Genomic DNA, 57,108 nt, shown 5'->3' with positions numbered 1-57,108 from the left:
CGGCGTGTAGCTATTGCCGCGGGCGGTGATTTCGAGCACGCGGCGGGCGGCCGCGGCCGTCAGCGCCTCGCGCAGCGGGGTATGGGGGTGGACGAAGGCAGCGCCCGGCAGATGCAGGCCCATCACCTCCATCAGCATCTGGTTGGAATTGGCGGTGCCGTAGAAGGTGCAGGTGCCGGGGCCGTGATAGGCCTTCATCTCGGATTCGAGCAGCGCCTCGCGCCCCACTTCGCCGAGCGCATATTGCTGGCGCACCTTAGCCTTCTCGGCATTCGAGATGCCGGAACTCATCGGCCCGGCGGGCACGAAGATCGTCGGCAGATGGCCGTATTGCAGCGCGCCGATGACGAGGCCGGGGACGATCTTATCGCAGACGCCCAGCATCAGCGCGGCGTCATAGACATTGTGGGAAAGGCCGATCGCCGTCGCCATCGCGATCACATCCCGCGAGAAGAGCGACATCTCCATGCCGGGATTACCCTGGGTCACGCCATCGCACATCGCCGGCACGCCACCGGCGACCTGGGCGAGGCCGCCCGCCAGGCGCGCGGCGCGGCGGATGATCTCGGGGTAGTTCTCGTAGGGCTGATGGGCGGAGAGCATGTCGTTATAGGCGGTGATGATGCCGATATTGGGCGCGGCCCCGCTCGCCAGGCGATGCTTGTCGCCATGCGGCATGGGCGCATAGGCATGGGCGAGATTGGCGCAGGAAAGGCCCGAGCGGGCCGGGTGGGCGGCAGCGGCGGCCCGGGTCGCGGCGAGATAGGCGGCACGGCTGGCGGCACTGCGTGCGCGCACGCGCTCGGTCACCTCGGCGATGCGGGGGGCGATACGGGGTTGGTTTGCGGCCATCACGCGTCTCCTGCCAAAAGCCTTGCCGACCTTCTTCTAGCCGCATCGGGCAAGCCCGTCAGCACCGCCGCGCGCATGCGCTATCGCGCCCGGACGGAGGTGGGGCGAAGGTCGAGCGGAGCGTGGTGGCCGCGGCGCGTGGCATGGTAGCGCGAGGGGATATGGTCGGGACGAGAGGATTCGAACCTCCGGCCTCCTGCTCCCGAAGCAGGCGCACTACCAGGCTGTGCTACGTCCCGATCCTGGTCGGCAATAACCGAGGCCCGGCGTATAGCGGGCCTGATCGCGGCGGGCAAGCCATACCGCCGCACAAGGCTGATGTGTGAAACAAGGGGAGAAGATGATGGCGCGGCTCTGGCTTGGTCTCGGCGGGCTCTTCGGGCTTACCGGGGTGATGATGGCCGCGCTCGCGGCGCACGCGCTGCCGGGGCGGATTTCGGCGGTGCAGCTCGGCTTCGTGCACGCGGCGATCTCGATGCAGATGTGGCACGCCCTGGCGCTGATTGGCTGCGGCATCCTCGGCCGCGTCTTACCCTGCCGCCGGGTCTCGCTCGCGGGGGCGGCCTTCGCCCTCGGCATCCTCCTGTTCTGCGGCGCCGTCTATCTCATCGCGCTCCTCGGCATCGAGTTGCCGCTGGTAGCGCCGCTCGGCGGCTTCCTCACCATGCTCGGCTGGATCCTGCTCGGCTCGCTCGCCATCCGCGCCTAGTGGCGGGGGCGAGACGGGCATCGGCGGCAGCCGCACCCGCTGCACCGCCGCGATCACCAGATCGCGCAGGGAAGCCGCTTCCGTATCGGCGCCGAGCACGCTCGCATCCCGCAGCGTCTCGGCATCGGGTGCCGTGCGCAGACCGATCAGGATGGGCGCATCCGGCAGCCGCTGGCGCAGCCGCCGCACGAGGTAGCGCAGATGCGGCGGCTGGCCGGCAACTTCGAGGGCGGTGACGCAGACGAGATCCACCCCCGCCACGTCAAGCTCCGCCAGGCGGCTGCGGGAGGCCGCGTCGAACGGCACGACGCGGGTGCGAAAGCCGTGCTTACGCAAGAGCTGCGCCAGCATGGCATTGGGCAGATCGTCCAGCAGACCGCGCCCGGCGATGCAGAGCACGAGCGGCGGCTCGGCGCTGGCGGCGAGCGCGATTTCGGGCGCCGGCTCGGCCGAATCGCCCCGCCCCGGGCGCTCGACCCCGGCGACCTCGACCTCCGCCTTGCGCAGCCGGTGCGGCGGATCGGCATCGTCCCAGGCGTCGAGCTCCTCGATGAGGGCGGCGATATCATGCCGCAGGCGCCGCACCTGCACCTCAGACATCGCAGCCCGCGCGATATCGCCCTCGGCGAGCTTCAGCCCAGGCCGCGCTACACTATCGTAATAGGCGCTGAGCGAGCGGGTCTGCAGCAGCTGTTCCGCCTGCTCCTGCACCTCGTCCGGATCATGCGCCAGCAGCCGCTGGTAGAAGGTCTCGACCGGGGTGAGGGCGGGCCGGTCTCCCAGCAGCACGTCGAAGAATTCGAGCTGCTTCACATGCCGCCCGACGACGACGAGGCAGAGGGTGATCGGCGTCGAGAGGATGAGGCCGATCGGCCCCCAGAGCCAACCCCAGAAGACCGCGACGACGAGCACCGCAACCGGGGAGAGGCCGGTGGTGCTGCCATAGGTCATCGGCTCGATCACCTGGCCGGTGATCCCCTCGGCCACGAGAAAAAGCACGAGGGTGGCGATGGCGAGACCCCAATGCGGATCGACCGCCGCGGCGAGCGCGATAGGCAGCAGGGCCGAGATCGGCGAGCCGATATAGGGCACGAAGCGCAGCAGCATGGCGAGCACACCCCAGAGGATCGGGTTGGGCAGGCCGATGAAGGCGAGACCGACACAGATAACGACGCCGAAGCCGGCATTGATGCCGGTCTGCGCCAGGAAATAGAGCGAGAGGCGGCTGCCGGCATCGTCGATCGCCAGCGTGGTGCGGTGCAGGTCGCTCGAGCCGAAGAGGCGGATCAGCCGATCCCGCAGATCCTCCTTCTGCAGAAGAAAGAAGATGGCGAAGACGATGACGATGCCGACCGTCTCGAGCGGCTGCAGGATCGGGGTGAGCAGGCTGCGCGCAAGGCCGAAGGCCGAAGGCTCCGGCGTCTCGACGGTGACCGGCATCGGCGGGGCGACCGCATTCGTCGCATGGCTCACGCCGCCGCCGGGGTTGGTGGTGGCATGATGATCGGGCGTCAGAAAATTGCCGAACCGCGCCGAGAGCGATGCCATCTCGTGATTGACCAGCGAGCGCACGGACTCGAACTTGTGCATCATCGTGATCTGGTAGAGCGCGAAATTCTGCGCGAGATCCGCGATCTGGGTGCCGATCAGCGCGCCGAGCAGCAGGATGACGAGCAGCGCGAAGATCACCGCAAGCAGCACCGCAAGCACCTTGGGCAGCCGCAGCCCGCGCAGCAGCGCGACGACGGGGCCGAGCACGAAGCTCAGCAAAATCGCGAGGGTGATCGGAATGAGGACGGCTTTGGCGAGATAGAGCGCCGCCACCACGACAACCGCGACCATCAGCAGCACCATCCCCTGCGGGCGCGGCGACTCGCTGGCAGGAACGCCGGCCCCGGAGGGGAGCCCAGGCTCGACGGTATCCCGCATGGCTCGACGCTCCCCGAACGGCACGCCCAAACGCAGCGCCGTGAGCCGCATATAGGTGAGGCGGGCCGGAACAACAGGGCAAGGTCTGCGCAGGATCGGAAGCAAACGCTTCGCCATCATAATGGAAAATCTCGGAACGAAGCCGTTCGTTCCGATGTCGTAAACGTCCCTTCAATACTCTCCCGCCTAGGCTTCGATCACTGAAACGTGACATTGCGGCAAACAAAGAGGCCAAGGCGGCCCGCTCTCGGCGATTGCGTCGGGCGGGGACCAGATCGCCCGCAGGTGGCAATTGCCTCGTCCTCAGGCGTCGCGCCGCGTCAAGCTTCTCGCCCATGCTTGCCTCGGACGTGGAATCCACCGCAGGCCGTGGGACGACCAAAATGTTCTTTACTTGTTCTCGTTTTATTCGCTAATTTCCAGACGTTCTCATCACGAGGTCCGTAAGATGATCGACCGCACGCTGCGCCCGGCGCAAGACCATGAAGTCGTCAACGAACTCGCCTTCGTCCTCAAAAGCTGGTCCGCAGGCCGGGGCCGCCGCCGGCGGGGGGATGATCAGATGGCCCGGATCACCGCAGAGCGGCTGGTCGATTACCTCCACCTCTCGGGCTTCGAACTGATGCGCCGCCCGCCGGTCGAACTCGATATGAGCTATGTCGGCGGTAGCACCGGCTAGCCGGCCACGGCTCCAGCTGCCTCGGGCGGAAGAAACTCCGCCACCGTCTGGCCGAGCAGCGCGAGATCCTGCGGCCGGGAAAGCCGATGGTCGCCATCCTTGACGAGGATGATGCGGAGATCGGTGCCTTCCACCCGCTCGCCGATGGCGAGCGCGGTGCGCCAGGGAACATCGGCATCCTGCTGCCCCTGGAGCAGCCGCACCGGGCAGTGCAGCGGCAAAGGGGCCGAGAGCAGAAGGTGGCGGCGGCCGTCCTCGATCAAGCCGCGGGTGATCGGAATGGGCGGGCCGTATTCGCTCGGCGCGTGCACCACGCCTTCAGCGAGCAGGCGGGCGCGCTCTGCCTCCGTCATCGTGTTCCAGATCAGCGTCTCGGTGAAATCGGGGGCGGCGGCAATGCCGATGAAAGCGGCGACCCGCTCGGCCAGTCGCCGCGCGAGGTTGAGGCCGATCCAGCCGCCCATCGAGGAGCCGACGAGGATCAGCGGCCCCTCCGTCACCGCGTCGATCACTCGCCGCGCATCCTCTGTCCAGAGGCCGATGGTGCCGTCCTCGAAGGCGCCGCCGCTCGAGCCATGGCCGGAATAGTCGAGCCGCAGCATCGCCTGGCCGCGGGCAGCCGCGAACTCCGCCAGGAAGCTCGCCTTGCCGCTCGCCATATCGCTGCGGAAGCCGTGCAGGAAGACGATGGTGGGCGCGCGCCCGGCCAGCCGCTTCCAGGCAAGGTCCACGCCATCGGGCCGCCGCAGCCGCCCGGTTTCCTCGCTCATACCGCTCATCCGCCCGCCTGCTCCGTCCGTGCCGTGGTTTCGCCCATCTCGGTCTCCCGCTCCACGGTCAGCCGGTCAACCCGCCGCCCGTCCATGGCCAGCACCTCGAACCGCCAGCCGGCGAAGGCGATGCGGTCCCCCACTTGCGGCACCCGCCGCAGCAGCGCGAGCACCAGCCCGGCGGCGGTATGATAGGTGCCGCGCGCCGGCACATCGGCAATCCCGAGCTTCTCCATCAATTCGTCGAGCGGCATGAGGCCATCGAGCGTGAAGCTCGTCTCCTCCGTCCGGTCCGCCGCCTTGCCCGGCTGATCGGCCGTTCCTTCATCGACATCGCCGACGATCGCCTCCAGCATGTCGGCGGCGGTGATGAGGCCCTCGAAGCTGCCATATTCGTCGATCACGAAGGCCATGCCGTTGCCGTCTCCCTTCAGCCGCTCGAAGGCATCGAGGGCGGAGATCGCATCCGGCACGATCATCGGCTGCAGCAGGGCGGCATCGAGGCTGAGACTGCCGCCGGCGAGCATCTGGTCGAGCAGCACCTTCGCCTGGACGATGCCGACCGCATCGTCGATCGAACCATTGGCGATGACGAAGCGGGTATGCGGATGGGCGCGCAGCCGGGCCATCACCTCCTCCTGCGGGGCGCGCCGGTCGATCCAGGCGATTTCGGTGCGGGGCGTCATGATCGCCCGCACAGGCTTGTCGGCGAGGCGCAGGATACGCTCGATCATGAGCTTCTCCTCGCTCTCCAGCACCCCGGTCTGCGTGCTTTCGGCGAGCAGGGCGCGGAGCTCCTCCTCGCTCGGCACCTCCGGCCGGGTGCCTGAAATGCCGAAGAGGCGCATGATGCCGGCGGAGCTTTTGCTCAGCAGCCAGACGACCGGCTTGGTGAAGCGGGCGATGACGATGAGCATCGGCGCCGCCCGTGCCGCCACGATCTCCGGCCGGCGCAGCGCGAGCTGCTTCGGCACCAGCTCGCCAAGGACCATGGTGAGGAAGGTGATGAGCACGACGGTGAGCAGGAAGGCCAGCGCATGGGCGGGGGTGCCGGCCAGGCCAAGATGCTCCAGCGCGTGGCCGACATCGCCGGTGATCCGCTCGCCACTGAACATGCCGGTGATGACGCCGACGAGGGTGATCCCGACCTGGACCGTGGGCAGGAAGATCTGCGGATGCTCGGCAAGCCGCCGCGCGACGGCGGCACCGGCGACCCCCTTGCGCTCCAGCACCGCGAGCCGCGCGCGCCGCGCCGAGACGAGCGCAAGCTCGCTGCAGGCGAAGAGCCCGTTGATCAGGATCAGCACCAGGATGCCGATCATTTCGAACCAGATTTCCAAGCGGATCAGGCCTCCCTCTGCCGGCTGGCCCGCGAGGGCCGCCTCCTGCCGGCCCTTATAGCCGAGAGGGGCCGGGCCTCACGCGGCAAAACCGGCCGCGGCACCCGTAATCGCCCGCTGACGGGTAAATTCCGGCAGCACCCCAATCTGCTGTAGCATCCAAGGCGATCCCGGCGCCGCACAGGCCGCCACAAGGATCACGATCTGATCGCCTCGCCTCCCGACCCTGCATCATGCCCTCGCATTAGGATCCGCCGCCCATGCGCACGCCTCCCCCGCTCGTGCTTGCCCTCGGCCTCGCCGGCCTCATCCCCTTCATCGTCACCGCCTATCTCGCCGTCTCGGCGCGGGGCATGCCGGCCGATGCCGGCGGCCTCATCGCGCTGCTCTGTTATGGCGCGGTCATCCTCTCCTTCCTCGGCGCGGTGCATTGGGGCTTCGCTCTTGCCGAGCCGCCAGCCTCGCTCGCCGGCCTCGCCCCGCGACCGCTCTCCCAGGATCCGGCGCACCGCCCGCGCCTGCTGCTCGGCGTCCTGCCGGCGCTGATCGGCTGGGTGGCACTGCTGGTGGCGATCCTGCTGCCTTCGCCCGCCGTGGCGCTCGGCATCCTCATCGCCGGCTTCATCGCGACCAATGTGGCAGAGCAGGCCGGCCACCGCCGCGGCTGGGTGCCAGGAAGCTATCTCTGGCTGCGCTGGGTGCTGACCGTCATCGTCGTCGCGCTGCTGGTGACCGTTCTCGTGCTGCGGCTGAGTGGAGCACGGATCGTTCTATAATCGTGATATAGCAATGGTTTAGGCGGAGTTTTTGAAAGTATCACGCAAATCGTGATCGGCTTTGAGGCAGGCTGCGGTGGAAATTATGGCGCAAATATGTCTTGATTGAGCCGCAATCACGACGGAACGGAGGGAAGCCATGTTCTTCAAACCCTCACTGGCCTCGGCCGAGGCCCGCAAGACCACCGCCAGCACGCCAGAGGCGGAGACGTTCGATCAGGACACCGCCGGCCTCGGCTATGCCGGCTTCGAAACCTTCGGCCGCGCTGGTTTGAACATCGGCGGCCTGCATCGGGACGATCAGTGGGTCGGCTCCTGGGGCGGCCGCTGCTGAGACCGTCCGCCGCACGCCATCGGGCGGCTTGACGGGGCGCGGGCGGCTAGCGCTCTTTGAGCGCGCATGCCCCCTGCCGGAGCTTTCGTCTTGGCCGCCGCACCCGATCCCGCCTCCCCGCTCGACCAGCCCGATAGCGGCCAAGCGCGCGACCGCTTGGCCGAGCCAACTTATTCCAGCCTCGACCCCCAGGACTGGGAAGCGTTCGCCGCCCTTGGCCATCGCATGCTGGACGATATGATCGCCCATCTCCGCGGCTTGCGGGATGGGCCGGTCTGGCAGCCGCTGCCCGATCCGGCGCGCGCCGCGCTCCGCCAGCCGTTGGACGACGGCGGCGCCGATCCGGCCGCAGTCTATGAACGCTTCCGCGCACTCATCCTTCCTTATGCCACCGGCAATACTCATCCGCGCTTCACCGGCTGGGTGCATGGCGGCGGCACGCCGCTCGGCATGCTGGCCGAGATGCTGGCCGCCGGGCTCAATGCCAATCTCGGCGGGCGGGACCATGCGCCGATCGAGGCGGAGCGCCAGGTCATTCGCTGGGCGGCCCGCGCTTTCGGCCTGCCAGGGAGTGCCGGCGGCCTGATCGTGACGGGCAGCTCCATCGCCAATTTCATCGCCGTGCTGATGGCGCGCGGCCGCGCGCTCGGCCCGGGGAGCCGGGTGCAAGGCCTCGGCGGCCGGCGGCTGACCGCCTATGCCGCCGCCGGCGTGCATCGCTGCGTGCCCGATGCCCTCGATATGGCGGGCCTCGGCAGCGCCGCGCTCCGCCGCATCCCGACCGATGGCGAAGGGCGGATGAACCTCGGCGCGCTGGAAACCGCGATCGCCCAGGACCGTGCGGCCGGGGCCGAGCCTTTCCTCATCGTCGGCACCGCAGGCTCGGTCGATATCGGCGCCTTCGACGATCTCGCCGAAATCGCCGAGATCGCCGCCGAGCAGCGGCTGTGGTTTCACGTCGATGGTGCTTTCGGCGCGCTGGCCGCCCTCTCCCCTGCCCTCGCACCCAAGGTGCGCGGCATGGAGCGGGCGGATTCGATCGCCTTCGATTTCCACAAATGGGCGCAGGCACCCTATGATGCCGGCTGCATCCTGGTGCGCGACGAGGCCAACCAGCGGGCGACCTTCGCCTCCGACGCCGCCTATCTCTCCACCAGCGGCCGGGGCCTCGCCGCCAATGCGCCCTGGCCCTGCGATCTCGGCCCCGATCTGTCGCGTGGCTTTCGCGCGCTCAAGCTCTGGTTCACGCTGCAAAGCTTCGGCGCCGCGAAGCTCGGCCAGGTGGCGGAAGCCTCCGTCGCCCTCGCCCAGCACCTCGCCCGGCGGGTCGATGCGGAGCCGGAATTGCAGCGCCTCGCGCCGGTGCCGCTCAACATCGTGTGCTTTCGCTATCGCGCGCCGGGCGCGGCCGCCGATCTCGACGCGCTCAACGCCCGCATCGTCGCCGAGGTGCAGGAAGCGGGGCTCGCCGCCCCGTCCACCACCCGGATCGGTGGCGCGCTCGCCATTCGTGCCGCCTTCGTCAATCACCGCAGCCGGCCGGAGGATGCCGATGCTTTGGTGGATGCGGTGCTAGCCGCGGGGCGGGCAGCCATGCGAGAAGAACGAACCTCTCTCTGAACGGAAGAAAGACCGGCCCATGCGAGACCATCCCCTGATCGGCCAGCTGAAGGCGGCGCGCGTCGTCCCCGTGGTGCGGATGAAGAACGCAGCGCATGCCGCGACCGCGATCCGCTGGCTGCACGATGCCGGCCTGCGCATCTTCGAGATTACCATGACGATCCCCGATGCGCCGGCCCTGATCCGCGAACTTGCCGCCGATCCGAGCCTGTTGGTGGGTGCCGGCACGGTGCCGGATGCGGCGACCGCCGAGACGTGCCTGCGCGCCGGGGCGCGTTTCGTCGTCTCCCCCTGGGTCGATCCCGATCTCGTCGCCCCCTGCCGCGCGGCAGGCGCCATCCTGATGTCGGGCGCGGTGACGCCGACCGAGGTGCGCGCCGCGCTGAAGGCGGGTGCCGATGTGGTGAAGGTGTTTCCCGCCGCTTCCGCCGGCGGCCCGGCCCATATCAAGGCGCTGGCAAGCGTTTTCCCGGGCGTGACCTTCTGCCCCACCGGCGGCGTCGATCCCAGCAACCTTGAGGCCTATCTCGCGGCCGGCGCCGCCTTCGTCGGCATGGGCGGCAAGCTCGTGGACGAAGGCCTGGTCGCGGCGGAGGACCGTGGGGCGGTGGTTGCCGTGGCCGAGCAGATCCGGGCGAAAGCCTGACGCGCGGACAGGGCCCTCGGGGATGGCCGCTGATCTCATCTGCATCGGGGAAGCGCTCGGCGAATTCATCCAGCAGCCGGCGCTGCCGGATGGGCGGACGCTCTTCCAGCAGGGCTTCGGCGGCGATGCGCTGACGGTCGCGGTCTCCGCCGCCCGGCTCGGCATCAAGGCGGCGGTGATCGGCGCCATCGGGCGAGACCCGCTGGGCGAAGCGCTGGCCGGCTTTCTGGCGAGCGAGGGGGTGGAGAGCGCGGCCCTGCATCGCGTCCCTGAGGCGCCGACCGGCCTCTATCTCCTCGATCCCGCGGCCGATCCTGCACGGCAGACCGATCTGCGCGCCCATTCGGCGGCGGCTCGGCTCGGGCCTCCCCATGTCCCTGCCGGGCTGCTCGCCGGGGCGCGCATCCTCTTCGCGAGCGGCGCCGCCCAGGGCCTCTCGCAAAGCGCCACGGATGCGGTCTTCGAGGCCTTCGCCCTCGCCCGGCGCCAGGGCATCGCCATCGCCCATGCCACGCGCTACCAGCCTGGGCTTTGGCCAGCGGCTCGCGCCGCCGCCATCATCCATGCCGCCATCGGCCAGGCCGATGTGGCGCTTCCCTCGCGCAGCGATGCGGCGGCCTTGACCGGCCTTGCCGAGCCCGAGGCGATGCTTGACTTCTACCTGCGCCTCGGCCCCGGCCTCGTCCTGCTCACCATGGGTGCGGAGGGCGTCTGGCTCGCGACGCCGGAGGCGCGGATGCTCATCCCCGCCTTCTCCACCGCCGCGATCGACCTGACGGGGACGGAGGATTGCTTCGCGGGCGCCATCATCGCGCGCATGCTGCAAGGGGATACGCCGGAAGACGCGGCGCATTTCGCGGCGGCCGCAGCGGCGATCTCCAGCACCGGCTACGGCGCCGCCCTGCCTGTTCCCCGTACCCCCGAAGTTTGGGCCGCCATGGCGATGCGCAACCGATGAGCCTGCAACCGAGCGATTACGGCATCACCATCGGCGGCGTCGAAACCCGCCTGCCGATCGTGGCGCTGAATGACAGCCTCGCCATCGCGCTGCTGATGGTGATCGACGAAGGGGTCGCCTTCACCGCCCGGGCCGGCGCGGCACTTGCCGAGATCGCCCGGCCGCTCGCGCCCGATATCGTGGTCGGCGCCGCCACGCTCGGCATTCCCGTTGCGATCGAGGTCTCCCGCGCGCTCGGGCGCGATCGTTACGTCATCTTGCAGAAATCGCCCAAGATCCACCTCGCCGATGCGCTGCGCGAAAGCGTCACCTCCGTCACCTCGCACGGGGTGCAGAGCCTGCTGCTCGATCGCCGCGCGGTGCCGCTGCTCGCCGGCCGCCGCGTTTTCGTGGTGGATGACGTGGTCTCCACCGGATCGAGCCTCGCCGCCATGCTGCGGCTGCTGCGCCGCGCGGGTGCCGAGATCGCGGGGATTGGCGTGGTGCTGACCGAGGGGCATGCCTGGCGGCAGGCCCTCGGCGCGGATGCTGGGCGGCTCACCGGCCTTGCGCATATCCCGCTCTTCCGAATCGAGAACGACCGGGCGATCCCCGACCCTGCGACGCTATAGCGCGCCTCTCTTGCGAAGCGGAGGATCCCGCGCGGCCGCCGCCTTACAGCTTGGCCGCCCTGATGTCCGCCAGAAGTCCGGGCCCGACCGGTGACCAGCCGAGCGCCTGGCGCGTGAGCCGGCTGGAGACGGGATTATCCGTGCGAACGAAAGGCGCAAGCCAGCCGAACTGCCGGGCGGCCTCTTCCGCGGAGAGGGATGCGGCGGGAACGCCCGTCGCCGCGCCGATGGTTTCGGCGATGCTGCGCATGGTTATCGGCTCTTCGCCGATCGCGTGATAGGCGGCGCCCGCTTCGCCACGCTCCAGGGCGCGGACGAAGAGGGCGGCGGCGTCCAGGCGATGCACCGCGCACCAGCGGTTCTCTCCCGCGCCGACATAGGCCGAGCGCTGCTTCTTGCGCGCCGCCGCGATCAGCTGCGTCACCAAGCCTTGCTTCGCTTCATCATGGACCGACGGCGGCAAGCGCACCATCGCCGCGCGAAGGCCGCGCTCGGCCAATTCCCGGATCGTCCGTTCCGAGCGCACCCGCGCGCCACCCACGGAGGTCGGGTCCGCCATCTCATCCTCCTCCGCGACGTGCCCGGCCTTGAGCGACATGGTCGGGAAAGCCGCGATGAGCGGCGCCCCCTTGCCGAGCACGCCCCCCATGGTCTGCAGCGCCCGCTGGTCGGCAGAGACCGCCGCGGCGGCGAAACGGCCAACGATGCCGGAAGGCGCCCCGCCGAGCAGCACCCGCAGGCGCGCGCCCAGCGGCATGTGCGATAGCGCATGGAAGAACGCGGTGTGGATCACGCCATCCGCCCGCCCCGCCTCGCGCCGCAGAACCGCGAGGTCGCCGATCGTCCCCCGCGCCGCGGACGCGCCGGCTGCCGCCAGGCGCGCGGCCGCTTCCGCTGAGCGCGCGAGGCCGGTGACCTGGTGGCCCGAGGCGATCAGCTCGCGCAGGATGGCCGAGCCGATGAAGCCCGTGGCGCCGGTCACGAAAACACGCATCTCGCTCTCCCCAGATGAAGCCGCAGGGCCAAGCTAGAGGCTGGACGCGGGACGCAACACCCCTTATCCTCCGGGATTGGTATTCATTCGTTCAGAACTTGGAAGATGGACCCGTTATCGGAGCTTTTGTCCCTGCTGAAACTGCGCAGCTACGTCTCGGGCGGGTTCGATGCCGGGGGCGAGTTCGCGGTGCAGTTCGGCGCCCATGAGGGGATCAAGTTCCATGCGGTCGTCTCCGGCGCCTGCTGGGTTTCCGTCGAGACCGTGGCAGAGCCGCTGCGCATCCGCGCGGGCGAATGCTTCCTGCTGCCGCGCGGCAAGGCGTTCAGAATTTCGAGCGATCTGCATGTGCCGCCCGTGGATCTTCAGGAGATCCTGCCGCCGGTGCCGGACGGCCGTATCGTGACCTATAGCGGCGGCGGCGATTTCCTCAGCATCGGCGGCTATTTCACCCTTTCCGAAGGGCAGGCCGACCTGCTTCTCGAAACGCTGCCCGCGATCCTGCATATCCGCGAGACGGAAGACGCCGAGATGCTGCGCTGGTGCATCCAGCGCATGCGGAAGGAATTGCTGGAGGGCCTGCCGGGAGATGTCCTCGTCGCCCAGCAATTGGCGATGATGGTCCTCGTCCAGGCGCTCCGTATTCACCTCGCCGCCAAGCGGAACGGGGAAAGCGGCTGGCTCTTCGCCCTCGCCGATCCTCGGCTGCGCGCCGCGATCGGCGCCATGCATCGTGCGCCCAGCTATCCTTGGACGGTGGAGGGCCTGGCGCGCGAAGCCGGCATGTCGCGCACCGCCTTCGCCCTGCGCTTCAAGCGCATGGCCGGCCTATCCCCGATGGCCTATCTGACGCGCTGGCGCATGTTGCAGGCCGCCGAGAAGCTGACGACCTCGCGGCAATCCTTAGGCGAGATCGGTGCCTCCCTAGGCTATGATTCGGAAAAATCCTTCAGCGCCGCCTTCAGGCGGGTGATGCGCCAGCCGCCGCGCCAATACGCTCGCCACGCGAACGAGGGCGCGGCCCGCGCGGCCCCTCGGCCAAAGGCCGCATGAGGATGAGGGGCTTCGCCGCGGCAGCCGCCGGGCGGCCGCCTCTCTGGCCCGATCTCGCCTCAGCTGTGCAGCCCCGGCGCTTCCTGGCCGGTGCGGCTGACATATTCGGCATAGCCGCCATCGTAGTAATGGACGCCATCGGGCGTCAGCTCCAGCACGCGGTTGGAGAGGGCGGCGAGGAAATGCCGGTCATGCGAGACAAAGAGCATGGTGCCCTCGTACTCCCGCAGCGCCGCGATCAGCATCTCCTTGGTCGCGATATCGAGATGGTTGGTCGGCTCGTCGAGGACGAGGAAGTTCGGCGGTTCGAACAGCATCAGCGCCATCACCAGCCGGGCTTTCTCGCCGCCCGAGAGCACGCGGCAGCGCTTGTCGATCTCGTCCCCCGAGAAGCCGAAGCCGCCGGCGAGCGCGCGCAGCTGGCCTTGATTGGCCCGCGGGAAGGCGCTTTCCAGCGTCTCGAAAACCGTCGCCTCGCCATCCAGCAGGTCCATGGCATGCTGGGCGAAATAGCCCATGCGGACACTGGCGCCGATCGTCACGCGGCCGGCATCGGGCTCCGTCGAACCGGCGACCAGCTTGAGCAGCGTCGATTTGCCGGCGCCGTTGACGCCAAGCACGCAGCAGCGTTCCCGCCGGCGGATCATGAGATCGAGCCCGTCATAGATCACCCGGCTGCCATAGCGCTTGGAAACGCCACGCAGATTGGCGACATCCTCGCCCGAGCGCGGCGGTGAGGCGAAATCGAAGGAGAGCGCCTGGCGCCGCTTGGGCGGCTCCACACGGTCGATCTTGTCGAGCTTCTTAATGCGGCTCTGCACCTGCGCGGCATGCGAAGCGCGGGCCTTGAAACGCTCGATGAAGGCGATCTCCTTGGCGAGCATCGCCTGCTGCCGCTCGAACTGCGCCTGGCTCTGCTTCTCGGCCAGCGCCCGCTGCTGCTCGTAGAATTCGTAATCGCCGGCATAGGTGGTGAGGGTGCCGCCGTCGATCTCCATCACCTTGTTGATGACGCGATTCATGAAGGCGCGATCATGCGAGGTCATCATCAGCGCGCCCTCGTAGCCGCGCAGGAACTGTTCGAGCCAGATGAGGCTTTCGAGATCGAGATGGTTGGAGGGCTCGTCCAGCAGCATGACATCGGGGCGCATGAGCAGGATGCGGGCCAGCGCCACCCGCATCTTCCAGCCGCCGGAAAGCCGGCCGACATCGCCATCCATCATTTCCTGGGAGAAGCCCAGGCCGTCCAGCACCTCGCGCGCGCGGGATTCGAGGGCATAGCCGCCCAGTTCCTCGAACCTGGCCTGCACCGTGCCGAAACGCTCCAGGATGGTGTCGAGCTCATCGAACCGCGCGGGGTCCGCCATCGCGGCCTCCAGCTCCGCGAGTTCCGCGGCGACGCTGCTCACATCGCCCGCACCGTCCATCACTTCGGCGACGGCCGAGCGGCCGGCCATCTCGCCGACATCCTGGCTGAAGAAACCGACCGTGACCCCGCGATCGACCAGCACCTGACCCTCATCGGGCTCTTCCTGGCGGGTCACGATGCGAAAGAGCGTCGTCTTGCCGGCGCCGTTCGGCCCGACGAGGCCGATCTTCTCGCCCTTCTGGATAGCGGCCGAGGCCTCGATGAAGACGAGGCGTCGGCCGTTCTGCTTGCTGATATTGTCGAGGCGGATCATGGGGTCCCGGGTGGCGGCAATTGCTGCCCGGGCTTTACCGCATGTGCGAAGGCGGGGGAACCGCCCCCCGCCTCAGAGCCGCCCTCAGCCGAACTGGCCCATGGTGTTATGCGCGCCGCCGGCCTTGAGCGCCGCCTCCCCCGCGAAATACTCCTTGTGATCGTCCCCGATATCCGAGCCTGCCATGTTCTGGTGCTTCACACAGGCGATGCCCTGGCGGATCTCCGCGCGTTGTACATCCCGCACATAGCCGAGCATCCCGTCTTCCCCGAAATAGTGCCGAGCCAGATTGTCGGCGGAGAGCGCGGCCGTGTGATAGGTCGGCAGGGTGATGAGGTGGTGGAAGATGCCGGCCCGCACCGCAGCCTCATGCTGGAAACGCTGGATGCGCGCGTCTGCCTCCCTGGCCAGCGGCGTTTCGTCATAACCCGCATCCATGAGCTTGGCGCGATCATAGGCCGCGACATCCTGACCTTCCTCGCGCCAGCTATCGAAGACCTGCTGGCGGAAATTCAGCGTCCAATTGAAGGAAGGCGAGTTGTTATAGGCAAGCTTGGCCTTCGGCACGGCTGCCCGGATACGATCCACCATGCGCGCGATCTGCGCGATATGCGGCTTCTCCGTCTCGATCCAGAGCAGATCGGCACCGTTCTGAAGAGCCGTGATACAGTCGAGCACGCAACGATCTTCGCCGGTGCCGGGGCGGAATTGGTAGAGGTTGCTCGGCAGGCGCTTCGGGCGCATCAGCTTGCCCTCGCGGCGGATCAGCACGTCGCCATCCTCCGCCGTCTCCGCCGTCACCTCCTCGCAATCGAGGAAGCTGTTGTATTGGTCACCGAGATCGCCCGGGGTCCGGCTATAGGCGATCTGCTTGGTGAGACCGGCGCCGAGACTATCCGTGCGACAGACGATGATCCCATCCTCGACGCCGAGTTCGAGGAAGGCGTAGCGAATGGCGCGCACCTTGGCGAGGAACTCGTCATGCGGCACCGTCACCTTGCCATCCTGATGGCCGCACTGCTTCTCGTCCGACACCTGGTTTTCGATCTGCAGCGCGCAGGCACCGGCCGCGATCATCTTCTTCGCAAGCAGATAGGTCGCCTCCGCATTGCCAAAGCCCGCATCGATATCGGCGATGATCGGCACGACATGGCTTTCGTAGCGGTTGATCTGGCCCCGCAGTACCTCGGCCCGCGCATCCTCCCCGGCGGCGCGGGCAGCGTCGAGCGCGCGGAACATCAGCCCGAGTTCGCGCGCATCCGCCTGGCGGAGGAAGGTGTAGATTTCCTCGATCAAGGCCGGCACGGCGGTCTTTTCGTGCATGGACTGATCGGGCAGCGGGCCGAACTGCGACCGCAGCGCGGCGACCATCCAGCCCGAGAGATAGATATAGCGACCCTTGAGCGAGCCGAAATGCTTCTTGACCGAAATCATCTGCTGCTGCGCGATGAAGCCGTGCCAGGCGCCGAGCGACTGCGTGTACTGCGCCGGATCGGCGTCATACGCCGCCATGTCCCGCCGCATCGTCGCGGCCGTGGCGCGCGCGATGTCGAGCCCGGTCTGGAAGCGGTTCTGCAAGCGCATGCGCAGGACGGCATCGGCGCTGATGCCATCCCAGGCGCCCTGCTTGCCCTGGATGATCGTGTTGAGCTGGGTGGCCGCCGAGTCCTGATACGACATGTGACTGTTCCGTTATGATGCGGGGCGTAACGGAGCCAGCGATAAACCTCTCGTGCTGCGCTGCGGAAGATGGAAATCGCGCGCGCCGTTGTAGGGGTGTCAAGGGTTTACGCGCGCCGAGGCCGGCAGCGTCAGGCTTTTACGGCGCCTCGGGCAGCAGCTTGCCAGGGTTGAGGATGCCGCTCGGGTCGAGCGCCGCCTTGATCGCGCGCATCACCGCAAGCGGCCCTTCGCCATGCTCGGCGACCAGAAAATCCCGCTTGCCGGCGCCCACGCCATGCTCGCCCGAGCAGGAACCGCCAAGGGCGAGGCCACGCGCTACGATCTTGCGATCGAGCGCCCAGGCCCGCGCGCGGCCCTCCTCTCCCGGCGGCACCAGAATGACGGTATGGAAATTCCCGTCCCCCACATGCCCGACCAGCGGGGCGAGGAGCCCGGCCTCGGCGATATCCTGCTTCACGCCGAGCACCGCTTCGGCGAGCTTCGAGACCGGGACGACAGTATCGGTGATGAAGGCGCCATGCGTGGGCGCCAGCGCGCGGGCCGCCCAATAGGCGTCGTGCCGCGCCTTCCAGAGCCGATTGCGGGTCTCGGTATCGGTCGCCCAGGCGAAGCCTTGCGCGCCGTTCTCCCGCGCGATCGCCTCGACCGCCTCGGCCTGTTCGCGCACCGCGGCGGGGGAGCCGTGAAACTCGAAGAAGAGGCTCGGCAGCGCATCGAAGCCGGAGAGTTTGGAATAGGCGATGCAGGCCTGCATCTGCACCTCGTCCAGCAATTCGATGCGCGCCAGGGGGATCGCCGCCTGCATCACCTCGATCACGCTGCGGACGGCGCTTTCCATTGCCGCGAACTGGCAGGTGGCGGCAGAGATCGCCTCCGGTATCGGATGCAGCTTGAGCTGGATTTCGGTGATGATGCCGAGCGTGCCTTCCGAGCCGATGAAGAGCCGGGTGAGATCGTAGCCGGTGGCGGATTTGCGCACCCGCCCGCCGGTGCGGATGACCGTGCCATCGGCGAGCACCACGGTGAGGCCGAGCACATTCTCGCGGATCGTCCCATAGCGCACGGCATTGGTGCCGGAGGCGCGGGTTGCCGCCATACCGCCGAGCGAGGCATCAGCCCCGGGGTCGATCGGCATGAAGAGCCCCTGATCACGCAGATATTCATTGAGCTTGCTGCGCACGAGCCCGGCCTCGATCCGGCAATCCATATCCTCGGGGTTCAGTTCGAGGATACGGTCCATGCGCGAGAGATCGATGGTGAGGCCGCCGGCGACGGCGTTGACGTGCCCTTCGAGCGAGGTGCCGGTGCCGAAGGCGATGACCGGCAGCCCCCGCGCATGGGCGAGTGCGACGAGGCGAGAGACCTCCTCCGTCGTTTCGGGAAAGGCCACGAGGTCGGGCATCCCCGGCGGGTAGGAGCCTTCGCCATGGCTGTGCTGCTCCCGCAGACTGTCATTGGCGGTGATGCGGGAGCCCATGAAGGCGGCGGCTTCGGCAAGGAGGCTCTGGATGAGATCGGTGCGCATGGCGGGAGTGTCGCGCAAAGCGCGCCGCCTGCCCAGCGCCCGCCGCTCATGGCGCGGGTGTTGCGGGATCGGCCCTCAGGGACGATGATCGGCTTCCCCTCCCGTCCAGCAGCGGAGCCTCGGCATGAGCCATCACCTGCAGTTCTATATCGACGGTGCCTGGGTCGGGCCCCTGGCGCCGAACCCGATCGAGGTTATCGACCCGTCGACCGAGGAAGCTTTCACCCAGATTTCGGGCGGCGGTGCTGCCGATATCGACCGCGCGGTGATGGCCGCCCGGCGCGCCTTCGATGCCTTCGCGCGCACGAGCCCGGCCGAGCGGCGCGAACTGCTGGAGGCGATCCTCGCCGAATTCGACAAGCGCTACGAGGATCTCGCCCAGGCGACAATGCAGGAGATGGGCGCCCCGCTCGCCTTCGCCCGGCGTTCGCAAGTATGGAGCGGCCAGGCACATCTGCGCGAGATGATCCGCGTGATGGGAAGCTACCGCTTCACCGAGATGCAGGGGGATATGCAGATCCGGCGCGAGCCGGTGGGTGTCGTCGGCATGATCACGCCCTGGAACTGGCCGCTCAACCAGATCACCTGCAAGGTGGCGCCGGCCATCGCCGCCGGCTGCACCATGGTGCTGAAACCCTCCGAGATCGCGCCTGTCACCGGCATCATCTTCTCCGAGATCATGCATGCCGCCGGCGTGCCGAAGGGCGTCTATAACATGGTGAACGGAACCGGGGCCGAAGCCGGGGCCGCGCTTTCGGCGCATCCGGAGGTAGATATGATGTCCTTCACCGGCTCCACCCGCGCGGGCATCCTGGTTGCCAAGGCGGCGGCCGAAACCGTCAAGCGCGTGCATCAGGAACTCGGCGGCAAATCGCCCAATATCCTGCTCGAAGATGCGGATTTCGCCCGCGCCGTGCCGGCCGGGGTCGCGCATATGTTCAACAACAGCGGCCAAAGCTGCAACGCGCCCTCACGCATGCTGGTGCCGCGCGCGCGCCAGGCCGAGGTGGTGGAGCTTGCCCGCGCCGCCGCCCGCAACGTGACGGTGGGCGATCCGCGCAGCGAGAATTCCAACCTCGGGCCGGTGGTGAGCAAGCTGCAATTCGATAAGATCCAGGATCTCATCCGCTCCGGCATCGCGGAGGGGGCCGATCTCGTGGTGGGCGGGCCTGGCCTGCCGGATGGCCTCTCCCGCGGCTATTACGTGCGGCCGACGATCTTCGCCAATGTGCGGCCCGAGATGCGCATCGCGCGCGAGGAGATCTTCGGGCCGGTGCTTTCGATCATGCCCTATGATTCGGAGGAAGAGGCGGTCGCGGAAGCGAACAATACCGTCTATGGCCTGGCGGGCTACGTACAGGGCGGCGATCTCGCCCGCGCCCGGGAGGTCGCGGCCCGCATCCGCGCCGGCACGCTCTACATCAATACGCCGCCCACCAACATGGCCGCCCCCTTCGGCGGCTATAAGCAATCCGGCAATGGGCGCGAATGGTCCCATTGGGGTCTCGACGATTTCACCGAGATCAAGGGCGTGGTGGGATACGGGGCAGCCTGACCGGCGGAGAGGGCGCCGCGCGGCGCCCTCCTCGGCCGGCCAACCGCCGCGCGGCGCTCAGGCCTTCCCGTCGAAGAATTCCTTCACCTTGGCGAAGAAGCCCTCGGATTCGGGGCTGCCCTTGGCGTGGTCGGTCGCCTCCTGCTCGAATTCTTCAAGGAGTTCGCGCTGCCGGCGCGTGAGATGGCGCGGCGTCTCCACCGCCACCTGGATATACATATCGCCACGCGCCTGGCTGCGCAGAACCGAGAAGCCCTTGCCGCGCAGGCGGAACTGTTCGCCCGACTGAGTGCCGGCCGGGATCTTCACCTTAGCCCGTGACCCGTCGATCACCGGCACTTCGATCTCCCCGCCCAAGGCGGCCTGGGAAATGCGGAGCGGCACGCGGCACAGCACGGTCGCCCCTTCGCGCTGGAAGATCTCGTGCGGGCTGATGCCGATATTGACGTAGAGATCGCCCGGCTGGCCGCCCACGCCTGCCGCCTCGCCCTCGCCGGAGAGGCGGATGCGCGTGCCATCCTCGACGCCTGCGGGAATGGTGACGTTGAGCGTCCGCTCCCGCGGGACGGTGGCGGCGCCGTGGCAGACCCGGCACGGGTTGCGAATGACGCGGCCGGTGCCGCCGCAGGTCGGGCAGCTGCGCTCCACCAGGAAGAAGCCTTGCTGCGCCCGCACCTTGCCCATGCCGCCACAGGTGGTGCAGGTATCGCTCGCGCTGCGGTCCTTGCCCTCGGAACCGGTGCCGTCGCAGGCCTCGCAATTCACCCGGGTATGGAAGCGGATCTCCCGCTTGGTGCCGAAAAAGGCGTCTGACAGGCTGATGGTGATATCGGCACGGAGATCGGCCCCCATCCGGGTCGCCCGGCCGCCGCCACCGCCGCCGCGCCGGCCCATGAAATCGCCGAACATCTGGTCGAAGATATCGCCCAGGCCGCCCGCGCCCGAAAAGTCGAAGCCGCCCGGGCCGCCGCCGCCATTCTCGAACGCGGCATGGCCGAAGCGATCATAGGCCGCGCGCTTCTGATCGTCCTTCAGCACCTCATAGGCCTCGTTCACTTCCTTGAACTTGGCCTCTGCCTGCTTGTCTCCGGGATTGCGGTCCGGATGGTATTGCATCGCGAGCTTGCGATAAGCCTTCTTCAGCTCATCCGCACTTGCCTCGCGCGCGACGCCGAGCGTCGCGTAATAGTCGTTCTTCGCCATCGATCGCCCTCAGCCCTGCACCGGCAAAGGCTGGCTTCCGCGCCTTGGAATGCCGCCCCCGGGCCAACCCTTATGCAAAGAAGACGCCTGCGCCTCTTGCGAAGCACAGGCGTCCCCCTCAACCACGCGGCCTTGCGGCCGTTTCCTTCATCAGCGGATCAGGCCGACTTCTTCTTGTCGTCCACTTCCTCGAACTCGGCATCCACCACCCGCTCGCCATTCGGCCCGGTGGCGCCGCCCGCGGCACCCGCACCCGGCGCCGCGCCGGCTTGCGCGCCGCCCTCGGCCTGCTGGGCCTTGTACATCGCCTCGCCGATGCGCATGGCGATCTGCGTCAGCCGTTCGCCGGCGGCATCCACCGCCGCCTTGTCCTGGCCTTCGAGCGCGGTGCGGGCAGCGGCGATGGCGCTTTCCGCCTCGCCCTTATCCTGCGCCGAGATCTTCTCCCCACCTTCCGAGAGGGTCTTCTCGGTCTGATGGATAAGGCTCTCGACCTGATTGCGGCTCTCGACGAAGGCGCGCCGCTCCTTATCGGCCGCGGCATTGGCCTCCGCCTCCTGCACCATCTTCTGGATATCGGCGTCCGACAGGCCGCCCGAGGCCTGGATGCGGATCTGCTGCTCCTTGCCGGTCGCCTTATCCTTGGCCGAGACGGAAACGATGCCGTTCGCGTCGATATCGAAGGTGACTTCCACCTGCGGCACGCCACGCGGCGCAGGCGGCAGGCCGACGAGATCGAACTGGCCGAGTAGCTTGTTATCGGCCGCCATTTCACGCTCGCCCTGGAAGACCTTGATGGTGACCGCGGTCTGGTTGTCATCGGCGGTCGAGAAGGTCTGGCTCTTCTTGGTCGGGATCGTCGTATTGCGGTCGATCAGGCGGGTGAAGACCCCGCCGAGCGTCTCGATGCCGAGGGAGAGCGGCGTCACGTCGAGCAGCAGCACGTCCTTCACATCGCCCCGCAGCACCGCGCCCTGAACGGCGGCGCCGATCGCCACCACCTCATCGGGGTTCACGTTGCGGGCGGGCTCGCGGCCGAAGAACTGCTTCACCGCCTCGATCACCTTGGGCATGCGGGTCATGCCGCCGACGAGGATCACCTCATCCACCTCGCCCGCCGTGACGCCGGCATCCTTGAGCGCCGCGCGGCAGGGCTCCAGCGTGCGCTGGATGAGATCATCGACCAGCGCTTCGAGCTTGGCGCGGCTGAGCTTGAGCACGAGATGCTTGGGGCCCGAGGCATCGGCGGTGATGAAGGGCAGGTTTATCTCGGTCTCCTTGGCGGAGGAAAGCTCGATCTTCGCCTTCTCGGCCGCTTCCTTCAGCCGCTGCAGGGCGAGCTTGTCCTTCCGCAGGTCGATCCCGTTCTCGCGGCGGAATTCCTCGGCCAGATAGTCGATCACCCGCAGGTCGAAATCCTCGCCGCCGAGGAAGGTATCGCCATTGGTGCTCTTCACCTCGAACACGCCATCGCCGATTTCGAGGACCGACACGTCGAAGGTGCCGCCGCCGAGATCATACACCGCGATGGTGCCGGCGGACTTCTTGTCCATGCCATAGGCCAGCGCCGCGGCCGTCGGCTCGTTGATGATGCGGAGCACGTCGAGCCCGGCGATGCGGCCGGCATCCTTGGTCGCCTGGCGCTGGGCGTCATTGAAATAGGCCGGCACGGTGATGACCGCCTGGGTCACGGTCTCGCCCAGATAGGCTTCGGCCGTTTCCTTCATCTTGGTGAGGATGAAGGCGGACACCTGGCTCGGCGCATATTTCTGGCCGCGCGCCTCGACCCAGGCATCGCCATTGTCGCCCTGCACGATGGCATAGGGCACGAGGCCCTTATCCTTGGCGACCAGCGGATCCTGGTAGCGACGGCCGATCAGGCGCTTCACCGCGTAGAAGGTGTTGGACGGGTTGGTGACGGCCTGGCGCTTGGCAGCCTGGCCCACGAGGCGCTCACCGCTGTCGGTGATGGCGACCATCGAGGGGGTGGTGCGCGCGCCCTCGCTATTTTCGATCACGCGGACATCCTTGCCCTCCATGATCGCGACGCAGGAATTGGTGGTGCCGAGGTCGATACCGATGACCTTGCTCATTCTGAGACTCCTTCATAAGCGGGGGCAGCCGGCCCGAAGCACCGGGGCCCCCCTTGGGATCACTATAGTCTAGATAATCTCGCGGACGGTTCAAGACAAGTCTGGGCTGCCTATTTTTTAGGCAATGGCTGACCCTGCGCCGCGCGGGCACAGGGGCCGACGGAAGCTCAGGCCGCGGCCCCCTCGGCCGGGGCCGGCGCTTTCGCCACCACCACCATCGCCGGGCGCAGCAGGCGGCCGTTCAGCGTCCAGGCCTGGGTCCAGGCTTGCACGATGGTGCCGGCCGGATGCTCGGCCGTTTCCTGCTCCGCCATGGCCTGATGGAGGTTGGGGTCGAAGAGCTTGCCCGTCGGGTCCTCGGTCTTGACGCCGTTGCGCTCAAGGGTCGCGACGAAGCTCCGCTCAATGCCTTCGAAACCCTCCCGCAGCTTGCCGATGATCTCGGCCTCGTCCTCTGCCCGGTTCGGCAGGCTGGTGAGACCGCGCTTGAGGTTCTCGGCGACCTCGACGACGTCGCGCGCGAATTTCTGCACCGCGAAGAGGCGGGCATCCTCCACCTCGCGCTTGGTGCGGGCGCGCAGATTGGCCATCTCGGCCTCGGCGCGCATCCACTTGTCGCGCATCTCGTCGCGCTCGGCTTCCACCCGGGCGAGCCGCTCTTCCGGCGAAAGCTCGGCCGTTTCGGGCTGGGTGGCAGGATCGTGGTCGGGATGGGTGTCGGTGTGCTCGGTGTCGGTCATGGGCCCAGAGTTAGGTTTGAGGAAGGCGCTGCGCAAGCGCCGGATACACGAAATTGCGAGCAGCCAGATACGCATCGGACGCCCGGCTTTCAACCGCGCGGCGGGGGTAGCGGCAGGTGAGCGGGACCTGGGCAGGCGCGGAGCTCCGGCCTCACCGTGGCAGCCAGACGCTGAAGCGCGAGCCCTTCCCCTCCTCGCTGCTGATGACGAGCTGGCCGCGATGGCGGTTCACGATATGTTTGACGATGGCAAGGCCGAGGCCGGTGCCGCCGACGGCGCGGGAGCGTCCCTTATCCACCCGGTAGAAGCGTTCGGTGAGGCGCGGCAGATGCGCGCGCGGAATGCCGACGCCATCATCGCTCACGCTCAGAACGATGCCGGGGCGGCTCGGCCACGGCGCACCTTCGGCCGGCTCCACCGTGAGGCTGACGCAGCCGCCCTCGCGGCCGTATTTCAGCGCATTGTCCAGCAGGTTGGACAGCACCTGTGCCATCTGGTCAGGATCGCCCGGCACCGGCCCCAGCTCGCAGAGGCTGAGATCGAGCCGCACCCTGCGCTCGATGATGCGCGGCTCGAAAGCGGCGACGGCACGCTGCACCAGCAGCCCGAAATCGATCTTCTCCTGCGGCGGCTGATGCTCGGAGAGTTCGATGCGCGAGAGGCTGAGCAGATCGTCGATCAGCCGGTTCATCCGCGCCGCCTGCTGCGCCATGATCTCGAGGAAACGCTCCCGCGCCTGCGGATCGTCCCGCGCCGGGCCTTGCAGGGTTTCCACGAAGCCGATCAGGCTGGCGAGCGGGGTGCGCAGTTCATGGCTGGCATTGGCGACGAAATCGGCGCGCATTCGCTCCACCGCGCGCTCGCGCGTATGGTCCACCAGCAGGATGAGCGCCTGCGGCCCTTCGAAGAGCCGCGGATCGAGCGGCGTCACGCTGGCGTGGATCTCGCGCGGGATGGGGGCGGCGAAAAGCAGGTCAGCCGCCTGGCGCTCGCCGAGCGCCAGGGCCTTGTCGATCGCCCCGCGCAGCAGCGGGTGGCGCAGCACGGCGGCCGTATCCCCGCCGAGGCTCTGCCGCGCCGCCTGGTTCATGCGCTGGACCACGCCATCGCGGGTGACGATGAGCAGCGGCTCCGGCAATTCCTCGATGATCGCGCGCTCGGCGAGGAGCGCCGTCTCCAGCTGGCCGAGGCGGTTCTGCGATTCCCCCTGGGAGAGGCCGACATGGCTGCCGATGAGATCGAATTCCGGCAGGCGGGGCGGATCGGTCGGCAAGCCCGCGACGATCCGGCGGAGCCGCTCGAACTCCTGGCGCCAGACATAGATGGCGAGCAGGGCGAGCAGGCTCTCCGCGGCGACGAGCCAGACGGTGATATCGGCGCGCGCCGCGCCGGCGAGGACGAGCGCCAGCTGCCCCACCAGCGGCAGCGCCAGAACGAGAATGAGGCCGCGGCTGATGCGCGGGCCGCGAAACGCCTCCAGCACGCGCTCAGGCCTTTCCGGCCGCAGTGCCGAACGCGACAGGCATGCTCAACTGCCGGGCGCGAAGCTTTGCGCCGCCGGCTGCACGATCTGCGCCCCGCCCGGCTGCACCTGGAACACCGCGAGGCCACGCCGTACGCTGCCATCCGGCCCGAGCGCCAGCAGGCCATCCGCCCCGGTGAAGCCCGAGGGGTTGGTGATCACGGATTGATCCACCCTGCCCCGCGCCGTCGCGACCCGGGCCAGCGCCGCTGCATCGAAAGCGATGGCGGCCAGTGCCGAGGGCGGCCCGCCATAGGCGGCGGTATAGCTCGCGGTGAAGCTGGTCGCGGCCTGCGGATCGGGGGCGGCGTAAAGCGCGCCGTGCAAGCCGGCATTGGCGACCGCCCCGGGATCGGCCGCCCACAGCCCGGGCCCGAGTATCAGCACCGGGCCTGGATTGACATCGTAATAGGGCAGCAGCGTCGCGAGTTCGGCGAGGCTGTTGCCGGTCGTGTCCACCAGCAGGGCGTTGAAGGGCGGCGGCGGGATTGGCGTGCGTGCCAGCCGCGCCGCTTCCTGCCGTGCCGCCAGGCTATGCGCGCCGCGCAGCTGCTTGAGCTGCGCGTCGATCGGGCCGCGCCGCCCGGCATAGCCCGATAGCGACCGCAGCGTGCTGTTCATGGCGCCGAAGCTGCCCGCCGTATAGGTGGAGACCTGTGCCCCCGGCGCTGCCGCCTGCAGTGCCTGGGACATGGCGCTACCGAGCGGACTATCCGAGAGCAGACCGGCGATCTGGCCGTGCCCCTGGGCATTGGCGGCCGCCACCAGGGCCTGCACCTGCTCCTTCGGCGTGATGCCGAGCGGCCAGAGGCCGGGCTGCGCCACCGAGGAATCGGAGGTGAGGGACAGCACATCGACATGCGCCGGCGCGGCGATGGGGCCGACCGCCGCGGCCTCCTGATAGGTCAGCGGCCCGATGATGATGCCGGCGCCATCGCTGATCGCCTTCTGCGCCGCCGCCGCCGCACCCTGCGGCGTGCTGCCGGTGTCGAGCACGTCGAGCGTCCCGGCGGCCCCGGCGCCGAGGCCGAGCTTGACGGCATTGACGATATCCGAGCCCATCTGGGCATAGGCGCCGGTCATCGGCGCGAGAAGCGCAATGCGGCTGCCGGCAGGGGCTGGCATGGCGGCAGAGCCCGGGGCAGAGCCCAGGGCTTGCGGGCCTGTCGGCGCCCCGCCCATGGTGGTCGGCGTCAAGCCGTTCTCCGCCGCGCACCCCGCGAGCCCGAGAACGACGACCAGGAGAGCAGATGCCCGAGCTAGACCCACGTGACGATCCTCCGGCTGGCCTCGGGCAGCGAGCGGCTGAAGACTGGCCACTCCTCCAAGGCGCTTCCGCCCATCTTGTGCTGATTTCCACGCCAATCGGCAACCTGGGGGATGTGACAAGTCGCGCGATTGCTGCCTTGAGATCGGCCGATCTGGTGTTTTGTGAAGATAGCCGGGTGACGCAGAGGCTCCTCTTTTCGCTCGGCCTGCGGGCACGGCTGGAAAGCCTGCACGATCATAACGAGGACGCGCGCATCCCGGCCCTGCTGGCGGCGGCGCGTGCCGGGCAGCGACTGGCCCTTGTCAGCGATGCCGGAACGCCTCTGGTCTCCGATCCGGGTTACCGGCTGATGCGCGCCTTCATCGCCGAGGGGCTCCGCGTCACCGCGCTGCCGGGCGCGAATGCGGCGGTGACCGCGCTCATCCTCTCCGGCCTGCCGCCGCAGCCCTTCCTCTTCCTCGGCTTCCCGCCGCCCAAGGGCGCCGCGCGACGCACGAGCTTCGCCGCCTTGCGGGCGGCCGAGGCGGCGGGGCTCTCCGCCACGCTCCTCTGGTACGAGGCGCCGCACCGGGTGGCGGAAACCCTGGCCGACCTTGCGACCATTTTCGGGGAGCGCCCGGCCGCCCTCGCCCGCGAACTCACCAAGCATTTCGAGGAAGTGCGGCGCGGCACGCTCGCCGAGCTGCGCGCCGGGGTGGAGGCTGATCCCCCGCGCGGCGAGATCTGCCTGCTGCTCGGCCCCGCCGGTGCCGCGGCCCAGGCGCTGCCCGATCTCGACGCGCTGCTGCGCGCGGCACTGGCCGAGCATCGGCTGCGCGAGGCGGTGGCGCGGGTCGCCGCCGAAACCGGGCTGCCCCGCCGCCAGGTCTATGCCCGCGCCCTCGCTCTGATGGACGCGGCAGGCTGAGCCGCCGCTCATTGCCAGGACCGATCGTTTCGGGCCCTATGGCGGGGCAAGCGTCGCGAAAGGATCGGGCGGGGATGCGCCTTCGCCAGGTTGATCTCAATCTCCTGAATGTCTTCGACGCGGTGATGCGCCATCGCAGCGTGACCGAGGCAGCCGGGGAGCTGGCGCTTTCGCCATCGGCCGTCAGCCATGCGCTCGGCCGGCTACGCCTCGCGCTGAAAGACGATCTCTTCATCCGCGACGAGCGCGGCATGACGCCAACCGCGCGCGCGATGGAGCTTGCCGCCACCGTGCGGGACGGGCTCGCCCTGTTGGAACGCGCGCTCGCGCCTCCGCCCTTCCGGCCCGAGCAGGCGGCCCGCAGCTTCCGCATCGCCGCCGGGGATTATACCTGCACCTTCATGCTGCCCGCCCTCGTGCGGCGGCTACGGCAGAGCGCCCCTGCGATCGATCTGCGCATCATCCCGGTGAGCCGGCCCGATATCGGCCGGCTGCTCAATGCCGGCACGGTCGATCTCGTGCTCGGCTGGTTCGAGAAGCTGCCCGCCGATTTCCACCGCCGCCTGCTGCTGCGCGAGAGCGGCGGCATCGTCGTCCGTGCCGGGCATCCGCTGGCGCAAGGCCCGCTGACGCTGGAGCGTGTGGCGCAGTTTCCCCACGCCGTGGTGGATCTGACGGCCGACCAAGAGGCGCGGCACGACGGCTTCCTGGACGATCGCGGGCTGGTGCGGCGCGTCTGGATGGAGCGCCTCATCCTGCATGCGCGGGAAACCGGGGCGCCTCAGCCGCGCGTCGCGCTCAGCGTGCCGCATTTCACCGCACTCCCCTTCATGCTGGCCGATACCGATCTCGTCGCCACCATGCCCTGGCGCATGGCGCGCTGGGCGGCGAAGAACCAGGGCCTGGTCTTTCTCGGACCGCTCCTGGGTGGCCCAGATTATGTTGAAATCGAAATGGTATGGCATCGCCGCAGCGAAGCCGATGCCGGGCTGCAGTGGCTCGCCAGCACGCTGCTCGATGCCGTGCAGCAGGATGCTGAAGAGGTTTCAATGGAGTAACGCAAGGCGCCCAGGCATCTCATTCTGCCCGATCTGAACCAGACAGAAGCGCAGAGGATATGCCATGAGCCTGCCGAGCACGACGGTAACGACCCCAGGGTTGAGCATCACGTTCAGCGACACCAGCGACTGGGGCACGGGCTTCATTGGCGGCGTTACCATCACCAATACCGCCGCGACGCCGATCAGCGACTGGACCATCGCCTTCCCGCTCGCCAACGCCATCACCAATATCTGGAATGCGCAGATCGTCCATGCCGCGGGCGGCGGCTATACGCTCGCGAACATGCCCTACAACGGCACCATCGCACCCGGGGCATCGGTGCAGTTCGGCTTCCAGGCCACGGGCGGCAACCCGGTGCTGCCGACCGGCTATACCTTCAACGGGCAGACAATCGGCAGCGGCGGCGGCGGCACGACACCACTGCCTGCCCTCTCGATCGCCGATGCCTCGGTGCAGGAGACGGCCGGGCAAACGACCAACGAAACCTTCACCGTCAGCCTCTCCGCCGCCTCCACCGCGCCCGTCACCGTCTCCTACAAGACCGTGGACGGCACGGCCAAAGCCGGCAGCAACTACACGGCCGAGAGCGGCACGCTGACCTTCGCCCCGGGCAGCACAACCGCCACGATCACCGTGCCGACGAGCGCCGCCGGCACCGGCACCGACGCCTTCGGCGTGCAGCTTTCCGGCGCCGCGGGCGCCACCATCGCGGCCGGCACAGCGACGGGCACGATCATCAACCCCTTGCCGACCCTCGCTGTCGGCAATGCGAGCGTGACGGAGAACGGCAGCACGCCGGTCTCGGAAACTTTCACCGTCAGCCTCTCCGCCGCCTCCACGAGCCCGGTCTCGGTCGTCTATACGACGGCCGACGGCACGGCCAAGGCCGGCACCGACTACACGGCGGCAAGCGGCACGCTGACCTTCGCCCCCGGCAGCACGACCGCGCAAGTGACGGTGCCGACCGAACCCGGCACGGCGGGGACGAAATCCTTTGCGCTGCTGCTCTCCAACCCCGCCGGCGCCACCATCGCCGGCGGCACCGGCACGGGCACCATCATCGATCCGGCACAATCGAGCACGGGCAGCATGCCCTCGATCAGCGTCGGCAATGTCAGCGTGACGGAAACGACGACCACGACGAGCGCCTCCGGCAGCACGCTGCTGCCCGCCGGCTTCCTCAGCACGAGCGGCAATCAGATCGTCTCGGCCGATGGCACGCCGGTCAAGATCGCGGCGATCAACTGGTATGGGCTTGAGACGAATTCCTACGCCCCGCAGGGGCTCTGGGCGCGAAACTACCAGGCGATGATGAGCCAGATGAAGTCCCTCGGCTTCAACGCCATCCGCCTGCCCTTCTCGCTGCAACTCTTCGATCCTGGCAGCACGCCGAGCGGCATCAACTATACCCTCAATCCGGATCTGCAGGGGCTCGATGGTCTGCAGATCATGGACAAGATCGTAAGCTATGCGAGCCAGATCGGCCTTAAGATCATCCTCGACGATCATCGCAGCGCCGCGGGCTCCGGCCCGAACGGCGACGGGCTTTGGTACGACGGCGGCTATACGGCCCAGGACTGGGTGAATACCTGGACGATGCTGGCGCAGCATTACGCCGGCAATTCCACCATCATCGGCGCCGATCTGCTCGACGAGCCGCATGGCGCGGCGAGCTGGGGGGATGGTAGCGCCAACGACTGGGCGGCGGCGGCGACACAGGCAGGAGATGCGATCCAGGCCGTCAACCCGAACTGGCTCATCATGGTCGAAGGCATCCAGACCTATGGCGGCCAGAGCACCTGGTGGGGCGGCAATCTCATGGGCGTCGCCAGCCATCCGATCGTGCTCTCGGACCCGGGCAAGCTCGTCTATTCGCCGCACGATTATCCCTCCTCTGTCTATGACCAATCCTGGTTCCAGGCGGCGAACTATCCGGACAACCTCCCCTCCGTGTGGAACCAGAACTGGGGCTATATCTACCAGGATGGCATCGCCCCGGTCTTTCTGGGCGAATTTGGCTCGACCCTGCAATCGACCAGCGACCAGCAGTGGATCAAGCAACTCGTCAACTATATCAACAGCCCCGGCGGCGTCGGCGGGGCACAAGGGATCTCCTGGGCCTATTGGGATTGGAACCCGACCTCGGGCGACACGGGCGGCATCCTCAACAATGATTGGACGACGGTTGATTACACGAAGATGGATGCGATCACGCCCGCACTCTATCATTCCGGATCCGCGACGACTACGGCAAGCCCGAGCGCCGTCGATTTCCTGGTGAAGCTATCCGCGCCCTCGACATCCGCGGTAACGGTCAAATTCCAGACCGAGGATGGCACCGCCAAGGCAGGGGTTGATTACGTGGGGGAATCGGGCACCGTGACCTTCGCGCCCGGCACGACGACGGCGATCGTCTCGGCCGACCTCCTGGGCAATAGCACGGCCACCTCCTCCCTCAACTTCTTCCTCTCGCTCAGCAGCCCGGTGGGGGCGAGCCTCGCCAACGAGACGGCGACCGCGACGCTCCTGCCCGCATCGGTCAACAATGGCGGAACAATCACGACCGGCGGCGGAACCCCGGCGCCGGTCGGCGGCGGCGCGGTGGTCGTCACCCCGACGGTCTCGCAAAGCTGGGCCGGCGGCTTCATCGAGAATGTGACGGTGACGAACGATACCTCCCAGGCGCTATCCGCCTGGGAGGTAGAGCTGACAACGCCGAACGCCATCACCAATCTCTGGAACGCGATGACGATCAAGCAGGGCGGCGGTTCCTATCTGCTCGGCAATGCGGCTTATAACGGCCCGATCGCGCCGGGCGCCTCGGTCAGCTTCGGCTTTCAGGCCTCGGGCGTCAGCACCAACCCGCTCAGCGCGGTTTTCGTCCATAGCTGAGGCGGCGTCCTGGCCGGGCCGATCGGCTTACGGTCGCGCCGGGGGGCGATCGCCCCGCGGCTGGCAGCGCGGGTCAATGCCCGCGCTTGGCGATCTGCGACCGAGGCGGGATCAGGCTCTGCCTTCGCGGATCAATTGCTCATCTCGATGACGGCGCGCACCTTCGGGTAGATCTCCCGCGCCCAATGGCTGCCGCTGAAGACGCCGTAATGGCCGACATTGGTCTGCAGATGATGCTGCTTCATGGTCGCCGGCAGCCCGGAGCAGAGATCGAGCGCCGACATGGTCTGGCCGATGCCGCAGATATCATCCCGCTCGCCTTCGACCGTCAGCACCATGGTGCGGCGGATGGCGGAGGGATCGACCCGCTCACCCCGATGCATGAGGCGGCCGAGCGGCAATTCGTGCTTCTGGAAGATGCGCTCGACGGTTTCGAGGAAGAATTCGGCGGGCAGATCCATCACCGCACGATACTCGTCATAGAAGCGGCGGTGCATGTCGGCGCGGATCTCGTCTCCGCCGACGATCGCGCGGGCCTGCAGGATCTCGGCGCGGAGGTGGCGATCGAAATTCATCGAGACGAAGGCGCTGAGCTGCAGGAAGCCCGGATAGACGCGGCGGTTCGCCCCCTTGTAGCGCCAGGGCACGATCCCGATGACATTGTTCTCGAACCAGTCGATCGGCTTTTCCTGGGCAAGCAGATTCACCCTGGTCGCGGCGACCCGCGTGTCGATCGGGCCGGCCATCAGCGTCATGCTGCGCGGTGTCGCGATATTGCCTTGCCGCGCCATGACAGAGACGGCAGCCAGCACCGGCACCGCCGGTTGGCAGACGGCGAGCACATGGCCGCCCGGGCCGATCGCCTCCAGCTGGCGGATCACATGGTCCGTATAATCCTCGAAGGTGAAGGCGCCGGCCGAGAGCGGCACATCCCGCGCATTCTTCCAATCGGTGATGAAAACATCGTGGTCCGCCAGCAGGGTCTGCACGGTATTGCGCAAAAGGGTGGCGAAATGCCCCGACATCGGCGCCACCACCAGCACCCGCGGCTGACGGACCGCACTTTCCTTCCGGAAATGCACGAGGTCGCAGAAGGGGGTGCCCATCACCACCTCCTCATGGATCGCCACTGGCCCGTTGCCCACTACTACCGGCTGGATATCGAATGCCGGACGATCATGGGTGATGGCGGTGCGCCAGAAACCTTCGGCGGCCGCCGCGGCGCCGCGCAGCCCCAGCGCCTCGGGCGGCTTGAGCATCGCCTGATCGAGCAGGGCGGAGGCGAAGCGTGCCATCCGGCGCGCGGGCTCCAGCAGATCGGCCTGGGCCTGGTAGAGCTGATAGAGCATCGGCGTGCCGAGGGCGGCGAGCATATCCGAGCCCGGCAGCCCCGCCGCCGGCTTGGCCATTTCATAGAACAGGGATTGGCGGGGTTCGGCAGGAATCTCCGCCTGCGGAGTACGCAGCAGGCCAAGGCTCTGATAGAATGCATGCCTGTCACCCGGAGACAGGATACCATCCATGGCCGAAGCCACACTTCTCATCAGCAGCAAGAACTATTCCTCCTGGTGTCTCAGGGGATGGCTCATCACCCGCCTGTCAGGCCTGCCCTTCCGGGAAGAGTATGTCGATCCCGAAGATCCGGCCGCGCGGGCCGAGCTTCTTCTCCGCTCGTCGTCCATTCTGGTCCCGACGCTCATCCATGGCGATATCTCCATATGGGATACGCTGGCGATCGCTGAATATCTGAATGAGCTACGCCCTTCTGCCCAGATGCTACCGCATGACCGACATGCGCGGGCGCGCTGCAGGGCGATCAGCGGCGAGATGCATTCCGGCTTCGCCGCCCTCCGCTCCGCGCTACCGATGAATCTGCATGCCGATCGGCCGGGGATTCCGATCTGGTCCGCCGCGCGCGCCGATATCGACCGCATCCTGACGATCTGGGAGGAATGCTTCGCAACCTGGAACGGGCCGTATCTCTTCGGCGCGCGCCTCACGGTCGCGGATGCGATGTATGCGCCGGTCGTCACTCGTTTCCTAACCTATGGCGTGGCGCTCAACCCGCGCGCCGCCCGCTACTGCCAGGACATCATGGCCTGGCCGGATATGGCCGAATGGGTCGCGGCGGCGAAAGAGGAGCCTCAAGAGATCTCCGAACTGGAAGTCGAATTCTAGCCGGGGGCGTCGAGCCTTAGCATACCGCCGGGCGTGGGGGTAGCCGCGCCCCTTGGGCCCGCGCCTTCGGGCCTCAGCCGAGCAAGCGGCCGACGACGCGGGCGGTGTAATCCACCACCGGGATAACCCGGCCATAATTGATGCGGGTCGGGCCGATCACGCCGATCGCGCCGACGATGCGGTTGCTCGCCCCGCGTGCCGGGGCGACGATCATCGAAACCCCGGCCGAGCCGAACAGGCCGCTCTCCGCGCCGATGAAGATGCGCACCCCGTCCGAGGTCTCGGCCAGTTCGAGCAGCCGCAGCATGGTCTCCTGCGCCTCCAGCCGCTCGAACAGCATCTGGATCGAGGCAAGCTTCTCGATCTGGTTGACATCGGCGAGCAGCCGGCTCTGCCCACGCACGATGAGATTGCCGCCCCGCCCCTCGCCGCCCCAGGTGGCAAGCCCGGTCTCGATGATGCCGGCGGCTAGCTCGTCGAGCGTCGTGCGGTCCCGCACGATCTCTTCCGCCATCACCCGGCGGAAATCGGCCAGTGTCCGGCCCTGGAGCCGGGCGTTGAGGTAGTTGCTCGCCTCCTGCAGGGCCGAGGGCGGCACGCCGGCCGGAATGTCGATCACCCGGTTCTCCACCTGGCCTTCGGAGGAGACGAGCACCACCAGCGCCCGGCCGGAGGCGAGGGGGACGAATTCGATATGCTTGATATTGCCCTCCGCCTTGGGGGCGAGAACAAGGCCGGCTGCCGAGGAGAGGCCGGAGAGCAGGGCGGAGGCCTCGGCCAGGGTGTCCTGCAGGCTCCGCCCATGGCTCGACAGCGCGGCGTCGATCGCCTCGCGCTCCTCCTCCGCCAGATCGCCGAATTGCAGCAGACCATCGACGAAGAGGCGCAGCCCGCGATCGGTCGGCAGGCGCCCCGCCGAGGTATGCGGCGCGTAGAGCAGGCCGGCCTCGGTGAGATCGGCCATGACGTTGCGGATCGTCGCCGGCGAAAGGGTGAGCGGCAGGCGGCGGGAGAGGGTGCGGCTGCCCACCGGCTCCCCCGTTTCGACATATTGTTCCACGATCTCCCGCAAGACCGCCGCCGAGCGGCTGTCGAGCCCCTGCGGCAGCAGGCCGGAGGACGAGAGAAGTGGTGCGCGGCCGTTTCGATCCATCTCGGTGACCCTTCCCACAAAACCTCAACCGGCGGCAGCCGCACGGCCGCCCCGCCCGTATGAGAGCAAACGCCTCAGCCATGCGGCAAGAATGGTCCTGCTCGGCATGCGTTTCATGCAAATCATCGCTCCAGGGGATGCGATGACGCGGCAGACGGCAAGGACCATGCGCCTATCTCAGACGTTCGGCCAGACGCGGGCAAGGCTCGGCCGCAACCCGGCAGCGGCCGGGCTTCTGCTCGCCCTCACCGCCTATTTCTGCTTTGCCCTGCACGATGCGCTGGTGAAGCTGCTCGTCGCCCGCTTCGCGGCGCCCGAGATCCTCTTCCTCCGCAGCCTCACGGTGCTCATCCTCTGCCTCTCCCTCGGCGGCAGAGGGGTCGTGACCCGCGGCCTCTTCTCGCCGATGCGCGGCAAGCTGCTTACCCGCGCGGGGCTCACCTTCGTCGCCTGGCTGCTCTATTACTCCTCTGCCCGCTATCTCGGCCTCGCCAAGCTCATCACCATCTATTTTGCGAGCCCGCTGCTGATCGCGGTGCTCGCCGGGCCGATGCTGGGCGAGCGCGTGCCGCGGCTCCGCTGGCTCGCCTTGGCGCTCGGCTTCCTCGGCGTCGCCCTTGCCGCCGATCCGCGCGGCGGCGGGCCGCTGCTGCCCGCGCTTTGCGCCGCGACGGCCGCCGTGCTCTGGGCCTTCGCGATGATCCTGATGCGCCGGATCTCGCGCGAACTCCGCGGCTGGGACCAGGTCTTCGTCATCGCCCTCTGCTTCTTCATCGGCTGCGGAGTGGCGCTGCCCTTCATCTGGAAAACGCCCGACCTGCATGCGCTTCTCATGATGCTCGGCCTCGGCTTCATCTCGACCCTCGCGCAGCTTCTCCTCATCCGCAGCGTGCAGTTCGCGCAGGCAAGCCTCATCGCGCCGATGGAGTTCAGCGGCCTGCTCTGGAGCTTCGTCTTCGGCTACGCAATCTTCGGCGATGTGCCGGCGCTCGGCGTCTTCCTCGGTGCCGCCGTCATTCTGTTCAGCGGCGCGCTCGTCGTCTTGAGCGAATTGCGCCCTGCCCGTGCCTTGCCACAGAACAGCGATTGACCCGTCCCGCGGATCAGGCTTCGAAGGATCAAATGCTTCGGAGAGGACCGCATGAAAGTCATCCCCTGGTGGAGTTGGGCCTTCCCGCTGCTGGCCTGGGTGCTGATCGGGGTGAAGGTGCTGGTGCCGATCAGCGGCCTGATGCTGCCCTTGTTCATCATCGCCCTCGGCGGCGCGGTCTTTGCCGCGGTACATTATGCCGAGGTCATCGCCCATAAGGTGGGCGAGCCCTTCGGCACGCTGGTGCTCGCCGTCGCCGTCACCATCATCGAGGTGGCGCTGATCGTTTCGGTCATGCTCGGCGGCGGCAGCGAAAAGGCGACGCTGGCGCGGGATACGGTGTTTTCCGCCGTCATGATCGTCGGCACCGGCGTCGTCGGCCTCTGCATGATGATCGGTGCCATGCGCCATGGCGAGCAGGGCTTCCGCATCCGGGGCACCAATGGCGCGCTCGCCGTGCTCGTCGCGCTCTCGGTACTGACCATGGTGCTGCCCAACTATACCCGCGCGCCGGGGGCGAGCTTCAACGATCTGCAACTGCAGTTCGTCGGCGTCACCTCGCTCGTGCTCTATGGGGTCTTCGTCTTCGTGCAGACGGTGCGGCACCGCGCCTATTTCCTGCCCGAGAACGAGCTTGAGGATATGCACGACGTGCCGCCGCCGAACCTGCCGCAAACGCTGGCGAGCCTCGGCCTCCTCCTCGTCTCGCTCGTCGCCGTGGTCGGCATGGCGAAGGCGCTCTCGCCCACGGTGGAGGCGGTGGTCGCGCAGTCCGGCGCGCCGGAATCGGTGGTCGGCGTCGTCATCGCCGCCGTCGTTCTGCTGCCGGAAAGCCTCGCCGCCACCCGCGCGGCGCGGCGCAATCAGCTGCAAACGAGCTTCAACCTCGCCTTCGGCTCCGCGATCGCGAGCATCGGGCTGACGATCCCGGTGGTCGCCACGCTCTCCATCCTCATCCACCAGCCGCTGGCGCTCGGACTCGATCCGAAGGAGATGGTCCTGCTCATGCTCACGCTGCTGCTGAGCACGCTGACCGTAGCGACCGGGCGCACCTCCATCCTGCAAGGCGCCATCCACCTCGTCGTCTTCGTCGTCTTTCTCTTCTTCGCGATCGTGCCGTGATCAGAGCACCAGCGCAGCCAGCAGGGAATCGAGCCTGAGCCGGCCCTCGGCCGTCGCGGCCAGGCGGTCGTCCTCGGCGGTGAGGTAGCCTTCGGCGATGGCGGCGGCGCGGATCGCGGGGTCGATCGCCGCGGCGAGGGGAAGGCCGGTGCGCTCGGCGAAGCGGCGGGCGGAGATGCCCTCGGCCAGCCGCAAGCCCATGATCAGCATCTCCCGCGCCTGATCGGCCGGGCTGATCTCGCTCTCCGGCCCGCCGCCGTGGCCATGCCGCTCCACCCGTTCGGCCCAGACTTCGGGCGCGCGATGCCGGCGGGTGGCGATCCGCCGGCCGCCGAGGGAGAGGCGACCATGCGCGCCCGGGCCGATGCCGGCGTAATCGCCGTAGCGCCAATAGGCGAGGTTATGGCGGCTTTCCGAGCCGGGCCGCGCATAGTTCGAAACCTCGTAGCCGAAGAGGCCATGGCGGGCCGCTTCCTCCGCCGTCAGCTCATAGAGCCGCGCCGACAGTTCCTCTTCCGGGAGGGTGATCTCGCCGCGCCGATGCAAGCCCTCATAGACCGTGCCGGGCTCGATCGTCAGCTGGTAGAGTGAGAGGTGATCGGCCGCGAGCGCCAGCGCTTCGCCGAGCTCCGCCCGCCAGGCGGTTTCCGTCTGCCCGGGCCGCGCATAGATCAGATCGAAGGAGAGGCGCGGGAAGAGCCGCCGCCCGAGTTCCAGCGCGGCGATCGCCTGGGCCGCCGAATGCTGCCGGCCGAGACGGCGCAGATCGCCCTCGTCCAGGCTTTGCACCCCGATCGAGATGCGGTTGACGCCGGCCGCGCGATAGGCCGCGAAGCGCCCGGCCTCGATACTGGTCGGGTTGGCTTCGAGGGTGATTTCGAGATCATCCTCGGGCGGGAAATACGCCCGCGCCGCGGCGATCAGCCGGCCGACCGTCTCGGGCGCCATCAGGCTCGGCGTGCCGCCGCCGAAGAAGATGGAGCGGAGCGGCCGGGGCCCGAGGCGCGCCGCCTCGAAGGCGAGCTCCGTGAGCAGGGCGGCGCCGAAGCGGGCTTCCGGCATCACCGGCCGCACATGGCTGTTGAAGTCGCAATAGGGGCATTTGGCGAGGCAGAAGGGCCAGTGGATATAGAGCGCGAGCGGCTCCGCCGCGGCTGGCGGGCGGTCTTCGGCCGGCGGCGCGGCCGCGGCGGGAGGGTCGGTCTCGCGCATCATGACCCCTCGCTAGGCCAGAAGCCGCCGCCTGCCAATCGACATGGGCGCGATCCTCCCCAGATAGGAGAGACACAAGCGGAGGGGGACAAAGCGCGGATGGGGGGATGGGCAGCACGATGGGTTCGCGGCGAGCCGGCGGTGGGGCGGGTGCTTCTCGGCCTTGCGGGCCTGACGCTGCTGCTACTCTGCATCTGGCTGCTGCATGATGAACTGCTGCTGATCTTTCTCGCCGTCCTGCTGGCCGCTTCCCTGCGCGGCGCGGCGGACCGCATTGCCCGCCACACCCCGCTCGGCCCCCGCGCGGCGATGGCGATCATCCTCTGCCTCGTCGCCGCCGCCAGCATCGGCTTCTGCATCTGGGTCGGTCCGCGTCTCATCCAGCAGGGCATCGACCTCGCGCGCGCCCTCGCCCAGGAAGGGCAGAATCTCGCCCACCGCTACGGCAACACCTCTTGGGGGCGGGAGGTTCTGCAGAAGCTGAACGCAAGTGCCGGGGCGAGCGCGCAGAGCCTCGCCATGCCAGTGCTCAATATCGCGAGCGTGACCTTCGGCGCCGTCGCCGGCTTCTTCGTACTGGTCGTCACCATCGTCTATTTCGCCTCCAGCCCGCACCTCTATCTCAAGGGCCTCACCGCCCTGCTGCCGCCGGCACGCCGGCCGCGCGCGCTCGAAGTGCTGGCGAAGGTCGGGCATGTGCTGCGCTGGTGGTTCCTCGGCCAGCTGATTGCCATGCTGGTGGTGGGCGTCTTCACGGTGATCGGCCTCGCCATCATCGGCATGCCGATGGCCCTCGCCCTCGGTGTGATGGCCGGCTTGCTGACCTTCGTGCCCTATTTCGGCGCCATCCTGGCGGCAATCCCGGCTCTGGCGATCGCCCTCGGCCAGGGGCTGCACATGGCCCTCCTCACCCTCATCGTCTTCACCGTGGGCCATGTGATCGAGGGCTATATCGTCTCCCCCCTGGTGCAGGACCGCATGGTGCGGCTGCCGCCGGCACTCCTCATCCTGTCGATGACGGCGCTCGGCACCTTGTTCGGCCCGCTCGGCATCATCCTCGCCACGCCGCTGGCGGCGAGCGGTCTGGTGCTCGTCTCCGAACTCTATGTCGTGGATGTGCTGAAGGACGAGAGCGGGCGGGACATCACCACCCGCGCGATCAGCAAAGAGCCCTGAGGCGAAGCCTCAATGAGTGCGAGGGCGCAGCCTCAAGGCGTGCAAAAGCGCAGGGCTGCCGCTCTCCTGCGCTCAGGCCGGCGGCTTGCCGAGCGCGCCGCGGACGAGGGCCGCGAAGGCGCGGGCGCGATGGCTGGTCGCGGTCTTGCGGGCCGGGTCCATCTCACCATAGGTCAGTGCTTCGCCATGCGGTTGGAACATCGGATCGTAGCCGAAACCCCGCTTGCCGCGCGGCGGCCAGACCCAATGGCCCTCGACCTTGCCCTCGTAGAGATCAAAATGCCCATCCGGCCAGGCGAGGCAGAGGACGGAGACGAAATGCGCCCCGCGCGGCGCTTCCTCCCCCGCCTCGGCCCGCACCCGCGCCATGGCGGCGGCGAAATCCTTGCTCGCACCGGCCCAGCGCGCCGAATAGATGCCGGGCGCGCCGCCCAGAGCATCGACGCAGAAGCCGCTGTCATCAGCGAGCGCGACCAGGCCGGAGGCCTGCGCCGCGGCCTCCGCCTTGAGCCGGGCATTGCCGGCGAAGCTCGGCTCGGTCTCCTCCGGCTCCGGCAGGCCGAGGTCGGAAGCGAGCACGACATGCATGTCCCAGGGCTGCAGCAGCGTCTGGATTTCCGCGAGCTTGCCGGGATTATGGCTCGCCAGCACCAGCCGGCTGCCGGGATCGAGCGGGCGGGCCATCAGCCGGCCCGCACGTCAGCGGCTTCGATGGCGACGTTCTGCGCCACGAACAGCGCCCGCGTGCCGGCTTGCGCCAGTGCCAGCAGGGAGAGGCACTCCGCCTCGCTGAAGGGCTTCTGCTCCGCCGTCGCCTGGATCTCGACGATGCCGCCATCGGCGGTGAGCACGAAGTTGCTGTCCGCCTCGGCGGCGGAATCCTCCGCGTAATCGAGGTCGAGCACCGCCTCGCCGCCGACGATGCCGCAGGAGACGGCGCCGACCTGGCCGATGAGCGGCACGGCGGCGAGAACCTTCTGCGCCACGAGGTGGCGGAAGGCGAGAGCGAGCGCCACATAGGCGCCGGTGATCGCGGCGCAGCGGGTACCCCCATCGGCGTTCAGCACGTCGCAATCGAGGGTGATCGTCATCTCCCCCATCGCCTTGCGATCGACCACCGCGCGCAGGCTGCGACCGATGAGGCGCTGGATTTCCTGCGTTCGGCCGGATTGCTTGCCGCGCGCCGCCTCCCGCTCGCCACGCTTATGGGTCGCGCGTGGCAGCATGCCGTATTCCGCCGTCACCCAGCCCATGCCTTGGTTGCGCAGGAAGGGTGGTACCCGCCCTTCCACGCTGGCGGCGCAGAGCACCTCCGTCTGGCCCATGCGGATGAGGGCGGAACCCTCGGCATGGCGGGCGAAGCCGGTCGTGATGGAAATCGGCCGCAGGGCGTCCGCGGCGCGGCCCGATGGGCGCATGAAAGACCTCGTCTCTTCGATCAGCCCGATGAGTAGCGCCGCGGCAGCGGAAGAGGAACCCTCGGCGCGCGGCGGGCGGGCCGCGGCAGACACGCCGTGGACCGCAGCCCCCCTCACCGCGCTTGCCCTATTCGGAACATTTTGCTGCAATAAATTGTTCGCCTTCATCCCAACTGGATCTTCTGGCATTGGCCGAGACCTCTCCCTCCTCCCGGCCCCGCGTCCATCGCGACGTGGTCGAAAGCCTGGCGCGGCGCATATTGTCCGGCGAGATCCAGGCTGGCGCCAGCCTGCCCAATACCCATGATCTCAGCGCCGAGCTCGGCGTCAGCCGGTCGGCCCTGCGCGAGGCGATCAAGGTGCTGACGGCCAAGGGAATGCTCGAAGTGCGGCCGCGCACCGGCACCCGTATCCTGCCGCGTTCCGCCTGGAACCTGATGGACCCGGAGTTGCTCGGCTGGTGCGCCCCGGCGCTTGACGATCACCTCGTGCTCAGCCTGCTCGAATGCCGCCAGTTGATCGAGCCGGGGGCGGCGGCACTCGCCGCCTGCCGGGCGAGTGCGGCGCAGCAGGCCGAGATCGAGGCAGCCCTCGCGCGCATGGCCGAGGCGCAATCCCTGGAAGATCGGGTGGAGGCGGATCTCGACTTTCACGTTGCCATTCTGCGCGCGAGCGGCAATCTCTTCCTGGCGCAATGGGGGCTCGCGGTATCCTCGGTCCTGCTGGCCGCCTTCCGCCTTTCCTCCGGGGCCGCGCATTCGCATGACCTCGCTTTTTCGGCGCATCGCGAGGTCGTGGATGCTATCCGCCGGCGAGATCCCGCGGCCGCCGATCTCGGCATGCGCCACTGCCTCTCGGCTATGGCGCATGACCTGGATCTTGACGGCGCGCGGAGGGACGCGGCGGCGTAAGCTCAGGGGAAAATACAGGGCCTGCGGGCGGATTGCCCCGCTTCAGGGGCTCTCGGTCTGGGGCCGCTCAGCTCAGCGCGGGAGACGGCAGGTGAATGCCGCACTCCGTCTTGGCCTGGCCGCGCCAGCGGCCGGCCCGGCGATCCTCGCCCGGGGCAACCGGCGCGGTGCAGGTGGTGCAGCCGATCGAGAGGAAGCCATAGGCTTCGAGCGGATGGTGCGGCAGGCCGCGCTCCTCGAATTCCTCGGCGATCTTCTCGGAGGACCAGAAGGCAAGCGGGTTCACCTTGATGCGCCCGGAAGCCTCGGCCTCGAACAGGCCAACGCTCTGACGAGAGCTTGACTGGAAGCGCTTGCGGCCGGTGATCCAGGCATCGAAGCCTTCCAGCGCGCTGTGCAGCGGCAGGGTCTTGCGGAGGTTGCAGCAGCGGTCGGCATTCTCCTTCCAGAGCCGGCCGTCGGCATCATGCCGTGCCACCTGGCTTTCCGAGGGCTGCACCACCCGCACATCGCGCAGGCCGAGCAGACGGACCAGCTCGTCGCGATACTCCAGCGTCTCGGGGAACAGCTTGCGGGTATCAAGGAAGATCACCGGGATCGTCGGGTCGATCTCCGCCGCGAGCGCCAGAAGCACCGCCGATTCCGTGCCAAAGGAGGAGACGAGGGCGATGCTGCCCGCGAAAGCCTCGGTCATCGCGAGGCGGAGCACGGCGGAAGCATCCATGGGATCGGCGATCCGCGCTTGCAGCGCGCCGCAGAGGCGAGACGCCGTATCATCCGCGAGGGGCAGGGGAGCAGACGAGAGAGCATTCATCGGAGCCGTAGACCTTTGTGACGAAGCCGAGGCTCAGATAGAAGTATTTTTCTCCGCCATGCAATAGGAGGGGGAAAGAAAGAAAAATCCTCCCAAGTCCGCCCTCATACAGGCGAAACTCTGGCGCCGAAGGCCGGGTCTCGCAAAAGCCCGCCCCCCTCGGGCAAGGGCGCTTCCAACGCAAAGCCCCACCGCCAGCGTGCCGACGGTGGGGCTTGGGGCAGCGCGCAGAGGCGAGGCGCAGGCTGTCCGGGCGGGCCGCTTGGACCCGGCCGAACGACCCTGCCCGAGCGGGACGCGCTTAATCGGCCGCCGGGTCGATCCAGCCGATATGCCCATCCTGCCGGCGGTAGACGACGTTGAACTGGCCGGAGACGGCATTGCGGAACATCACCACAGGCTGATCCGCGAGATCCATGCGCATCACCGCTTCACCCACGGTGAGCCGCGCGATGACGGCCGGATTCTCGGCGACGACGGTCGCGAAATGGCCGGCGATGCTCAGCGCCGTGGGCTCCGGCTCCTCCGCCGCGGAGGCTGCGGCCGCTTCAGCCGCTTCGGCCTCCACCTCATCCTCTTCCTTCTGCCGCAGGATATAGTGCTGGGCAGGCTCCAGCGGTTCGGTGGTGTCCCGCGTCTGGGCGAGATCGCGCGCATGCTCGTTCACCCGGCGGCGATAGCGCCGCAGCCGCTTGGCGATATGCTCCGCCGCATCGTCGAAAGCGGCATTGGCATCCGCCGCCTCGCCCTCCCCGCGCAGCGTCAGGCCACGCCCGGCATGCATGTTGATGTCACAGGTAAAGAAGCTGCGCGCTCGGCTGAAGGTGACATGGGCTTCAAGGGCATCCCCGAAATACTTTCGGGAGATCGTGTCCAGCATCACCGATACGCGATGCCGCAGAGCATCGGAGAGTTCCACCTGTTTGCCGGAGACTGTTATTTGCATCTTACCTCCAGATCGTTCCCCTGAAGATGGCGGTTCCGCGGGCTTGCGGATCAGGGGGCCGCCATAGGTTAAGACTGCTCTCTCCTAAGGCTCTGTCAATGAGGGCCGTCAGGCGGCCGTCTTTTCTTTCTTGCGCTGCATCGAGCTCGGGATTTGCAGCGTCTCGCGATATTTGGCCACGGTTCTGCGCGCGATGTCCACGCCCTCCTTGCGGAGCGCGGCGACGATCGCATCATCCGACAGGATCTCGTCCGGCGTCTCGGCGCTGATCATGCCGCGAATGCGATGGCGGATCGCTTCCGCGCTGAACGTCCCCCCGCCGGTGCCTGCAATCGCGGTCGTGAAGAAGAACTTCAGCTCGAAAACGCCGCGCGGCGTCGCGAGAGATTTATTCGCCGTCACCCGGCTGATGGTGCTTTCGTGCATCTCGACCGCATCGGCGACATCCCGCAGCGTGAGCGGGCGGAGATGGCTGACGCCGTGGCGGAAGAACCCATCCTGCTGGCGCACGACCTCGGCCGTGACCTTGAGGATGGTCTCCGCCCGCTGGCGGAGCGATTTCACCAGCCAGTTCGCCGTCTGCAGATGCTCGGACAGGAACAGCCGATCCTCGCGCGAGGCGCGGGCGGAGACGTTGGCGTGGAAACTGTGATTGACGAGCAAGCGCGGCAGGGTCTCGTGGTTCAGCTCGATATGCCAGGTGCCATCCTTGGCGGGTTGCAGCAGCACGTCCGGAATGAGCGGACGGATGGGCCCCGCCTCGTGCCCCGCGCCGGGCTTCGGGTCCAGCCGGCGGATTTCGGCCAGCATCTCCGCCAGATCCTCGGCATCGACGCCGCAGAGGGCGGAAAGCCGTCGCATCTCGCGCCTCGCCAGCAGATCCAGATGCTCGAGCAGCGTCGCCATCGCAGGATCGAGCCGGTTCCGCTCGGCGAGCTGGGCGGCGAGGCACTCCTTGAGGTCGCGGGCGAAAAGCCCCACCGGTTCGAAGCGCATCATCCGCCCGCGCACGCGCTCTACCTGCTCCAGCGAGAGGCCGAGGGCGGCTGCGATATCGGCCGGTGCCGCCGTGATCCGCCCCGCGCCGTCGAGCAGGGCGATCAGATGGGCGCCGATCAGCCGATCCACCGGGTCTGCGAAGCCGAGGCGCAGCTGCTGGGCGAGATGATCGCGGAGCGAGACCGGGCTTTCGGCAAAATCCTCGACCCCCCAGCCATCATCCTCCGGCCGCGCGCCACCGCCGCCGCCCAGGCCGGCACCGAGGGCGCCGGGCTGGTAGCCCGCGCCATCGGCGATGCCGCCCCCGTCATAGGCATTGGAGAAATCGCCATCGAGCGGCGCTTCGGCCGCGGCCGGCAGAGCCTCGGAGGTGACGAGCGCGTGGCTATCGGCCGGCTCGGCGGCGGGCGCGCCGGCGGGCGAGCGCTGATCGAGCGCCGGAGCGTCGAGCGGAGGCAGTTCGGGCCGCTCGTCCCGCTCCAGCAGCGGATTACGGTCGAGCTCTTCCTGGACGAAGCCCGCCAATTCGAGGTTGGAATAATGCAGGAGCTTGATGGCCTGCCGCAGCTGCGGGGTCATCACCAGAGATTGCGACTGGCGCAAGACCAGCCTTGGCCCGATTTTTGCTCCGATCGACATCGGCGGTTAGCTTAGCAGCATCCCGCCGATACAAAAGTGGCTATAAGCTAAATCTGTCGCCCAGATAGACGCGCCGCACGCCCTCATGGCTCACCACCTCGGAGGGCCGGCCTTCCATCAACACCTGGCCATCGTGCAGGATATAGGCGCGGTCGATGATTTCGAGCGTTTCCCGCACGTTATGATCGGTGATCAGCACGCCGATGCCACGATGCTTGAGATGCGAAACGAGATCGCGGATTTCGCCAACGGCGATCGGGTCGATGCCGGCGAGGGGCTCGTCGAGCAGGATATAGCCCGGGCGGCTGGCGAGTGCGCGGGCGATTTCCACCCGTCGCCGCTCGCCGCCCGAAAGCGCCAGCGCCGGGGTACGGCGGAGGTGGCTGATGCCGAATTCCTTCAGGAGGCCGTCGAGCATGATCTGCTGCCGGTCGGGGTCGGGCTCGCTGATCTCGATCACCGCCATGATATTCTGCTCGACATTGAGGCCGCGAAAGACGCTCGCCTCCTGCGGCAGATAGCCGATGCCGAGCCGCGCCCGCCGATACATCGGCAAGGCGGTGATGGGATTGCCGTCGAGCGTGATCTCGCCGCTATCGGGCCGCACCAGCCCCATAATCATATAGAAGGTGGTCGTCTTGCCGGCGCCGTTGGGGCCGAGCAGGCCCACCGCCTCGCCGCGCTTGACGGTGATGGAAACATCCCGCACCACCGGCCGCTGCTTGAAGGTCTTGCCCAGGCCGCGCGCCGTCAGCCCCCCCGCCGGGCCGGAAGCCGGGCCGCCAGCCCGCCGCGCCATCTCGGCGACCTCCGGCATCTCGTTCACCACGCCCATCCCGGTCTCCTATTTCACCGCCGCCCGTGGCGCGGCGGCAGCAGGCATCGGGCTTCCCGGCAGAGAGGCGCCGGGCACGCTCGCCTGATTGGGAATGATGAGGCCCTTGACCTGCGTATCCCCGCGGGACAGCAAGCGCGAGACGCCGGTTTTCATATTGACCAGCGCCTCATCCCCCACGAGCACGTTCTGCCCTCGGGTGATCCGCACGGCGCCGGCGATGCGGGCAATCCGCAGTGTCGGGTCATAGACCGCGCGCTGCCCTTCGACGATATCGGTTGCCGTCATGATCACGACATGGCCGATGGCATCGACGCGCTTGAGCTTGCCGGAAGGATCGTCCGCATCGCTCGCGGGGCTGGCGCCGGCCGCCGCCGCCGGCCGCAGGGGCGTGCGGTTGGCAGCCATCTGTGCCGAGGCCTCGCCGGCCGCCGCCGCACCGGGTGCCGTGCCGCTATCGGTATAGGCGACGAGCACATCGGCCGCGATCCGCCGGCCGGTATCCGTCACCAGTACGGCATTGCCGCGGGCCACCGCCATATGTTGATTGGACCAATATTCGAGCGAATCCCGCGCCGTCAGCACATAGGTCGGCGTCGTCAGCTTGAGGGCGTGGCCGGTGAGTACCAGCACCGCCTGATCCATGTCATAGGCCGCGTGATCGCCGACCGCCTGGTCGGTCGGGGTAGAGATATGTACATCGCCCCGCGCCTCCAGGAGATAGATTTCGTTATCGCCCTCAAGCGCGCCGGACTGGTCCGCCCCGCCCGTCTTGACCGAAGCGGCAGTCGCGCTCGGCGCGGTGGCGGCCGCCTGGGCAGGCGCCGCAGCACCCGCCGCCGCCTTCTTCTTACGGTAATGCGCGATCAGCTCATTGCCGGTGACGGTGACATTGCCGCGCACCGCCTTGGCATCGCCGGTCGCGATCACTTCCTGGCTCTGCTGGCGCCATTCGATACCGCCCTGAGCGGTCACGGTGATCGGGCCGCCATGGCTGAGATTGATCGCCTGGGCGAAGGCCGGCGGCGCCGCGACCACGCCGCAGCCTGCCATCAGCGCGGTGAGGAGGGCGAGGCGCGGCGCAAGCCTCGATCCCCCCCGCCGCCGCGCGGCTGCGGGCAGGGGAACGGCGGATGGGTGCTGGGGGCCTGCAGGTATCGGAAGCTCGGTCATGGACTCCCGTCTAGCACAAGCTTCGCCGGGCCCGTGAAGTGCAGCCGCTGGCCCTTATCCGTCATCACGAAACCCTCAGCATCGAGCGTGCCGAAAGGCCCATCGGCATTGACCCGCTGATGGCCGATGGCATCGGAGGTCTTGAGGTTGACCGCGGCCTCGGAGGTGCGGACGGTGGTACCGTCATCTCGATAGAGAACGACGTGGTTTGCAAGATCCAGGGTCTGCGCCTTGGCGTGATACTGCCCGTCGAGCGACTGAACCATGATCCAGGTGCCGCTTTTGAGCGTGATGTCTCCGGCCGGCTTGGTCAGCAGCACGGTATCGGCATCGGTCTGCACCGCCTTCGCGGCGGTCATCGTGAAGGGGCGGCCGGCATCGTCCAGCCCCTGGTAATGCGCCTTGAGCATGCTCCCCTGATCGGTGCCGGTGGCGCCGGAGGAGAGATGATAGGAGACGCGGGCAGGATTATGCTGGCTGATCAATTCCGGCCACAGCATCACCGCGCTCAGCAGCAGCAGCGCGACGAGCGGCAGGATGCGCTTCATCCAGCTCACCAGCCGCTGGCGGCGGCGAAGCGCGCCCATCGACGGCAGCCTGCGGCCGCGCCAGAAGCGGCGGCCGATATCGTGGTGCTCCTCGGGCTGGGCTTGGCGCAGCAGCTCGAGGCGGTCCGGAACGGCGCTCATTCGACCCCTCTGTGCGGATGAGACAAGTCACAGTCATGACAGCAAGCGAGGCTCGCCGATCGGTCGGCGGGCGTAGGTCCGAAGGCTTGCCCTGGCAGGCTCAAACCATACCGCCTCACCGGGCGGTTCTCATCACATTTTTTGGCAACGTGTTTCACAGTAGCGGCTTATAGCGGAGGAAAGAAGGCGGTCACATGGCAAATTCGTAACGCGACGAAGGCGGCGGGCGCCCGCTTCCCGCGAAAACCACCGCTCTCCCAGAGGCTTAGCCCGTTTCTTCAGCAAGCCTCAGCGCGTGATTGCTGCAATGCGCCATGGGGAAGGCAGGCAGCGCCGCAGGCCCTGGCCGCCGGGCCGCCGCTGATCCAGACTGGCCTGCCAGTCGTCTTCTCAGACCGGCGCCGGAGACCGACCGAGCCTTGAGCCCCATGCCGACGCCCGACCAGACCGAGACCAGCCGCGGGCGTATCCGCACCATTTCCCTTATCATCGCGACCTCCTTGTTCATGGAGCAGCTGGACGCGACGGTGCTCGCTACCGCCCTGCCGAGCATGGCGCGCAGCTTCGGTGTCCGCCCTCTTCACATGAGCATCGCGCTGACCTCCTACCTGCTCAGCCTCGCTGTCTTCATCCCGGCAAGCGGCGTCATCGCTGACCGGTTCGGCACCAAGCGCGTCTTCAATACGGCGATCGGCCTCTTCACCCTGGGCTCCATCCTGTGTTCGCAATCGGCGAGCCTGCCGCTGCTGGTCGCAGCCCGGCTGCTGCAAGGCATGGGCGGGGCGATGATGGTACCGGTGGGGCGGATCATCCTGTTGCGGAGCGTGCCGAAGAGCGAGCTTGTCTCGGCCATGGCCTGGTTTCTGGTGCCGGCGCTGGTGGGGCCGGTGCTCGGCCCGCCGCTCGGCGGTTTCATCACCACCTATCTCTCCTGGCGGTGGATCTTTTTCATCAATATCCCGATCGGTATCGTGGGCGCGACCCTCGCGACGCTGCTCATCCCGGATATCCGGGGCGACCGGCAGACCCATTTCGATTGGCCGGGCTTCGTGCTGAGCGGCCTCGCCCTCGCCTGCCTCACCTTCGGCTTCACCCTGGCGAGCCGCGGATCGCAAGGCCGGGATGCCACCCTGCTGCTCCTGCTCGGCTTCCTGGCGAGCGGCCTCTATATCCTCTACGCGCGGCGGCGCCCCAATGCGATCCTCGATCTGCGCCTCATGCAGGTGCAGACCTTTCGCGTCTCGACCCTCGCGGGCTCGCTCTCGCGTATCACCTGGGGGGCGGTGCCCTTCCTGCTGCCGATGATGATGCAGCTCGGCTTCGGCATGTCGGCGGCGGCTTCGGGCGGCATTACCTTCATGAGCGCGGCGGGCGCGATGCTGATGAAGGCCTTCGCCGCCCCCATCCTGCGACGCTTCGGCTTCCGCCGCGTGCTCATCTGGAACCAGCTACTGGCGACCGCCTGCATCGCCGCCTGCGCCGCAATCAGCCATGCCTGGCCGCTGCCCGCGCTCTTCGCCGTGCTGCTCGCCGGCGGTTTTTTCCAGTCGCTGCAATTCACCGCCTACAATACCATCGCCTATGCCGATCTGCGGGCGGACCGGATGAGCGCGGCGACCAGCTTCTACACGGTGTTCCAGCAGGTCATGCTATCCATGGGGATCTGCGTCGCCGCAGGCGCCCTCGCCCTCTCTGCCCATGCCTTCGGCCGCCCGGCCCCGGCGCTGCCGGATTTTCGCATCGCCTTCGTGGTGGTGAGCCTGGCCTCGCTCCTTTGCGGACCGCTCTGCGCCAGACTGCCCGCGACCGCTGGGGCAGAGCTCAGCGGGCATGGCAGCCCCCGAAGTAAAGATTGACGGGGTATATTTTCCGATAAATGCTCCCTCCCTCAGCAAGTGCGCCCTTGCCACAGCAAGAACAACCAAGAGGCGCGAGGGAGAATGAGATGCCAGCGGAGACCACTCTGGACCCGCACGGGGTCGGCAATCAGCGATGGGCGCGGCTCATCCCGGTTGCGATGATTGTCTATATCGTATCGTTCATGGACCGCACCAACATCGCCTATGCCTTCGCCGGCATCGGCCATGATTTCCATGTCACCAAGGCGCAGCAGGGACTGGCGGCGGGTATCTTCTTCATCGGCTACGTACTGCTGCAAATCCCCGGCGGCTGGCTCGCCGAACATTGGTCGGCCCGCAAATTCGTCGCCATCATGATCGTCTTCTGGGGGCTGATGGCGCTCGCCTGCGGGCTCGTCCACAACTTCACCCAGCTCATCATCGTGCGCTTCTTCCTGGGCGTCGCCGAAGGCGGCATCTGGCCGGCGATCCTCGTGCTCATCAGCCATTGGTTTCCGGTGCAGGAACGTGCCCGCGCCTATGGCTTCTGGATGGCGAACCTCGCCATTTCCTCGATCATCACCCAGCCGCTTTCGGGCTGGATCGTTTCCGTCTCCGATTGGCGGACGCTGTTTCTCGTGGAAGGGGCGCTGCCCTTCATCATCGCCCTGCCGCTCTGGCTCGCCTTCATCCGCGACCGGCCGAGCGAGGCGCCCTGGTGCTCCCCGGCCGAACGGGACTTCATCGAACGGTCGATCGCGCTCGACCGCGCGCATGAGCCGAAGCACGGTTCCTTCTGGGACATGTTCTCGAACGCGACAATCTGGAAGCTGGTGGGCGTCTATTTCCTCATCCAGATCGGCTTCTACGGCCTCAATATGTGGCTGCCGACCCTGCTCAAGACCCTGACCAAGCAGGGCTTCGGCACCGTCGGGCTGATCGCGGCGCTGCCTTATCTTACGGCGATCGTCTGCCTCTACGGCAATGGCTGGCTCGCGGACCGCAACCGCCGCTACCCTTTCCATGTGTTTCTGGCGACGGCGATTGCCTCGGTCGCCCTCGTCCTCTCGGTCTTCGTCTCTTCCGCGAGCATCACCCTCTCCGTCGCCTTCATCTGCCTCGCGATCGGCGGCGCGCTCGCCTATGACGGGCCTTTCTGGGCCGCGGCCTCGCGCGTGCTGCCGGTGGCGCTGGCCGGTGGCGCCATGGGCCTCATCAACGCGCTCGGCAATCTCGGCGGCTATGTCGGGCCTTATCTCGGCGGCTATCTCCAGGACCGGACGGGAAGCTTCGTGGCGACCGCGATGCTCTTCGCCGGCGCCCTCCTGCTCGCGGGCCTGCTCGCCCTCTCGATCGGGCGAACGCGACAAGCGGCCTGAAGAGACTAAAGGGCCCGGCCGGTTGCCACCGCCGGGCCCTCATCCGCCCGCCCGCCATAAGCGGCTGGCAAATGGCGCCCGGCTAGGGGCCCCCGGCTAGGGGCGCCCGGGCAGAGGCCTCCATCCCGCTTCCCAAGGCCGGTCGATACGCGCGAAGCATGACATTTGTGCGCGGCGCCGCCTAGACGATAAGCGCATATGCGCCTATTGACGACCTTGGCCGCGCAAACGCCACGCGCTCCTGGCCAAGGCTCGTCATCAACACCTCTCTTGCGATCGATGGCCTCTGCCGAGGCGGTCGCTCCACCACGCGCAAGGCTTGGCGCTTCAGGCTGCGAGCCTCCGTGCCGCGCTTCGGGATTAATCGTCTGCGCCAGCCGTCGCCGGTTTCGTGATGAGCGACCGATGGCCGCGACGTAGCGAGCGCGGCAGCAACAGGGTGGGCTCAAGGAAGACTCTTGAAACTTTCACGACCTGGGCAAACTCTGCGAGATATGCTTATATGCGCATAATTGTGGACCATGGCGCGGGTCGCAAACCTTGCCGACGCCGCGGCCGCCGATGACGGACAGCACAATGAACATCCCGAAGAGCGATACCACCTCTCCAGCCGAAGAGGCGGCGCCCCGCCTGCATGGCGACCGGCCAAGCAAACCCCGCCGCTTCCTCAGCGGGCCGCGCGCCGCGATCCTGCTCGTCGCCGGCCTCGTCCTCGCCGGCGGCTGGTTGATGACCCGTCATAGCAATGCGAGCCCGGCTTCCGCGCCCGCCATGCCGCTGCCGACGGTGACCGTCAGCACACCGCTGCAGCATGATGTCGGCCGATGGGAAGGCTTCCTCGGCCAGTTCTCCGCCGTCAACCGCGTCGATCTCCGGGCGCAGGTCGGTGGCACGCTTAAGGAAATCAATTTCAAGGATGGCACGATCGTCCATAAGGGGGATCTGCTCTTCCTGATCGACCCGCGGCCCTATGCCATCAAGGTGGCCGAGCAGGAGGCCGAGATCGAGAGCGACAAGGCAAAACTCGCCTTCTCCGGCAGCGAACTCTGGCGGGCGCAGCAGCTCAAGCGGACCGATTTCGGCACGGCCGAAAGCGTCGATCAGCGCGACGCGGACCAGCACGCGGCAGCCGCCGCCCTGGCGCAGGCCGAGGCGGCGCTCGCCGATGCCGAACTCGACATCGACTATGCCCATGTCACGGCGCCCTTTACCGGGCGCATCGGCGCCCATCAGGTCTCTGTCGGCAGCCTCGTTACCGGCAGCCGCGGCGGCACCGGCGGATCGACCTTGCTCGCGACGCTCGTTTCAGTCGATCCAATCTACCTCACCTTCCATATGAGCGAGGCCGATTATCTCGCCTTTGCCAATGCCCGCGCCCATGCGACCGGGGCCGATGCGAGCCGCGTGGATTTCAGCCTCGGCGATGAGCAGGGCTTCGACCATCACGGAACGCTGGATTTCATCGACAACGCGATCGATTCCTCGAGCGGCACGATCCTGGCACGCGCCACCGTGCCCAATCCGGATATGCGCCTCGTCCCGGGCGAATTCGCCCGCGTGCGCCTCGCCATCGCGCCACCCGCCCCTGCCCTGCTGCTGCCCGATGCGGCGATCATCCCCGACCAGTCGCAAAGCCTTGTCATGACGGTCGCGCCCAATGGAACGGTCGTGCCGAAGATCGTCTCGGTGGGTGAGCTGCACGGTGGGCTGCGCGTCATCCGCTCAGGGCTTGCGCCCACTGATCGCGTCATCATCGACGGGCTGATGCATGCGATGCCGGGCACCAAGGTTTCGGCACAAGCCGGCTCGATCCAATACGACGCCACGGCGGACGCGCAAGACTGACCGCCGCGCGCACTCAGGATTCCAGGACCAGCACCATGCGCCTCATGCACGTCTTCATCGACAGGCCGATCCTCGCGACCGTCCTCAGCGTCTTTCTCACGCTGATCGGCCTCGGGGCGCTCGCCATCCTGCCCATCGCGCAATATCCGGAGATCGTGCCGCCGACGGTGCAGATCACCACCTCCTATCCCGGCGCCTCCGCCGAGACGGTCGCCAATACCGTCGCGACCCCGATCGAGCAGGAAGTCAACGGCGTCGAGAACATGCTCTACATGAGCAGCCAATCGACCGGCGACGGCAAGCTGACGATCACCGTCACCTTCCGCATCGGCACGGATCTCAACGTCGCCCAGATGCTCACGCAAAACCGGGTGCAGGATGCGCTGCCGCGCCTGCCCGAGGATGTGCAGCGGCTGGGCGTACAGGTGCGGAAATCGACGCCGGATATTCTCCTCGCGGTCCATCTCATCTCGCCCGACCAGTCGCGCAGCGAACTCTACCTCTCCAACTTCGCGACGCTGCATGTGAAGGATGCGCTCGCTCGCCTGCCGGGCGTCGGTGACGTGCAGCTGTTCGGCGGGCGCGACTATGCCATGCGCATCTGGCTAGACCCCGACAAGATCGCCGCCCGCCACCTCGATGCGAGCGAGGTGCTGGATGCGATCCGCGCGCAGAACGTGCAGGTTTCGGCCGGCATCCTCAACCAGCCACCGATCGCGACGCATGGCGCCTTCCAGCTCAATGTGCAGACGCTCGGCCGCCTCTCGACGCCGGCGCAGTTCGGCGACATCCTCATCAAATCGGATGGCGAGGGCCGCGTGACGCGGCTGCGCGATATCGGGCGCGTCGAGATCGGCGCAGCGGATTACGGCTCCGCCGCCTATATGGACAAGCTCGACGGCCTACCGCTCCTCATCTTCTCGCAGCCGGGCGCGAATTCCCTGCAGGTCGCGCACGAGGTGCTGGCGACGATGCAGAGCCTCACCAAGAGCTTTCCCCCAGGCGTCGCCTATCGGGTGATCTACAACCCCACCATCTTCGTCGCCAAATCGGTGGACGAGGTGATCAAGACGATCTTCATCGCCATTCTGCTGGTTGTTTGCGTCGTCATCTTGTTCCTGCAGACCTGGCGCGCCTCGCTCATCCCGGTCATCGCTATTCCGGTCTCGCTCGTCGGCACCTTCGTGATCCTCGCCGCGGTCGGGATATCGCTCAACAACCTCTCGCTCTTCGGCCTGGTCCTCGCCGTTGGCATCGTGGTCGATGACGCAATTGTCGTTGTCGAGAACGTCGAACGCAACCTGCGGCTCGGCATGACGCCGCGCGAGGCCGCGCATCGGACGATGGACGAGGTCGGCGGCGCGCTGATCGCGATCGCCATCGCGCTCTGCGCGGTCTTCGTGCCCTCGGCCTTCATCTCCGGCATTTCCGGCCAGTTCTTCCGCCAGTTCGCGGTGACGATCTCGGCCTCCACCGTCATCTCCTGCCTCGTCTCGCTGACGCTGAGCCCGGCCCTCTGCGCCGTACTCTTCAAGCCGCACAGGCTGCATGAGGCTGAACGGCAGACGATCGCGGTACGGCTGGTGCGCGGCGGCTTCGCCCGCTTCAACCGCGGGTTCGAGCGGCTGTCGGACGCTTACGGCCGCCTCACCGCGCGCCTCGTCCGCATGCTGGGGCTGGTGCTCGTCGTCTATCTCGGGCTGATCATGCTGGCTGGCGTCCAATTCTCCCGCGCGCCGACCGGCTTCATTCCGGAACAGGATCAGGGCTATCTCATCACCGTCGTGCAATTGCCCGCGGGCGCGACGCTCGACCGCACTGAGGCCGTCGTCAAACAGGCGACCGACATTATCCTCAAGACCCCTGGGATCGAGCATGCGGCGCCCTTCGCCGGCCTCGACGCGACGACTTTCACGGTCGCCTCGAACGCGGGCACGATCTTTAGCGGCCTGCCCTCGCTCTACAACCACACCCTGCCGGGGGTGACGGCGACGAGCGTGCTTGCCGATCTTCGCCGCCGCCTCTCGGTAATCCAAGGCGCCTTCGTGCTGACCATTCCGCCGCCGCCGGTGCCGGGGCTGGGCAGCGCTGGCGGTTTCAAGATGATGCTGGAGGACCGCGCCGGGCTCGGCCCGGATGCGCTCGCCAAAGCCGCGCAGACGCTGGTGGGGGCGGCCAATGCCGACCCGGATTTCGCCGGCGTCTTCACCCTCTTCAGCACGCGTACGCCATCCATTTACCTCAACATCAATCGCGAAAAGGCGGAGGTGCTGGGGCTGACGCCCACGGATGTGTTCAACACGCTGCAGATCTATCTGGGCTCGCAATATGTGAACGACTTCAATTACCTCGGCCGCACCTATGAGGTGATCGCCCAGGCCGACGGCCGCTTCCGCCGCAGCGCGCATGACATCAGCCGGCTCGAGGTGCGCAACGCCGCCGGGCAGATGGTGCCGATCAGCGCGGTCGCGCATTTCGAGGAGACGACGGGGCCCTACCGGGTGCCGCGCTACAACCTCTTCCCTGCCGCCGAAATCATGGGCACCGCCGCGCCGGGGGTTGCCACCGGCACTGCCCTGGCAAAGATGGAGGTGCTAGCGCATCGGGTGCTGCCACCGGGGATCGGCTTCGAATGGACCGACCTCGCCTTCCAGCAGCAGCAGAAGGGCACGCCGACGCTGCTCGTCTTCGCCGCCGCCGCGCTCTTCGTCTTCCTCGTGCTGGCAGCACTCTACGAAAGCTGGAAGCTGCCGCTCGCCGTCATCCTCATCGTGCCGATGTGCCTGCTCGCCTCGGTCAGCGGTCTGCTGCTCCGCGGCATGCCGATCGACATCCTGGCGCAGATCGGCTTCGTCGTGCTGGTCGGCCTCGCGGCGAAGAACGCCATCCTGATCGTCGAATTCGCGCGCCAGGGCGAGGAAGAGGGAGCGACCGCCGCCAACGCCGCGGTGCATGCCGCGCGGACCCGGCTGAGGCCGATCCTGATGACCTCCTTCGCCTTCATCCTCGGCGTGGCGCCGCTGGTTGTCGCCACGGGCGCGGGCGCGGAACTCCGCCGCTCCCTCGGCACCGCGGTCTTCTTCGGCATGCTCGGGGTGACGGCCTTCGGCCTGCTCTTCACCCCTGCCTTCTATACCATCGTGCGCCGGATCGGACGCCGGCAGAAGGCGCCGCAGCGGGTGACGGCGGAGGTGTAAGAGGCGTTTGCGCCAGGCGGGAGGCGAGGGGTGGCGGCGCTACTCCTCGCCGAAATCCGCTGCCGCCACACGCAGCAGGGCCGCGCGCAGGCGGGCCGATTCCTCCCGCCCGATCGCTTCTTCGAAGACGAGCTGGGCGTGCCGCCAGAGCTGTGCGCCCTTGCCGAGCATCTCCTTGCCGGCCTTGGTCAGCGAAACCTGTCGGCTCCGCCGATCCTGTCCCACCACGACTTTCACGAGGCCGCGGGCTTCGAGCGGGCGGAGGTTGTGGCCGAGGGTCGCGCGATCCATGACGATCGCCTCCGCGAGCGGGATGAGCGAGATGGGGCCGAGCCGATCGATCTCGCTGAGCAGGGAATACTGGGTGGAGCGCAGGTTGAGCGGCGCCAGGGTCCGGTCGAAGAGCTGCGTTACCCGCCGCGTCGCCTGCCGCAGGCAGTAGCAGTCGCCCTGAATCTCCAATCTCGTCATCCTCGCCCAGCCGACAGAGAGTGATGCTCCTGGCGGGCCGCTGATGAGGCGGTGCCAGCAGCGGGCGGGCGGGCGGAGCTTTTTTGCGCTTATCTCCCCCGCTCCCCACCGTTTTATATGCAGTTGGGCGGCGGAGAATCAACGCGAGGCAGCTACCCGCCAAGCGGCGCGCTCTGCGCTGTACGGGGGGTCTCAGGGGGTCTGTTGTATGGGTTTGCGCTGGCTCTTGTGGAGGCGCGCTGTTTTGCCCTGTTGTTGGGCGGTTGAGTTTTATGTGATGGGGTGAGCGTTCTGAGACATAGGTGACAGGTTGTTCCGGACACATGGGTGACACCTTCTTGGCTGGCGAGCCCGCCCAGGAGGTGTCGATGCCGTGGAAAGAGTGTTCGGTTATGGACGAGCGCCTGCGTTTGATTGCCCGGCTCCTTGAAGGGGAGAGCATGAGCGATCTTTACCGGGAAGCCGGCATCTCGCGCAAAACGGGTTACAAGATCCTCGGCCGCTACAAGGAAGAGGGTGTCACGGCGCTCTCGGACGGCAGTGTCAGGAATTCCGTGTATGGGCGGCGGTTGAACATCAGGCCGCCATGGCCCTTACGAAGCGATCGCCGAAGATGAC

The 57,108-nt window shown here is 67.7% G+C and carries 47 protein-coding genes, 1 tRNA gene and 1 pseudogene (1 of these 49 only partly in view); 23 read left to right on the top strand and 26 right to left on the bottom strand.

Going from position 1 to position 57,108, the window contains the following annotated elements; translation table 11 throughout:
* Together edd and ACYQ7X_RS04580 are read right to left on the bottom strand one after the other, a co-directional pair.
* On the bottom strand, positions 1-852 hold the 5' portion of the coding sequence (gene edd, locus ACYQ7X_RS04585) for a phosphogluconate dehydratase (RefSeq protein ID WP_459695667.1). Its footprint begins 984 nt before the window's first position; 852 of the gene's 1,836 nt are visible here — the first part of the coding sequence; its start codon is at positions 850-852; its stop codon lies off the left edge, out of view.
* 162 nt (positions 853-1,014) lie between these two features.
* Positions 1,015-1,091 (bottom strand) — tRNA-Pro (locus ACYQ7X_RS04580).
* 101 nt (positions 1,092-1,192) lie between these two features.
* On the opposite strand from ACYQ7X_RS04580, the pseudogene ACYQ7X_RS04575 reads away from it, so the two are divergent.
* Positions 1,193-1,447: pseudogene (locus ACYQ7X_RS04575) on the top strand (DUF423 domain-containing protein); the annotation flags it as partial.
* Here ACYQ7X_RS04575 and ACYQ7X_RS04570 read toward each other — a convergent pair.
* Positions 1,382-3,490, bottom strand: a complete 2,109-nt coding sequence (locus tag ACYQ7X_RS04570; protein WP_459695666.1) for an AI-2E family transporter — start codon at positions 3,488-3,490, stop codon at positions 1,382-1,384. The pseudogene ACYQ7X_RS04575 and the gene ACYQ7X_RS04570 overlap by 66 nt on opposite strands.
* 448 nt (positions 3,491-3,938) lie before the next feature.
* Between ACYQ7X_RS04570 and ACYQ7X_RS04565 the strand changes: the two genes are divergently transcribed.
* A complete protein-coding gene (locus tag ACYQ7X_RS04565) occupies positions 3,939-4,169 on the top strand; it encodes a hypothetical protein (RefSeq protein WP_459695665.1) in 231 nt (76 codons plus the stop codon).
* Here the strand turns inward: ACYQ7X_RS04565 and ACYQ7X_RS04560 are convergent.
* Positions 4,166-4,948, bottom strand: a complete 783-nt coding sequence (locus ACYQ7X_RS04560) for an alpha/beta hydrolase (protein WP_459695664.1) — start codon at positions 4,946-4,948, stop codon at positions 4,166-4,168. The genes ACYQ7X_RS04565 and ACYQ7X_RS04560 overlap by 4 nt on opposite strands.
* Positions 4,945-6,279, bottom strand: coding sequence for a hemolysin family protein (locus ACYQ7X_RS04555; protein WP_459695663.1), 1,335 nt, complete (start codon positions 6,277-6,279; stop codon positions 4,945-4,947). Before ACYQ7X_RS04555 ends, ACYQ7X_RS04560 begins: the two co-directional genes overlap by 4 nt.
* 260 nt (positions 6,280-6,539) lie before the next feature.
* On the opposite strand from ACYQ7X_RS04555, the gene ACYQ7X_RS04550 reads away from it, so the two are divergent.
* From ACYQ7X_RS04550 to ACYQ7X_RS04525, 6 genes are all read left to right on the top strand, one after another.
* Positions 6,540-7,055 carry a DUF3429 domain-containing protein gene (locus ACYQ7X_RS04550; protein WP_459695662.1) on the top strand — a complete coding sequence of 172 codons (516 nt, stop codon included), beginning with the start codon at positions 6,540-6,542 and terminating at the stop codon, positions 7,053-7,055.
* Positions 7,056-7,194: 139 nt separating this feature from the next.
* Positions 7,195-7,389 (top strand): hypothetical protein, encoded by a 195-nt coding sequence (locus ACYQ7X_RS04545; protein ID WP_459695661.1) that lies wholly within the window; start codon positions 7,195-7,197, stop codon positions 7,387-7,389.
* A gap of 225 nt (positions 7,390-7,614) precedes the next feature.
* On the top strand, positions 7,615-9,009 hold the full coding sequence (locus ACYQ7X_RS04540) for a pyridoxal phosphate-dependent decarboxylase family protein (protein ID WP_459696017.1): 1,395 nt from the start codon (positions 7,615-7,617) through the stop codon (positions 9,007-9,009).
* Between the two features lie 19 nt (positions 9,010-9,028).
* On the top strand, positions 9,029-9,655 hold the full coding sequence (locus tag ACYQ7X_RS04535) for a bifunctional 4-hydroxy-2-oxoglutarate aldolase/2-dehydro-3-deoxy-phosphogluconate aldolase (RefSeq protein WP_459695660.1): 627 nt from the start codon (positions 9,029-9,031) through the stop codon (positions 9,653-9,655).
* Positions 9,656-9,677: 22 nt separating this feature from the next.
* A complete protein-coding gene (locus ACYQ7X_RS04530; protein ID WP_459695659.1) occupies positions 9,678-10,613 on the top strand; it encodes a sugar kinase in 936 nt (311 codons plus the stop codon).
* On the top strand, positions 10,610-11,224 hold the full coding sequence (locus tag ACYQ7X_RS04525) for a phosphoribosyltransferase family protein (RefSeq protein WP_459695658.1): 615 nt from the start codon (positions 10,610-10,612) through the stop codon (positions 11,222-11,224). Before ACYQ7X_RS04530 ends, ACYQ7X_RS04525 begins: the two co-directional genes overlap by 4 nt.
* 43 nt (positions 11,225-11,267) lie before the next feature.
* Here ACYQ7X_RS04525 and ACYQ7X_RS04520 read toward each other — a convergent pair whose 3' ends face one another.
* On the bottom strand, positions 11,268-12,218 hold the full coding sequence (locus ACYQ7X_RS04520) for an NAD-dependent epimerase/dehydratase family protein (RefSeq protein WP_459695657.1): 951 nt from the start codon (positions 12,216-12,218) through the stop codon (positions 11,268-11,270).
* 105 nt (positions 12,219-12,323) lie between these two features.
* Here ACYQ7X_RS04520 and ACYQ7X_RS04515 point away from each other — a divergent pair, with 105 nt between their 5' ends.
* On the top strand, positions 12,324-13,271 hold the full coding sequence (locus ACYQ7X_RS04515) for an AraC family transcriptional regulator (RefSeq protein WP_459695656.1): 948 nt from the start codon (positions 12,324-12,326) through the stop codon (positions 13,269-13,271).
* Positions 13,272-13,330: 59 nt separating this feature from the next.
* On the opposite strand, the gene ACYQ7X_RS04510 is transcribed toward ACYQ7X_RS04515, so the two are convergent.
* The 3 genes from ACYQ7X_RS04510 to ACYQ7X_RS04500 all read right to left on the bottom strand — a co-directional run bounded on the left by ACYQ7X_RS04510 (position 13,331) and on the right by ACYQ7X_RS04500 (position 18,179).
* Positions 13,331-14,953 (bottom strand): ABC-F family ATP-binding cassette domain-containing protein, encoded by a 1,623-nt coding sequence (locus tag ACYQ7X_RS04510; protein ID WP_459695655.1) that lies wholly within the window; start codon positions 14,951-14,953, stop codon positions 13,331-13,333.
* An 84-nt stretch (positions 14,954-15,037) separates the two neighbouring features.
* Positions 15,038-16,633 (bottom strand): isocitrate lyase, encoded by a 1,596-nt coding sequence (locus ACYQ7X_RS04505; protein WP_459695654.1) that lies wholly within the window; start codon positions 16,631-16,633, stop codon positions 15,038-15,040.
* Positions 16,634-16,772: 139 nt separating this feature from the next.
* On the bottom strand, positions 16,773-18,179 hold the full coding sequence (locus ACYQ7X_RS04500; RefSeq protein WP_459695653.1) for an FAD-binding oxidoreductase: 1,407 nt from the start codon (positions 18,177-18,179) through the stop codon (positions 16,773-16,775).
* Between the two features lie 106 nt (positions 18,180-18,285).
* Between ACYQ7X_RS04500 and ACYQ7X_RS04495 the strand changes: the two genes are divergently transcribed.
* Positions 18,286-19,716, top strand: coding sequence for an aldehyde dehydrogenase family protein (locus tag ACYQ7X_RS04495; protein ID WP_459695652.1), 1,431 nt, complete (start codon positions 18,286-18,288; stop codon positions 19,714-19,716).
* Between the two features lie 57 nt (positions 19,717-19,773).
* Here ACYQ7X_RS04495 and dnaJ read toward each other — a convergent pair whose 3' ends face one another.
* From dnaJ to ACYQ7X_RS04470, 5 genes are all read right to left on the bottom strand, one after another.
* Entirely contained in the window at positions 19,774-20,919 is a 1,146-nt protein-coding gene (dnaJ, locus tag ACYQ7X_RS04490; RefSeq protein WP_459695651.1) for a molecular chaperone DnaJ, read from the bottom strand.
* A 158-nt stretch (positions 20,920-21,077) separates the two neighbouring features.
* On the bottom strand, positions 21,078-23,012 hold the full coding sequence (dnaK, locus tag ACYQ7X_RS04485; protein WP_459695650.1) for a molecular chaperone DnaK: 1,935 nt from the start codon (positions 23,010-23,012) through the stop codon (positions 21,078-21,080).
* 167 nt (positions 23,013-23,179) lie between these two features.
* A complete protein-coding gene (locus ACYQ7X_RS04480; protein WP_459695649.1) occupies positions 23,180-23,752 on the bottom strand; it encodes a nucleotide exchange factor GrpE in 573 nt (190 codons plus the stop codon).
* Between the two features lie 151 nt (positions 23,753-23,903).
* Positions 23,904-25,235: a sensor histidine kinase gene (locus ACYQ7X_RS04475; protein ID WP_459695648.1), complete on the bottom strand. Its 1,332-nt coding sequence runs from the start codon at positions 25,233-25,235 to the stop codon at positions 23,904-23,906.
* A gap of 45 nt (positions 25,236-25,280) precedes the next feature.
* Positions 25,281-26,399 (bottom strand): penicillin-binding protein activator, encoded by a 1,119-nt coding sequence (locus tag ACYQ7X_RS04470; RefSeq protein ID WP_459695647.1) that lies wholly within the window; start codon positions 26,397-26,399, stop codon positions 25,281-25,283.
* 221 nt (positions 26,400-26,620) lie between these two features.
* Between ACYQ7X_RS04470 and rsmI the strand changes: the two genes are divergently transcribed.
* From rsmI to ACYQ7X_RS04455, 3 genes are all read left to right on the top strand, one after another.
* Entirely contained in the window at positions 26,621-27,451 is an 831-nt protein-coding gene (rsmI, locus tag ACYQ7X_RS04465; protein WP_459696016.1) for a 16S rRNA (cytidine(1402)-2'-O)-methyltransferase, read from the top strand.
* 74 nt (positions 27,452-27,525) lie between these two features.
* On the top strand, positions 27,526-28,509 hold the full coding sequence (locus ACYQ7X_RS04460) for a LysR family transcriptional regulator (RefSeq protein ID WP_459695646.1): 984 nt from the start codon (positions 27,526-27,528) through the stop codon (positions 28,507-28,509).
* A 64-nt stretch (positions 28,510-28,573) separates the two neighbouring features.
* Positions 28,574-31,405 carry a cellulase family glycosylhydrolase gene (locus ACYQ7X_RS04455; RefSeq protein ID WP_459695645.1) on the top strand — a complete coding sequence of 944 codons (2,832 nt, stop codon included), beginning with the start codon at positions 28,574-28,576 and terminating at the stop codon, positions 31,403-31,405.
* Between the two features lie 131 nt (positions 31,406-31,536).
* On the opposite strand, the gene ACYQ7X_RS04450 is transcribed toward ACYQ7X_RS04455, so the two are convergent.
* Positions 31,537-32,928: a polyhydroxyalkanoate depolymerase gene (locus tag ACYQ7X_RS04450; protein WP_459695644.1), complete on the bottom strand. Its 1,392-nt coding sequence runs from the start codon at positions 32,926-32,928 to the stop codon at positions 31,537-31,539.
* On the opposite strand from ACYQ7X_RS04450, the gene ACYQ7X_RS04445 reads away from it, so the two are divergent.
* A complete protein-coding gene (locus ACYQ7X_RS04445; protein WP_459695643.1) occupies positions 32,927-33,583 on the top strand; it encodes a glutathione S-transferase family protein in 657 nt (218 codons plus the stop codon). The genes ACYQ7X_RS04450 and ACYQ7X_RS04445 overlap by 2 nt on opposite strands.
* A gap of 73 nt (positions 33,584-33,656) precedes the next feature.
* Here the strand turns inward: ACYQ7X_RS04445 and hrcA are convergent, their stop codons facing one another.
* Positions 33,657-34,736 carry a heat-inducible transcriptional repressor HrcA gene (hrcA, locus tag ACYQ7X_RS04440; RefSeq protein WP_459695642.1) on the bottom strand — a complete coding sequence of 360 codons (1,080 nt, stop codon included), beginning with the start codon at positions 34,734-34,736 and terminating at the stop codon, positions 33,657-33,659.
* A 106-nt stretch (positions 34,737-34,842) separates the two neighbouring features.
* On the opposite strand from hrcA, the gene ACYQ7X_RS04435 reads away from it, so the two are divergent.
* Together ACYQ7X_RS04435 and ACYQ7X_RS04430 are read left to right on the top strand one after the other, a co-directional pair.
* Positions 34,843-35,826, top strand: coding sequence for a DMT family transporter (locus ACYQ7X_RS04435; RefSeq protein ID WP_459695640.1), 984 nt, complete (start codon positions 34,843-34,845; stop codon positions 35,824-35,826).
* 51 nt (positions 35,827-35,877) lie between these two features.
* Entirely contained in the window at positions 35,878-36,948 is a 1,071-nt protein-coding gene (locus ACYQ7X_RS04430) for a calcium:cation antiporter (RefSeq protein ID WP_459695639.1), read from the top strand.
* Here the strand turns inward: ACYQ7X_RS04430 and hemW are convergent, their stop codons facing one another.
* Complete coding sequence (hemW, locus tag ACYQ7X_RS04425) at positions 36,949-38,160, bottom strand: radical SAM family heme chaperone HemW (RefSeq protein ID WP_459696014.1); 1,212 nt, start codon at positions 38,158-38,160, stop codon at positions 36,949-36,951. It abuts the gene before it with no gap.
* A 141-nt stretch (positions 38,161-38,301) separates the two neighbouring features.
* Between hemW and ACYQ7X_RS04420 the strand changes: the two genes are divergently transcribed.
* Positions 38,302-39,336, top strand: coding sequence for an AI-2E family transporter (locus ACYQ7X_RS04420; RefSeq protein WP_459695638.1), 1,035 nt, complete (start codon positions 38,302-38,304; stop codon positions 39,334-39,336).
* 72 nt (positions 39,337-39,408) lie between these two features.
* Here ACYQ7X_RS04420 and rdgB read toward each other — a convergent pair whose 3' ends face one another.
* Both rdgB and rph read right to left on the bottom strand, forming a co-directional pair.
* A complete protein-coding gene (rdgB, locus tag ACYQ7X_RS04415; protein WP_459695636.1) occupies positions 39,409-40,020 on the bottom strand; it encodes an RdgB/HAM1 family non-canonical purine NTP pyrophosphatase in 612 nt (203 codons plus the stop codon).
* A complete protein-coding gene (gene rph, locus ACYQ7X_RS04410; RefSeq protein WP_459695635.1) occupies positions 40,020-40,754 on the bottom strand; it encodes a ribonuclease PH in 735 nt (244 codons plus the stop codon). Before rph ends, rdgB begins: the two co-directional genes overlap by 1 nt.
* Before the next feature lie 188 nt (positions 40,755-40,942).
* On the opposite strand from rph, the gene ACYQ7X_RS04405 reads away from it, so the two are divergent.
* Positions 40,943-41,665: a FadR/GntR family transcriptional regulator gene (locus ACYQ7X_RS04405; RefSeq protein WP_459695634.1), complete on the top strand. Its 723-nt coding sequence runs from the start codon at positions 40,943-40,945 to the stop codon at positions 41,663-41,665.
* 67 nt (positions 41,666-41,732) lie between these two features.
* Here ACYQ7X_RS04405 and ACYQ7X_RS04400 read toward each other — a convergent pair whose 3' ends face one another.
* The 6 genes from ACYQ7X_RS04400 to lptC form a co-directional block, all read right to left on the bottom strand.
* On the bottom strand, positions 41,733-42,389 hold the full coding sequence (locus ACYQ7X_RS04400) for a phosphoadenylyl-sulfate reductase (protein WP_459695633.1): 657 nt from the start codon (positions 42,387-42,389) through the stop codon (positions 41,733-41,735).
* A 391-nt stretch (positions 42,390-42,780) separates the two neighbouring features.
* Positions 42,781-43,425 (bottom strand): ribosome hibernation-promoting factor, HPF/YfiA family, encoded by a 645-nt coding sequence (hpf, locus tag ACYQ7X_RS04395; protein WP_459695632.1) that lies wholly within the window; start codon positions 43,423-43,425, stop codon positions 42,781-42,783.
* A 108-nt stretch (positions 43,426-43,533) separates the two neighbouring features.
* Positions 43,534-45,063 carry an RNA polymerase factor sigma-54 gene (gene rpoN / locus ACYQ7X_RS04390; protein WP_459695631.1) on the bottom strand — a complete coding sequence of 510 codons (1,530 nt, stop codon included), beginning with the start codon at positions 45,061-45,063 and terminating at the stop codon, positions 43,534-43,536.
* A 40-nt stretch (positions 45,064-45,103) separates the two neighbouring features.
* Positions 45,104-45,880: an LPS export ABC transporter ATP-binding protein gene (gene lptB, locus ACYQ7X_RS04385; protein WP_459696012.1), complete on the bottom strand. Its 777-nt coding sequence runs from the start codon at positions 45,878-45,880 to the stop codon at positions 45,104-45,106.
* A gap of 27 nt (positions 45,881-45,907) precedes the next feature.
* Complete coding sequence (locus tag ACYQ7X_RS04380) at positions 45,908-47,071, bottom strand: LptA/OstA family protein (RefSeq protein ID WP_459695630.1); 1,164 nt, start codon at positions 47,069-47,071, stop codon at positions 45,908-45,910.
* Complete coding sequence (lptC, locus tag ACYQ7X_RS04375) at positions 47,068-47,760, bottom strand: LPS export ABC transporter periplasmic protein LptC (protein WP_459695628.1); 693 nt, start codon at positions 47,758-47,760, stop codon at positions 47,068-47,070. The genes ACYQ7X_RS04380 and lptC overlap by 4 nt, the downstream gene beginning before the upstream one ends.
* Before the next feature lie 428 nt (positions 47,761-48,188).
* Here lptC and ACYQ7X_RS04370 point away from each other — a divergent pair, with 428 nt between their 5' ends.
* From ACYQ7X_RS04370 to ACYQ7X_RS04355, 4 genes are all read left to right on the top strand, one after another.
* Positions 48,189-49,616, top strand: coding sequence for an MFS transporter (locus tag ACYQ7X_RS04370; protein WP_459695627.1), 1,428 nt, complete (start codon positions 48,189-48,191; stop codon positions 49,614-49,616).
* A gap of 89 nt (positions 49,617-49,705) precedes the next feature.
* Positions 49,706-50,977, top strand: a complete 1,272-nt coding sequence (locus ACYQ7X_RS04365) for an MFS transporter (RefSeq protein ID WP_459695626.1) — start codon at positions 49,706-49,708, stop codon at positions 50,975-50,977.
* A 576-nt stretch (positions 50,978-51,553) separates the two neighbouring features.
* The gene (locus ACYQ7X_RS04360; RefSeq protein ID WP_459695625.1) at positions 51,554-52,822 is read left to right on the top strand and encodes an efflux RND transporter periplasmic adaptor subunit; all 1,269 of its coding nucleotides are present in this window, start codon (positions 51,554-51,556) and stop codon (positions 52,820-52,822) included.
* A gap of 35 nt (positions 52,823-52,857) precedes the next feature.
* A complete protein-coding gene (locus ACYQ7X_RS04355) occupies positions 52,858-56,019 on the top strand; it encodes an efflux RND transporter permease subunit (RefSeq protein ID WP_459695624.1) in 3,162 nt (1,053 codons plus the stop codon).
* A 39-nt stretch (positions 56,020-56,058) separates the two neighbouring features.
* Here the strand turns inward: ACYQ7X_RS04355 and ACYQ7X_RS04350 are convergent, their stop codons facing one another.
* Positions 56,059-56,481 carry a MarR family winged helix-turn-helix transcriptional regulator gene (locus ACYQ7X_RS04350; RefSeq protein WP_459695623.1) on the bottom strand — a complete coding sequence of 141 codons (423 nt, stop codon included), beginning with the start codon at positions 56,479-56,481 and terminating at the stop codon, positions 56,059-56,061.
* A 332-nt stretch (positions 56,482-56,813) separates the two neighbouring features.
* On the opposite strand from ACYQ7X_RS04350, the gene ACYQ7X_RS04345 reads away from it, so the two are divergent.
* Positions 56,814-57,107: a helix-turn-helix domain-containing protein gene (locus ACYQ7X_RS04345; RefSeq protein WP_459695622.1), complete on the top strand. Its 294-nt coding sequence runs from the start codon at positions 56,814-56,816 to the stop codon at positions 57,105-57,107.
* The last annotated feature ends 1 nt before the right edge of the window (position 57,108 follow it).

The sequence above is a fragment of the Acidisoma sp. C75 genome (assembly GCF_054665095.1).
The sequence above is the reverse complement of the archived record's forward strand: the minus strand, read 5'-3'. Positions and strand labels throughout refer to the sequence as shown.

Bases quoted from the DNA above. Each gene is read 5' to 3' on its own strand.
- ACYQ7X_RS04570 (WP_459695666.1), bottom strand. From the start codon at position 3,490: ATGCGGGATACCGTCGAGCCTGGGCTCCCCTCCGGGGCCGGCGTTCCT.
- ACYQ7X_RS04565 (WP_459695665.1), top strand. From the start codon at position 3,939: ATGATCGACCGCACGCTGCGCCCGGCGCAAGACCATGAAGTCGTCAAC.
- ACYQ7X_RS04560 (WP_459695664.1), bottom strand. From the start codon at position 4,948: ATGAGCGGTATGAGCGAGGAAACCGGGCGGCTGCGGCGGCCCGATGGC.
- ACYQ7X_RS04550 (WP_459695662.1), top strand. From the start codon at position 6,540: ATGCGCACGCCTCCCCCGCTCGTGCTTGCCCTCGGCCTCGCCGGCCTC.
- ACYQ7X_RS04545 (WP_459695661.1), top strand. From the start codon at position 7,195: ATGTTCTTCAAACCCTCACTGGCCTCGGCCGAGGCCCGCAAGACCACC.
- ACYQ7X_RS04540 (WP_459696017.1), top strand. From the start codon at position 7,615: ATGCTGGACGATATGATCGCCCATCTCCGCGGCTTGCGGGATGGGCCG.
- ACYQ7X_RS04535 (WP_459695660.1), top strand. From the start codon at position 9,029: ATGCGAGACCATCCCCTGATCGGCCAGCTGAAGGCGGCGCGCGTCGTC.
- ACYQ7X_RS04530 (WP_459695659.1), top strand. From the start codon at position 9,678: ATGGCCGCTGATCTCATCTGCATCGGGGAAGCGCTCGGCGAATTCATC.
- ACYQ7X_RS04525 (WP_459695658.1), top strand. From the start codon at position 10,610: ATGAGCCTGCAACCGAGCGATTACGGCATCACCATCGGCGGCGTCGAA.
- ACYQ7X_RS04520 (WP_459695657.1), bottom strand. From the start codon at position 12,218: ATGCGTGTTTTCGTGACCGGCGCCACGGGCTTCATCGGCTCGGCCATC.
- ACYQ7X_RS04515 (WP_459695656.1), top strand. From the start codon at position 12,324: ATGGACCCGTTATCGGAGCTTTTGTCCCTGCTGAAACTGCGCAGCTAC.
- ACYQ7X_RS04510 (WP_459695655.1), bottom strand. From the start codon at position 14,953: ATGATCCGCCTCGACAATATCAGCAAGCAGAACGGCCGACGCCTCGTC.
- ACYQ7X_RS04505 (WP_459695654.1), bottom strand. From the start codon at position 16,633: ATGTCGTATCAGGACTCGGCGGCCACCCAGCTCAACACGATCATCCAG.
- ACYQ7X_RS04495 (WP_459695652.1), top strand. From the start codon at position 18,286: ATGAGCCATCACCTGCAGTTCTATATCGACGGTGCCTGGGTCGGGCCC.
- dnaJ (WP_459695651.1), bottom strand. From the start codon at position 20,919: ATGGCGAAGAACGACTATTACGCGACGCTCGGCGTCGCGCGCGAGGCA.
- dnaK (WP_459695650.1), bottom strand. From the start codon at position 23,012: ATGAGCAAGGTCATCGGTATCGACCTCGGCACCACCAATTCCTGCGTC.
- ACYQ7X_RS04480 (WP_459695649.1), bottom strand. From the start codon at position 23,752: ATGACCGACACCGAGCACACCGACACCCATCCCGACCACGATCCTGCC.
- ACYQ7X_RS04470 (WP_459695647.1), bottom strand. From the start codon at position 26,399: ATGCCAGCCCCTGCCGGCAGCCGCATTGCGCTTCTCGCGCCGATGACC.
- ACYQ7X_RS04460 (WP_459695646.1), top strand. From the start codon at position 27,526: ATGCGCCTTCGCCAGGTTGATCTCAATCTCCTGAATGTCTTCGACGCG.
- ACYQ7X_RS04455 (WP_459695645.1), top strand. From the start codon at position 28,574: ATGAGCCTGCCGAGCACGACGGTAACGACCCCAGGGTTGAGCATCACG.
- ACYQ7X_RS04445 (WP_459695643.1), top strand. From the start codon at position 32,927: ATGGCCGAAGCCACACTTCTCATCAGCAGCAAGAACTATTCCTCCTGG.
- ACYQ7X_RS04450 (WP_459695644.1), bottom strand. From the start codon at position 32,928: ATGGATGGTATCCTGTCTCCGGGTGACAGGCATGCATTCTATCAGAGC.
- hrcA (WP_459695642.1), bottom strand. From the start codon at position 34,736: ATGGATCGAAACGGCCGCGCACCACTTCTCTCGTCCTCCGGCCTGCTG.
- ACYQ7X_RS04435 (WP_459695640.1), top strand. From the start codon at position 34,843: ATGCGTTTCATGCAAATCATCGCTCCAGGGGATGCGATGACGCGGCAG.
- ACYQ7X_RS04430 (WP_459695639.1), top strand. From the start codon at position 35,878: ATGAAAGTCATCCCCTGGTGGAGTTGGGCCTTCCCGCTGCTGGCCTGG.
- hemW (WP_459696014.1), bottom strand. From the start codon at position 38,160: ATGCGCGAGACCGACCCTCCCGCCGCGGCCGCGCCGCCGGCCGAAGAC.
- rdgB (WP_459695636.1), bottom strand. From the start codon at position 40,020: ATGGCCCGCCCGCTCGATCCCGGCAGCCGGCTGGTGCTGGCGAGCCAT.
- rph (WP_459695635.1), bottom strand. From the start codon at position 40,754: ATGCGCCCATCGGGCCGCGCCGCGGACGCCCTGCGGCCGATTTCCATC.
- ACYQ7X_RS04400 (WP_459695633.1), bottom strand. From the start codon at position 42,389: ATGGATGCTTCCGCCGTGCTCCGCCTCGCGATGACCGAGGCTTTCGCG.
- hpf (WP_459695632.1), bottom strand. From the start codon at position 43,425: ATGCAAATAACAGTCTCCGGCAAACAGGTGGAACTCTCCGATGCTCTG.
- rpoN (WP_459695631.1), bottom strand. From the start codon at position 45,063: ATGTCGATCGGAGCAAAAATCGGGCCAAGGCTGGTCTTGCGCCAGTCG.
- lptB (WP_459696012.1), bottom strand. From the start codon at position 45,880: ATGCCGGAGGTCGCCGAGATGGCGCGGCGGGCTGGCGGCCCGGCTTCC.
- ACYQ7X_RS04380 (WP_459695630.1), bottom strand. From the start codon at position 47,071: ATGACCGAGCTTCCGATACCTGCAGGCCCCCAGCACCCATCCGCCGTT.
- lptC (WP_459695628.1), bottom strand. From the start codon at position 47,760: ATGAGCGCCGTTCCGGACCGCCTCGAGCTGCTGCGCCAAGCCCAGCCC.
- ACYQ7X_RS04370 (WP_459695627.1), top strand. From the start codon at position 48,189: ATGCCGACGCCCGACCAGACCGAGACCAGCCGCGGGCGTATCCGCACC.
- ACYQ7X_RS04365 (WP_459695626.1), top strand. From the start codon at position 49,706: ATGCCAGCGGAGACCACTCTGGACCCGCACGGGGTCGGCAATCAGCGA.
- ACYQ7X_RS04360 (WP_459695625.1), top strand. From the start codon at position 51,554: ATGAACATCCCGAAGAGCGATACCACCTCTCCAGCCGAAGAGGCGGCG.
- ACYQ7X_RS04355 (WP_459695624.1), top strand. From the start codon at position 52,858: ATGCGCCTCATGCACGTCTTCATCGACAGGCCGATCCTCGCGACCGTC.
- ACYQ7X_RS04345 (WP_459695622.1), top strand. From the start codon at position 56,814: ATGGGTGACACCTTCTTGGCTGGCGAGCCCGCCCAGGAGGTGTCGATG.